The organism is Arthrobacter sp. Y3221159 (assembly GCF_059089885.1).
Genome location: NZ_JBNHFC010000003.1, coordinates 112,709 through 168,413, shown reverse-complemented (window position 1 = coordinate 168,413; position 55,705 = coordinate 112,709). Strand labels below are relative to the sequence as shown.

Sequence of the window (55,705 nt, the reverse complement as noted above, 5' to 3'; positions counted from 1 at the left end):
GTTCCAGGTGATTTCGGCCAACCTGGCCTGCCCCTGGAGACTGGGGTGGAAGTAATCCAGCGTGCTCACGTCGGCAGGGCTGGGTACGTGGGCGGAAACAGCCCCGCCGTCGGTGCGGCAGCCCTCGTACCGGGCACAGGTTTCGGCCAGCACGGAGTTGAAGGCCTGATGGCGCTGGAGGACCTGCTGCCGCTGCTCTTCGGTCGCTGAGGCACCGAACATGGCCGGGCAGATCCGGCCGGCGGACCAGGCCGACTGGGCGGCCGGCTCGGCACGCAGGACAATCCACAGCTGGTGGATATCCGGGATACTGCTGACCAGCACCCTGGGCTGAGGTGACATTTGATCCAGGATCATCAACGCCTGGGCCACATGCGAGCGGAACTCGTCCACCGGTGTCATGCTTTCCACGGAAGCCGTACACAGATCGTTGGCCCCTGCCAGAACGGTGACGTATGCGGCATGGCTTTCGGCTGCCTGGGCGGCCTGCCGGGGCAAATCTGCAACCTTCGCCCCGCTGACGGAGTGGTTGAAGTTGTTCCCCCTGATGGCCGGCTCCAGACGGAGCAGCCGTTCGTAATGGCTGGCCACGCCGTCGCCGGGGACGTCACCGGTGGACCAGGACTGTCCCGGGTGGTCACCGGCGCTGCAGCAGGCGCTGTTGGCCTGGGATATGGAATCGCCCAGGGCGGCAATGCTGCGGGGGAAGGCTGTCCCGGTGGCAGGAGGCGGAGTCGGTGCGGCCGCGATCACGATAAGGACCGGCAACAGCAGCACGGCCAGGAACCTTGTCAGCTTGCCCATAGGACGATTAAAGCGGAAATCCGCGTCCCCTCCGGAGGGAACGCGGATTTCCGCTTTACGGGGGGAATCAGCCGAAGTACTTCGGCAGGGTCCCTTCATGGGCTTCGCGGAGGGCGTCCAGGGACAGGCTCTCCACGCCGTTGATCTCAAGGGCGCCGCTGGCCGCATCCACCACACCGATGCGGGTGTGGGCAAAGCCACGGGCCTTGCACATGTCGGTGAAGCGGACTTCCTCCGAGCGGGGAACGCCAACAACTGCGCGGCCCTGGGACTCGGAGAACAGCGCCGTGAACAGGTCCACGCCGTCGCGGTCCAGGACGTCCTGCAGCGCGATCCTGGCACCCACGCCGTAACGGAGCGAGGACTCCACCAAGGCTGCGGCGAGGCCGCCCTCGGAGAGGTCGTGCGCCGAGTCGATCATGCCGTCGCGCGAGGCGTTGATCAGGATCTCGCCCAGGGCGCGCTCGGCGTCGAGGTCCACCTTCGGCGGCTGCCCGCCCAGGTGGCCGCGCATGTTGGCCCATTCGGAACCGTCCAGTTCGGCAGCGGTGGTGCCCAGCAGGTAGATGGCCTGGCCATCCTCCCGCCAGCCCGATGGCGTGCGGCGGGCGACGTCGTCGAGCTTGCCCAGCACTGCCACCACGGGGGAGGGGTGGATGGGCGTGGTGCCCGTCTGGTTGTACAGCGAGACGTTGCCGCCGGTGACCGGGATGCCCAGCACCATGCAGGCGTCAGACAGGCCGCGGATCGCCTCGGCCAGCTGCCACATGACGTCCGGGTCCTCGGGGGAGCCGAAGTTCAGGCAGTCGCTGACAGCCATCGGCACCGCGCCGGAGGTGGCAACGTTGCGGTAGGCCTCGGCCAGCGCCAGCTGCGCACCGTGGTAGGGGTCCAGGTAGGTGTAGCGGCCGTTGGCGTCGGTGGCCAGGGCAACGCCCAGGCCCGTTTCCTCGTCCACGCGGACCACGCCGGCGTCATCCGGGAATGCCATGGCGGTGTTGCCACCCACATACCGGTCGTACTGGTCCGTGATCCACGACTTGGAGCACATGTTCGGCGACGCCACGAGTTCGGTGACGGCCTTGGCCAATTCCGCCGGGGCTGCGGGCCGGCCGGCGTCCTGCACGGATCCGGTAAAGGTGTCGGCCTGCAGGGCGTCCTGCCACTCGGGGCGGGCAAACGGACGGTCGTAGACCGGACCGTCGTGCGCCACGGTGCGGGGATCGACGTCGACGATCACCTCGCCTTCCCAGGTGATGATGAGGCGGCCGGTGTCGGTCACTTCGCCGAGCCAGGAGTACTCCACCGCCCACTTGTCCATGACGGCCTCGAACGCTTCCACGTTCTCCGGGGTCACCACGGCCATCATGCGTTCCTGCGACTCGGACATCAGGATCTCGCCCGGGGTCAGGGTGGGGTCGCGCAGCAGGACGGAGGTCAGCTCAACCTGCATGCCGCCGTCGCCGTTGGAGGCAAGCTCCGACGTTGCGCAGGAAATGCCTGCGGCGCCCAGGTCCTGGATGCCCTCCACGAGGGAGCCCTTGAACAGTTCAAGGCAGCACTCGATCAGGACCTTCTCGGCGAAGGGGTCGCCCACCTGGACGGCGGGTCGCTTGGACGGCTTGGTGTCGTCGAAGGACTCGGAGGCCAGCACGGAGGCGCCGCCGATGCCGTCACCGCCGGTGCGTGCACCGAACAGGACCACCTTGTTGCCCTTGCCCGACGCGTTGGCCAGGCGGATGTCCTCGTGGCGCATGACGCCAACGGCGAGGGCGTTGACCAGCGGGTTGCCCTGGTAGACGGAGTCGAAGACCATCTCGCCGCCGATGTTCGGCAGGCCCAGCGAGTTGCCGTAGCCGCCGATGCCGGCAACGGCCCCGTGCATCACGCGTGCCGTGTCCGGGTGGTCGATGGCGCCGAAGCGCAGCGGGTCCATGACGGCCACCGGGCGGGCACCCATGGAGATGATGTCGCGGACAATGCCGCCGATGCCGGTCGCGGCACCCTGGTAGGGCTCAACGAACGACGGCGAGTTGTGCGATTCGATCTTGAAGGTCACGGCCCAGCCGTCCCCCAGGTTGGTGACTCCGGCGTTCTCGCCGATGCCCACCAGCATGTCCTTCTTCATCTCCTCGGTGACCTTCTGGCCGAACTGGCGCAGGTGGTTCTTGGAGGACTTGTAGGAGCAGTGTTCGCTCCACATCACGGAGTACATGGCCAGTTCCGCGCCGGTGGGGCGGCGGCCCAGGACTTTGATGATCTCGTCGAATTCGTTCTGCTTGAGGCCAAGCTCGGCCCAGGGCAGTTCGGTGTCCGGGGTCTTGGCGGCGTTCTCGACCGTGTCGATGTTGAACTTCTTGGTGGTGTCGATGCTCACTTGTCGCCTCCCACAATCTTGGTCAATACGGAGGTGAAGAAGCCCAGGCCGTCGGTGTCGGACCCGCCGATGCCGTCCAGCGATTCCGGCCCAAAGCCGGGTTCGGTGGCGTGCTCCGGGTGCGGCATGAGGCCCACCACGTTGCCGGCGGCGTTTGAGATACCCGCGATGTCGCGGCGGGACCCGTTCGGGTTGAAGCCGACATAGCGGAACACCACGCGGCCCTCGGCCTCCAGTGCGTCGAGGGTTTTCTCGTCCGCGATGTACTGGCCGTCCTGGTTCTTCAGCGGGATGGTGATTTCCTGGCCCGCCTGGTAGTCCAGGGTCCAGGCCGTCGCGTTGTTTTCCACGCGCAGCACCTGGTCCCGGCACAGGAACTTCAGGTGGTCGTTCTTGATCATCGAACCGGGCAGCAGGTGCGACTCGGTAAGGATCTGGAAGCCGTTGCAGATGCCAAGGACGGGAAGCTTGGCGTCGCTGTTGGCGGCGTCGATGATCCTGGACATGAGCGGGGCGAAGCGGGCGATGGCGCCGGCACGCAGGTAGTCGCCGTAGGAGAAACCGCCGGGGATGACGACGGCGTCCACGTCACCTAGTTCGGTATCGCCGTGCCACAGTTCGACGGCGGTGCCGCCGGCGAGGCGCACGGCGCGGGCGGCGTCACGGTCATCCAGTGTTCCGGGGAAGGTGACAACGCCGATCTTCGCGCCCGCAAGCCGCGGGTTGGCGGCGACGGCCACAGCCTCGCCGATCAGGGGGAGTTCAGTCATCTCAGGCCTCGACGACCTCGACGTTGACGACGTCCTCGATCACGGGGTTGGAGAGGAGGGTCTCGGCGGCGTCGCGTGCCTGGGCCAGGATGGCCTCGGTCACCTCTCCGTCGACCGTCAGTTCAAATCGCTTGCCCTGGCGGACAGAGCTGAAGCTGGTGAAGCCCAGCCGGGGGAGAGCGCCAACGATCGCCTTCCCCTGGGGGTCCAGAATCTCGGGCTTGGGCATGACGTCAACAACGATCCGGGGCATCCGGTAACTCCTGTGCGTGAGCTTGGGTAATGGCGCAGCGGAGTGGTGCCGTCTCACGCCGTGCCGGGGTGTTGAGGGGCATGGTGGTCTTGCCTTGGACAACGTTGAGGACGGGCGCTCCGCGAGCTTGCCCTATCATTCTACCGGCCGGAACGGGCCTGCCTGTATTCGGCGGTTTCCGGGCCGGGGACCGTACCGGCGTCGGCCATCGCCAGGCTGTCCGCGGCGGTTCTGGAGTTGCTGGACCGGCTTCACTAGGATTGCTGGATGGCAGAGAATTCGAAGTCCGTCCTGTTGCCCGTAGTCGCCGCGGCGGTGTTCGCCGGACTGGGCAGGATGGTCCTGCAAAAACTGAAAGCGGACCGCCTGGCCAGGCAAAACCGTGTGGCGGGGCCCGTTGACGAGAAGACCCGGCAGTGGATCAGTGAGGTGGTCCGGACTCCCCGGCAGTAGCCGCCCCTCCCTGCCGCAGTGTATTGGGCGTCCTTCGGGATGCCCTTTTTTATGCCCGGCGCCCGCAGAAATAAGGCCTGTGACAACAATAGAATCTCCCACTGTGGCCTATGTCATATTCGTCTCTCACTCTGTACTGTTTGAACCGGCTGGTCTCATCCAATTACAAGATCTGTAAACCGATGTGCCATGCCAGTCGTTTCTGGCCCGCAACCATGGCTGGGCCGGTACATCGTGAAAGGGTTGCACGTGAGATCAACTGGAAGAAGCCCCCTGCGGGGCAGGGGGTTCCGGAAGGCGGCGCTAATGGCCGCCGGGTTGTCGCTCCTCCTGGGGTCCTTGGCCATACCTCCCGCCACCGCGGCACCGGCCCGCCCGGGTAACGGGGCTGCCACCAGCCCGGGGACCACGCAGTTCAGGGACGGCCGCTACATCGTGGTTCTGGCGGGTGCGGCAGCAGCAGCCTATGAGGGGGAAACTGCGGGCCTGGGGGCCACCAGGCCCCAGGCGGGCAGGAAGCTCGATGCCGGAAGTCCCAACTACAAGGCCTATGACGCACATCTGCGCAAGGTCCAGCGCGATGTTGCCGCCGGCAGGGCGTAACCCCGGGGAAGCAGTACACCGCTGCGCTTAACGGTTTCACGGCTGAACTCACAGCTGCCCAGGCCATGGAGCTGTCCAAGGACCAGCGGGTCCTGGCGGTCGCACCCGACGTGGAGAACACTCCTGACTACACAACTACGGACTTCCTGAGGTTGACCGGTCCGGAGGGGGTATGGGCCAAGCAGTTCGGCGGCGAAGCGAATGCGGGCAAGGGCGTTGTTGTCGGTGTCATCGACTCCGGCTACGCGCCGGACAACCCCTTCCTCCAGGGTGATCCCGTCCGGCCGCTGACCAGCCCTGCGCAGGTGGGCGTTCCCTACCGCACTGCCGATGGCAAGATCGCCATGCTCAAGGCCGACGGCACCACCTTCGAGGGTGAATGCCAGGAGGGTCAGGGGGCCGGGGCGTCCTTCGACGGCTCCCAGTGCAACTCGAAGGTGATAGGTGCCAGGTACTTCGCTGATACCTTCCTGCAGTATGTGGCCCCCGAAAACAGGGCGCCGGAGGAGCTCATCTCCCCGGTCGATGTCGGAAGCCACGGCACCCACACGGCCACCACGGCTGCCGGCAATGACAACGTGGACCAGGTGATCGACGGCTCAGGCTTCGGCAAGAGTTCCGGTGTTGCTCCCGCGGCCAAGGTGTCCGTTTACAAGGTTTGTTGGGAAGACGCCAATCCCGATACCGGAGGCTGTTACTCCTCAGCGTCGGTGGAAGCCGTTGAAGCTGCGGTCAAGGACGGCGTGGACGTCCTGAACTACTCGATTTCCGGCAATAACAACAACACGACGGACCCCGTGGCCCTGGCGTTCCTGAACGCAGCGGCTGCCGGCGTCTTCGTCTCGGCTTCGGGCGGCAACTCCGGTCCCGCTGTCTCAACGGTCAACCACGCCTCACCCTGGCTCACCACCGTTGCCGCCTCGACCTTCCCCAGCGACTTGCTGGGCACCGTCAGGGTCTCCGATGGCTCGCTCTACCGTGGTGCGTCCATCATGAAAACAGAAGTGGCGGACAAGCCAGTGATCGTCGCGGCCGCAGCAGCCGCGGCGGGCGCTACCAATGCCAACCTCTGCGCTCCCGGGACGCTTGATGCGGCGAAGGTAGCCGGCAAAGTGGTGGTCTGCGACCGGGGTGTGGTGGACCGGACGGCCAAGAGCCAGGAAGTCCAGGACAAGGGCGGAGTGGGCATGATCCTGGTGAATCTCACCAGCAGCTCCGAAGATGCCGACAACCATGTGCTGCCCACTGTCCATGTCAACGCACCCAAGAGCCTGGGGCTGAAGTCCAAGCTTGAGGCAAACCCATCCCTGACGGTCAGCCTGGTGAAGGGTGACCTCACCGGCGAACCGCTGGCCCCGGCGCCGCAGATTGCCGGGTTCTCCTCCCGCGGGCCCACCCTTGCGTCCGGCGGCGACCTGCTGAAACCGGATATCGCCGCCCCCGGGGTCAACGTCCTGGCGGGCGTATCAACCATCGGCAACAACGGCGACCAGTTCGGCTTCATGTCCGGAACCTCCATGGCCGCGCCGCACATCGCCGGCTTCGGCGCCCTGGTGCTCGGCAAGCAACCAACCTGGAGCCCGGCTATGGTCATGTCCGCGATGATGACCACCGCCTGCCCGCTCGTTAACCCGGACGGCTCCGCCAACACAGACCCGTTCCAGGGCGGCGCAGGACACATCGACTCCACCCGCGTCCTCGATCCGGGGCTTGTTTACAACTCCGGCGTCAGGGACTGGCTAGGCTTCCTCAATGGCCAGGGCGTGGAAACCGGAGTTCCGCAGGCAGGCACCATCGCGGGCCGTGATTTGAATGTGCCGTCCATCGCACTCGGCAGCCTGGTGGGAGAGGTCCAGGTGAAACGCCAGCTGACTGCCCTGGTTCCGGGAATATACCGGCCGGAAGTCAACATGGCAGGCTTCAATATCCAGGTGGAGCCGAAGGCACTGAACTTCGCCAAGGCCGGCCAGACCCGTGAGGTCACCCTGACCATCCGGAACGCCACCGCCCCGGTGGGTAAATTCAGCACGGGCACCCTGACCTGGAAGGGCCCCCGGACTGTCAGCTCGCCCATCGCCATCCGTCCTGTTGACGCGCAGATCGCCCCGTCGTTCTCCTTCAGCTCGGCTGCAGGTGACGGCAGCGGCACCCTGGAGCTGGTTTCGGGTTCCGATGGCTCCATCAATGTGGGAGTGGAAGGCCTGGCGCCCTTGAGCGAGACCGCCATCACCAAGACTCCCGGCGAATACGCACCGGGGAACGACGCGCATAATGCGCTGCTTCAGGTGACTGTTCCGCAGGGGGCCTCGTTCGCCCGGATGGGTGTCCAGGCTCAGTCGGAAGACGTCGACTGGGACATGGTGGTGTACGCGCCGAACGCTTCGGGCGGCCTCACCGCCACCCAGGTGGCCACGGCCTCCGCCAGCGAGTTCCTGGATCTTGAGTCCCCGCGGGCGGGCACGTACTACATCGTGGTCAACCTTTACTCGACGCCTGACAATGGTGCCGCGAGTGCCTCGGTGCAGGCCGTGACCTTCGCGGGCGACGCCGGAAACCTCAGCGTGGAGCCGAACCCGATCGTGGCTCCGAACGGCACCGCAACGTCGGCGACGCTGTCCTGGACCGGCCTCTCCCAAGGCGCCTACCTGTCCCGCCTGAGCCTCGGCGAAAACGGAATCAGGACCTGGGTCAACGTCCGGGTGGGCGACGCGCCTGCTGCGCCCACCGGAGCCCGCTCCATTGCCCTTGCCCAAGCCGTCCCGGGAGCGTGACAGGCGAAGCTCGAAAAGGATGGCATGGCCCCGGCGGTGGAAACCGCCGGGGCCATCTCGTCCTGCAGGGAGTTCAGGTGGCGCGGCCGCCGCCCAAGGGACCCCCGCCCAGGAGGGGTGCCATGGCATTCCACCGGGAAATTTCGCAGCCGTCCGTCCGGGTGAAGACCGATTCCACCTGGCGGCCGTGGAAGGTGCCGGTGACCACGGCGACCTGCGGCCCGCCGTACTGCTGGGTACACAGCTGTGGCGGTCCCGGCTGCGGAAAGAACACCTGGCCACCGAACTGCTCCGCTGCTGCAAGGGCCGCGTACGGGTCGGGCAAAGTGGTGTCACCGGACACAACGCCGTCACGGGCCTTCAGCCGGAACACGTACTCGACGCCGGCGGGGTCCTCTCTGAGCCTGATGGTGAGGTCGATCATTCAGGGACCGGCGCCGAAGCCGCTGCCAGTTCCAGTGCCAGCCTGTCGCGCAGCACCGCTGCCTCGGCGGCGAAGGAGCGCTGGTGCTCCACGTAGGCGGCCTTGCCCTGTGGCGTCTCGATGGGGATCGCGGGATAGCCCCACTCGGCAAGGTCGTAAGGGGAGGCCTGCATGTCCATGGCCCGGATCCGCCAGGACAGTTCAAAGCAATCCATCACCAGTTCACTGGAAAGCAGCGGGAGCAGCTTATAGGCCCACTTGTACAGATCCATGTTGGCGTGCAGGCAGCCCGGCTGTTCCAGAAACCGCTGGGTCTCGCGGCTCGGCGCAAGCTCGTTCAGGGGCATCGCATCCGGGGTGTAAAAGCGGAAGGCATCGAAGTGCGTGCAACGGATCCGGTTGTCCTCTACCACCTTGTCCGTGCCCTCCGGACCCAGCCGGAGCCGCAGGTACTCGTGGCGCAGGTCGAACCTGTCCTGGTGGTAAACCATTGCCCATTCGTGCAGGCCGAAGCAGCCGAACTGCGCCGGCCGCGCGGCGGTGCCCCGCAAGATGATGCCGGCAAAAGCCACCGCGTCCCTGCGGTCTTCAAGGAAGGCGGCCACGTCAACGGTCACCGCGCTGCTTTCCGGCGGAAGCCCCAGGGAGGCGAGTTCGCCGTCGTCGAGGGTGCGGTAGTGCTTCCAGCCGCTGCGGGCGGCCGCGGCCTCGCCTAACAGGACCGTTCCGGCGCCGGGATGCCAGCGCCGCAACTGCCCGGGCTTCTGCGTGTAGTACGTGAAGAGGAAGTCTTCAACCGGGTGCTTTTGGCCGGCGGAACGTCGCGCCAGGTAGGGGTCGGCGTAGCGGCTGACGCGCTGCTGGTGGGCATCCTCCAGTGCCCGCCATTCGTCGGCCGCCAGCAGCCTAAGCTGCTCCACCGGAGGCACCCAGGACATCCTTCGCAGCATCCCAGGCGCTGATTTCGCACCCGTTGGTGCGGGAAAACTCGGCCTCCACAGGCACGCCGTCAAGCACCCCGCTGACTGTGGCCGTCTGGGGCCCGCCGTACTGTTCGGTGCACGCCTGGGCGGTCCCGCCGATTTCGGGACTCAGCAGCGCGGTGTTTTCCTTCAGGGCGGAGCAGGCGGCCTCGGCGGCCGGGTGGCTGCTCTCGGCGGCAGGGACGCCGGCCTGGCATACCAGGGTGTAGTTCACGGCGGGTTCGCCTTCAGCGGGAGTCACGGTGATAGCCAACTCTGCATTGCCCTGGCCTGGACCGCCCGCCGGGCGGGAACTGCCAGGCGGCGGCGCGGGAACGGAGGTTTCCGTGTCCGGGGACGGTTCGGCCGTTGCGGTGGTAGTCGTTGGGGACGGGGATGTGGGCTGTGCCGGCGATGTGGCCGGGCTGCCGCCGTCGGGAGTGGGGGAGCAGGAGGACATCAGCAGCGCAGCAATTGCCAGCCCTGCCATCTGCAGCCGTGTCCTGCGCACCGCCCTAGTCACCCTTCGATTCTAGCTGCAATACCGTGCCTTCCCGGTGGTTCCGTCCCAACGGGGCGGGCAGGCCCGCTACGCGGTTCCGCCGGACGTGGCGGCAATGAGCCCCATCATGGAGGCATGCAGTTCCGTGACCTGGCTCCGGGTCAGGCCGAGCCGTTCCATCATGGTTCCGGGAACCTCCAAAGCCTGTTGCCTCAACGCGGCCCCTTCAGGCGTCAGTTCGACGGCGAGTGCCCGCTCATTGCCGTCCGCCCGGCGGCGGGTGATGTATCCGGCTGCCTCCAGCCGGCGGAGCAGTGGCGAAATGGTGGCAGGTTCCTGGGCCAGGGCGTCGCTGATGTTCCGGACCGTCCTGGGGCTCGTTTCCCACAGGCTCAGCATCACCAGGTACTGGGGGTGGGTCAGGTTCAGCTTCTCCAGGACCGGCTTGTACGCCCCAACGACGCTGCGGGCTGCAACCGTCAGCGCGAAACAGAGCTGGTGTTCCAGGAGCAGGTCGTCATCCTGGCTGGCGTCGGCCGTAGCGGCGGCATCCATGAAGTCCTCCAATTATTAGTGCGCTAACTATTAGCCTACTATTGATAGAAAACCAGTGGCAGCGGAAGGAGCCGAACATGGCCAAGGGCAAGCCGGGCAATAAGGACAACGCGTCGCAGCGCTTCATGCGCGCCACCGGCAAGCTGAGGGCCATCTTCGGGCCTGCGAACCGCTCCTCCCTGGTCCACGACATGACAGAGGAGAACCGGAGGCTGCTGGCACAGCGCCAGGCCGAAAGCCGGCAGTGGGAAACCATCACGCGGCCCGACGGCAGCACCTACGTGGTTCCCAGGAACCCGGAAGACAAGTCCCTGCGCTGAAAGTTCGTATCCGGGCGCCCCGCCCAGTAGCACCCGCGGCCATGCCTGCCGCTCCGTTACCCGGCTCCATTTCCCGGCTTCGGGCGTAAAATGGGGGCACTGGCTCCGGCAGGAGGCAGCAGCTCTTTGCCCCGAAAACCGGGAAGGGGGTGGAAAACAGTGGCTCGTGTAATGAGCGGATTCATGAACGCGACGGACAGGCTCCGCTTCTTCTTCGGACCTGCCACGCAGCTGGACGCCGATTCGCCGGTAGTGCACAAACATGATGCGTTTGAGCAGGCCTCCGAAGAGGAGCTTTCGCACTTCGTGGTCGAAACGGATTCGTCCGGCCATCACTACGCTGTCCGCCGCGAGGACCTTGAGCGGGAAACCTGAGAAATAGGTGTGTAACCGGAAAAGCCGGGCCGGCCTCCGAATGAACGGAGGCCGGCCCGGCTTTTCTCGTAGGGAGGTCCGGGGTTAGCGGCCGGTTCCGCCGTACACGGTGGCCTCGTTGTCGGCATCCAGGTCGAAGGCCTTGTGGATCACGCGTACCGCTTCATCCAGCAGGTCAGCGTGGGTGACCACGGAGATGCGGATTTCAGAGGTGGAGATCATGTTGATGTTGATGCCGGCGTTGGACAGCGCCTTGAAGAAGGTGGCGGACACGCCGGGGTGGGAGCGCATGCCCGCACCGATGAGGGAGAGCTTGCCGATCTGCTCGTTGTATTCGATGCTCTCGAAGCCGATCTGGTCCTGCGCCGCGTGCAGGGCGGCCAGGGCGTCGGCGCCTTCCACGATGGGCAGGGTGAACGAGATGTCCGTCCGGCCCGTCCCGTGCGTGGACACGTTCTGCACGATCATGTCGATGTTCGAGTGGGCGTCGGCGATGACCTGGAAAATGGCGGCGGCCTTGCCGGGGATGTCCGGGACGCCCACAACCGTGACCTTGGCTTCGGAACGGTCGTGCGCAACGCCGGAGATGATTGGCTGCTCCAAGGCAACTCCCTCTTGAGTGGTGATCTTGTCTTCGGCGCTGGGGATGACCCAGGTGCCTTCATGCTGGCTGAATGAGGAGCGGACGTGCAGCGGGACCCCGAACCGGCGGGCGTACTCCACGCAGCGCAGGTGCAGGATCTTTGCGCCCGAGGCGGCAAGTTCGAGCATCTCCTCGCTGGAAATGGTGTCGATCTTCTGGGCCGAGGGCACCACCCGGGGGTCCGCGGTGTAGACGCCGTCCACGTCGGTGTAGATCTCGCAGACGTCGGCCTCGAGCGCCGCAGCCAGCGCCACGGCGGTGGTGTCGGAGCCGCCGCGTCCCAGCGTGGTGATCTCGTTGGTGGTGCGGCTCATGCCCTGGAAGCCCGCCACGATGGCGATGTTGCCCTTGTCGAGGGCTGTCCGGATGCGGTGCGGATCGACGTCGATGATCCGGGCCTTGCCGTGGATGCCATCGGTGATCATGCCGGCCTGGGAACCCGTGAAGGACTGGGCAGAGGCGCCGAGCTTGTTGATGGCCATTGCCAGCAGTGCCATGGAAATGCGCTCGCCGGCGGAGAGCAGCATGTCCATCTCCCGGGCGGGAGCGGAATCGGTCACCTGCGCGGCAAGGTCCAGGAGTTCGTCGGTGGTGTCACCCATGGCGGACACCACAACCACAACTTCGTTGCCGGCTTCCTGCGCGTCAACCACGCGCTTGGCAACACGTTTGATGCCGTCGGCGTCAGCCACGGAGGAGCCACCGAATTTCTGCACGATGAGCTGTTTGGTCACCGCACCGCCAGCGGACAGCCCATGCGGCTGTGTTGCGTTGTGCACTTCGGTAGTGGGCGTACTCATGCGCGTACCTTCGTTGGATCGGTTCTTGAGGCCAGGCAGCCTGACGCCGGGACGGCGCGACTTTCCCGGGACAGTTTATCGCCGCCTGCAGTGAGGCGTTGAATTGTGACCGAATCTCAGCCCGCAGGAGGAGCGCCGCGAAGGGGCCGCAGGCGTACGCTCAAGGGGTCAACGTGCTCAGGACTGTGGGGGACAGGTGCGCAAAACATGGCAATAGCGCCGGAAAAATCAGAACAGCCGGACAGCCAGGCTTCCTTTGGCGGTATTACAGCCCGGGCGGTGAGCAGGAGCTTCGGGGCGGTACGTGCCGTCGAGCATATGGACTTCCACGCCCCGGCCGGCAAGGTGACGGCCTTGATCGGCCCCAACGGCGCGGGCAAGACCACGCTGCTGCTGATGCTGGCATCGCTGCTGGCGCCGGACGGCGGCACCATCAGCGTGGGCGGGCTGGATCCGGCCCGGCACCGCGCGGAGGTCCGGAGCCGGCTCGGCTGGATGCCGGACACCCTGGGCGTCTGGGAGTCCCTGACCGCCCGCGAAATCCTGACCCAGATGGCGCGTTTCTACCGGCTTCCCGCTCCCGGGATCGGGGAGCGGGTGGCGGACATGCTGCAACGCGTCCGGTTGTCCGACCTCGCCGACCAGCCTGCCCGGGTCCTGTCCCGGGGCCAGCAGCAGCGGCTCAGCCTGGCGCGGGCACTGATCCACGATCCCTCTGTCCTGCTCCTCGATGAACCTGCCTCAGGCCTGGACCCGGGGTCCCGCGTGGAGCTGCGGACAATGCTGAGGCAGCTTGCGGCCGAGGGCAAGGCCGTGGTGGTTTCCTCCCACGTCCTCAGTGAGCTTGACGAGATTGCGGACGGTGCCGTCTTCGTCAACAACGGGAGGACCGTGCGGCAGCAGACCACCGAGGAAGCTGCGGCGTCCGGCCGGCGGTACTCGATCTCTGCGTCGGATATGGCTGCGCTCGCCGCCAAGCTCACCGAACTGGGGCTGGTGTTCCGGCAGGAGGACGGGCGCCGGCCGGGCGTGAGCCTGCTGCTCCTGAACGACGCCGATGCGGAACGGCTGCTGCGCGACCTGGTGCTTGCCGGCGTCGGAATCACGTCCTTCGCCCCGGCCTCCGGTGCCCTGGAAGAGACCTACATGAACCTTGAGGGGGAGCGGCAGTGAGCACGGTGGCGCAGAAGCGGCAGGACACATCACTGTCCGGCAACACCGGGGCCTACCTGGCAGGCATCGGCCATGTGGTGGCCCTCGAACTCAAACAGCGCCTGCGCTCTCGCGGCTGGTACATCATGCTTGCCATCTGGTTCGTCCTGACGGCACTGGTCACGTGGCTGACCTGGGCCAGCTGGAACGCACAGCAGGCGGCCCAGCGGGCCTACGGCAGCTCCATCCCGCCGGAATCAGCAGGCCCTGGATCAATGATTTTCGAGGTAGTGCTGGCGTTCGTCCTGCTCTTTGCCTTGCTGGTGGCCCCGGCCTTGTCTGCCAACGCCGTGAACGGTGACCGTGCCGGCGGAACGCTGGCCATACTGCAGGTGACGCTGCTGGAACCCGGCCAGATCCTGTGGGGAAAGTTCTTTGCCGCCTGGCTGGCAGCCCTCGCGTTCCTTGTCGCCAGCACGCCGTTCCTGGTCATAGGGGTGGCGCTCGGCGGGCTGACACCGGGCCACGTGCTGGTGTCCCTGCTGATGCTCGCCGTGGAAGTGGGTGTTGTCTGCGCCTTGGGTGTCGGCATTTCGGCCCTCGCCGGCCGGCCGCTGTTTTCCATCGTGGTGACCTACCTTGCGGTGGCCGGGCTGGCGGTGGGAACGCTGATTGCCTTCGGGCTGGGGGCCGGGCTCGCCCAGGGGACGGTTATGGCCAACAATGCGCAGTACCGGACTTACGAGCCGCTGGCCAACGAACCGGTCCAGCCGGAGTACACCTGCGTCGGCCCGATGCGGGAGCAGCCTGCCACCCGGACCGAACGGGTGGCCTGGCTCCTGGCAATGAACCCCTACGTGGTGGTGGCGGATGCGATCCCTTACCCGGACCGCAGCATGCAGCAAGGCTTCCCCACATCGGGTGCCATCGAGGGCATCAGCCAGGGCGCCCGCTACGCACTCGCCGGACCTGAGGGCACCTACCCGTGCGCCAATGGGGTTGTCCAGCCCGCCTACCTGAACCAGAAGACACCTCTGTGGCCGCTGGGCCTGGGGCTGCAGCTTGTGCTGTCAGGGCTCCTGATGTGGCTTGGGTGGCGTGCCCTCCGGACGCCTGCCCACCGGCTGGCCCGCGGCACGCGGATCGCCTAGGAGTCTGCCGGCAAGCCGCGGCGGGGCGTGGATCTGGACAGCCCACTGTCGCTGGACCACCATGGAGGCAGTTGCTATTCAGGTGGCCGGTACCTCCCGGCCACAGCCGGGGCTGGGGCTGTCCTTCGAAAGGTGGGCTTCCCGTGGCCGATGACCAGCAGGATGGCGCCAAATCCACGCCTGAGCCCTACTTCGAGCCGATAGGGCCGCGGTCCGACGAGTGGTTCCAGCCCGCAGATGACGACGACGACGGCGAGCCCCGGCGCCGGGGGCCTGGCCTCGGGGCGACGGTACTTGCGGCTGCAGCCGACTGGGCCGCAAGCCTGGGGACCCTGCGTTTCTGGGCAGTGGCAGTTGGGTCGCTTTGCGCAACCTGGGTCGTCGTCGCTAGCCTGGTCCTCCTGCCCGGACCTGACGGGGATTCAGCTGAATGGATGCCCGTCCCGATGCTCACCTACGTGCTGGCGTCGTCGTTGCTTCCGGCCTCGGCCGCGCTGACGGCAGTTCATTGGGGAATGTCCGCCCAAGGAGGGGCAACCGGCCCGGAACACGGCCGCAGCCTTTCCACGGCAGTGCTCGCCGGTGCGCTGCGCAGCCTGGTATTCGCCCTGCTCGTTCTGTTGACGCTGCTGATGCAAGCGGCTGCCGCCGGCCTGCCAGGAAACGTGGCGGCCATTTCGGCCTGCCTGGCAGCGGTCGAAGGTGCCATCTTCGTTGGCATGGGGGTGGCGGTTGCAGCACTGGCGCGCCACAGGTTCGTGAGCCGGCTTGCGGGGTGGTCGCTGGCTTTGTTCCTGGTTGCGGGGACAGTTGCGGCCACCTCCCTCCTGGTCCCGGCCGTGCGGTCAGAGGAGCCGGTGACTGTGGCCCTCAACGTGGTGCGGGCAGCGGACGGAACTCCCGTGGCCTATGAGTGCAGCGGTATTCCGGCCGGGACCGTCGAGGTGCACCGGACGGAACGGATCACCTGGCTGGCCACTGCCAGCCCAACCGTGGTGTTCGTTGCAATGGCCGGCCAGCCGGGCGCCGGCGCCGAGCTGCTCGGATGGCTTTCGGCGGCGCTGCAGGAAGCGGCGGACGGTACCGCGGTTCCCTGTGTCAATGGTGAACCGCGAAGCCAGGATTCCCCGCGGTTGCCGTTGGCAGCGCTGGGCCTTCTCCTGCAGGCAGGCGTGACAGCCGCCCTGCTGGCCGCTGCCCGCGCGGCTGCTGCGGCCCGCCGTCGAAACGCGCCGCAAGGGGCCTAGCGGCGCTGGCGGGCCGCTCGCGAATCAGGTCAGTGCGTTGCGGCGGCCTTCGAAAGCACGTCCCAGGGTGACCTCATCCGCGTACTCAAGGTCTCCGCCCACGGGAAGGCCGGATGCCAGCCTGGTGACCGTGATGCCGATGGTCTTGAGCATTCGCGCCAGATAGGTGGCCGTCGCCTCTCCCTCGAGGTTGGGGTCGGTGGCGATGATGACTTCCTGGATGGCGCCGTCGTTCAGCCGGGTCAGCAGCTCACGGATCCGGAGTTGCTCCGGGCCGATGCCGGCGATGGGGTTGATGGCCCCGCCCAGCACGTGGTAGCGGCCGCGGAACGAACGCGTGCGCTCCACCGCCAGTACGTCCTTGGACTCCTCCACCACGCAGATGACGGCGGGATCCCGGCGCGGGTCCCGGCAGATATTGCAGAGCTCCTGCTCGGTGACGTTTCCGCACACGGTGCAGAACTTGACCCGGTCCTTGACGGTGGTGATAGCGTCCACCAGCCGTTTCATATCCTGGGGATCCGCTTCAAGGATGTGGAACGCCAGCCGCTGTGCGGACTTGGGACCCACGCCTGGAAGGCGTCCAAGCTCATCGATCAGCTCCTGGACAGCACCTTCGTACACAGTTTCCTCTTTAGCTTGGAATGGACAGCGGGTCATGCAACAGCGGTTCCATCCGGTTCACGCCGGACAACGGGGTCAGTACCGGGGCGGGAGGGGGCTTCCGTCCGCGGAGCGCTCCTCGATCAGCTTTCCGCCCAGAATACGCTCCACTGCTGCACGGCCGAACACCCCGGACTCCTCGATGGTCTCATCGTCGGCGCTCGGAATGTCCTGGACGTAGGTGGCCGCTGCCACGGCTGCACGTGCCGGGGCCTTGGCCCGCCCGGCCTCAGCTTCGGGGCTGTTGGACAGCCGCTGGTACAGGCTTTGCCGGCTACCGGTTCCCGGTGCAGGGGAAACGGCAGGAGATGGTGCGCCGGCCCTGGACGGGACGGCGGCGGGAGCAGCCGAAGGAGCCTGCCGCGCCGGGGCAAGGGTGTTGGCCGGGCCGGCGCCGGGTGCAGTAGCGGCCATCGCGTACTCCGGTGCACGGACGGCTTCGGGCTCCGATGCGGACGGCGCGCCAAATTCGCGCCCCTGCTGGATGGGCGGTACCTGGTCTGCAGGTGCGTGGGCAGGAGCTGTGGCAAGACCCCAGTCCGGTTCGCTGGCTGCACCCGCCGAGGAGACCGGAATGGACGGGGGAACCTGGGCTGTGGCCGGCTCGTAGCGGGGAGCAGCCGTCTGCCCTGATGGGGTTTCCCCAGCGGAGGCGGGGAAGCGTCCTAGGTTGCTTTCATTTCCGACCACCCACACACCCGGGGCCTGCTCCACTGCCCGGGCCCAGGGATCCTGGACGGGTGTATCCGCTGCCGCCTTGTGTGCGGATGCCGGCGCTGCGGCGGCAGGGGACGTTCCCGCGGCAAGCTGGACGGGGGATCCGGGGGGAGGGGTTCCGCCGGTGCCGGTTCCTTCGGTGCTGGTTCCTCCGTCAGTGCCCGGTCCCCTGGCGGAGCTGGCTGCCGCTGCAGATGCAGCTGTGCGGCTGCCCGTATGTGCAGCCGAAGGCTCCCAGTCCGCCGGAGGTTCTTCATCCAGCGGGGGAGCGTCTTCATCCCGGGGCGGGCCCCAGTCGTCATCTGAGTACGAGTAGTCGCCCTCCAGCGGAGGGTAGGAATTCTGGCCGGATCCAGCGCGGGCAGCAGTCTGCCGGGACGGCGCCACTGCCTGAGGCCCGCTTGCCTCAGGGGCCGCGCTGCCCCGCCCGGATGTCGGTTTGACGGGGCCGGGTGCAGGGCTGCCGGTTCCCGTCACCGGGACGGAAGACGTGGGAGCCGGTTGCCGTGTGGGCAGGGGTACGGGCGTTCCCTCTTCAGCGACCGCCGGAGCGGAAGCCGCCGCCTGCGCGGCAGGCTTTGCCGCTGCCGGTGCAGGCGCCAGGGCAGGCGCGGGGGCCAGGCCCCACGCCACATCAGCTGAAGTGGGGGCGGCCGCCTGACGGGATGGTGCTTTTGGGTTTGGTTCAGAGCTCGTCTGGCTGGCGCCACCGGCAACTGCATTGATCTGGCAGTCGATCCCCACCGTCTTGTGGATGGCCTGGCGGAGGTTCTCTGAATGGTCGGCCCGCCCGAAAGCGCCGGCGAGACCTGAGGTGGTAAAAGACAGGGTCAGGACGGCACCGTCAAAAGCGCTGACCTGGGCGTTGGGCTCCACAAGTGCCCAGGTGCTGCGCTTGATCCTGGACAACGTCTGGAGCACATCGGGCCAGGCGCGGCGCAGAACCTCCACGTCGCCCATGGCAGGGGGATTGGCCGGGGCAGTCTTTTGAGAAGCAGCGTCGCGCGGAGCCGCTGTGGCAGCTGCCGGAACACGGTCCGCTGCCGGGCTTTCCAGTGCCGGGCTTTCCGGTGCCGGACGCTCCGGCCCGGGCCGGACAGGAGTCGGGCGTTCGGGCGCAGCCCGTTCGGCCACTGGGCCCCGGGGTACCGGGCGTTCCGACACCTGGTCTCGAGGCAATTGCTGGCCCGGTCCTTCAACCGGCCAGTCGTTGGTGCTCACGCGGGGAGGGGTCAGGGGAGCCCTGGGACCTGCTTCCGGAGATCCCTGGCCACCGGATGCTGGAACGGCAGGACGCGGTTCGATGGGAGTGGATTCCGGCCCTGCCGGCTGGACGGTAGCGACCGGCTGAGGCTCCTCGCGCCGTGGCGGTGGTGCGACGCTCGGGGCAGGGGCAGGGGCAGGGGCAGGGGCAGGGGCAGGTGCGGCGGCAACGGGTGCGGCTGCGGGGGTGCCGGTTGCGCCTGCGGCGGCGGGAGCATCGACGTCGTTCCCGGCGTAGCTGAGGCGGCGTTCAACCCGCTCAATCCGGGCCGCCAGGCCGCGTTCGTTCTGGTCGGATGTGGGCAGCAGGATCCGAGCGCAGAGCAGCTCAAGGTGCAGTCGCGGGGACGTGGCCCCGGTCATCTCCGTGAGTGCCGTGTTGGTAACGTCCGCGGCCCGCGACAGCTCTGCCGAACCAAGGTTGTGCGCCTGGTTCTGCAGCCTGGCAATCTGGTCCGCGGGCATCCCGCGCAGGATGGTCTGGGCGCTCTCCGGCATGGCCTTGACGATGATCAGGTCACGGAAGCGCTCCAGCAGGTCCTCAACGAAACGGCGGGGATCGTGGCCGGTCTGGATGACGCGGTCCACTGCCCGGAAAACGGTGGCGGCATCGGAGGCGGCCACGGCCTCCACAACGTCATCCAGGAGCGAGGCGTGGGTGTAGCCAAGCAACGCCACCGCGAGTTCGTAATCGAGCCCGTTGGGACCGGCCCCCGCCATCAACTGGTCCAGGACGGACAGCGAGTCACGGACCGACCCGCCTCCGGCACGAATCACCAGCGACAGGACCCCGGGGGCCACGGGGACATTCTCCTGGCTGCACAGCATTTCCAGGTACGCCATCAGGGGTTCGGGCGGTACCAGCCGGAAGGGATAGTGGTGCGTGCGGGAGCGGATGGTGCCGATGACCTTGTCCGGCTCGGTGGTGGCAAAGATGAACTTGATGTGTTCCGGCGGTTCTTCAACGATTTTCAGCAGCGCGTTGAAGCCTGCAGACGTGACCATATGGGCCTCGTCAATGATGAAGATCTTGTAGCGGTCCCGGACAGGGGCAAAGGTGGCCCGCTCACGGAGGTCACGGGCATCGTCAACACCGCCGTGGCTGGCGGCGTCGATCTCGATGACATCCAGCGAGCCGGAGCCGCCGCGGGCCAGTTCAACACAGCTGGGGCATTGACCGCAAGGGGTGTCTGTGGGGCCTTGGGCGCAATTAAGGCAGCGGGCCAGGATGCGGGCGGAAGTGGTCTTGCCGCAGCCCCTGGGACCGGAAAAAAGGTAGGCGTGGTTGACGCGGTTTTTCCGCAAAGCCGTCATGAGCGGCTCGGTGACATGCTCCTGACCGATGACGTCGGCGAACGAGTCGGGACGGTATCTGCGGTAGAGGGCGGTAGTAACTGTCACAGAGAAAACCCTACCAATCCGGGCCGACATCCTGCCGCCCTGTGGGGGAATAGTAAAGACCCCCCATGCACCCGCCAGAGCCCGCCTACCCTTGCTACCTTCCGGTCCTGGGGGAGTTCAACAGGATGACGCCACATGAGGGGCCGTCAGATACTTTACCCGATCATCCGGCACGGTTCGAATCGGGCCCGGGCCGCCAGCTTTCCACCCGCCAGCTCATGAATGCGGGTTCTTCGTAGGGGTGGGCAGCGCGCAATGCGGCCACGACCTGTGGCAGCAGCCGTTCCTCGACCACGCACTCGATCCGGTCCTCCGCCACCTCCTCCGGCATCCCCTTTTCGCCAAGGAAGGGGCGCGCGCCTGCTTCCGGGGTGAAGCGGCCGGTTCCGGGGGTTGTGAAGGAGCAGTGGGAGTAGTTTCCGATCCTTCCTGCGCCGGCGTTGCCGATGGCCGCCAGGACCATTTCCGTGTGGGTTCTGGGCGAGTAGATCACCAGGGCATGCAGCTCGGTCATGGTTCCACTGTGCCCCAAGTTCCGCTGATTGCCCTGATTTCATTGCTTATCCCTCCGGCACCCGTGATCATGGGTATGTACACCGATTGGGGCAATCTCCAGATTGTGAGCTGTGTGGCCTGGCTGAACGGGGCCGGACCCGGCAGCTCAACGGCATACCAGAGGAATGGGCGCGTTGGGGGCGTCCATTTCCGGTTAAGGCGGAACCCCTGGAATTCACGGAACGATTCCCCCGGTTGGCTGGGTGCCGGAAGCGTTCCGGACACCAATTTGGGGGATGCGCAAAACGTCAGGTAGTCTAGTACCTGCTTTTGATTCAGAAGCAGTTGGAGAATTCGCCTAGCGGCCTATGGCGCACGCCTGGAACGCGTGTTGGGTTAACGCCCTCGGGGGTTCAAATCCCCCATTCTCCGCCGGTCGAGAACCCGGTCCCGCCTCCGCGGGGCCGGGTTCTTGCGTTTATCCGCTCTATTGCAGGGCTTGGCCGAGCTGTTACAGATCGGCTTCCGGACACCCCAGCCGCCGCAGCCGGGCCCGGGCGGCCATTTCGCTTGGGCCCCTGCGTCCCAGGGCCAGGCGGACGACGCCGAGGACGGCCTTGGTGGCCAGCCTTACCGGAAGGGGGAACGGGCCCAGCCGGGGTACTTCCAGCGCGAGCATCTCCCGGTACCTTGGCTCCAGGCTGTACACCGCACCGGCGAACAGGATGCGGTAGCCGGGGCGCAGCATCGGATGCAGCGGTGCGTTGCGGATGAAGTCCACGGTTTCAGCCACCCGAGCGTCCACACGCAGTTCGTTGCTCTCGTACCAGCGGTCCAGTTGATGCCGCATCTCCGCTTCGGTCAGCGGCGGATTGTCCACGCCCATCAACCTGCCGGCCTGTGCCCACTCCCTGACGTATGCGTCAGGTCCGCCGGGGATGCTGCCGCCCCAGATTTTGTGGGCCGTCAGGAAGGCATCAGTGAAGGCGATATGGATCCATGCGGCCAGTTCCGGATCGTTGGCACTGTAGCTGCGCAGTGTCCCCAGGTTGTCGCTGTAGCTGCCCTGCACCGGTTCATGCAGGCGGCGGACCTTGCGCGAAGCCTCCTCGGCAGCGGCCCTGGAGCCATACGTCACGGTGAAGATCCAGCGGATGGTATGGGCCAGCCGGCCCAGCGGATCGTCCCGGAAATTCGAGTGTTCGTGGACCCCCGCCAAGGCGCCCGGGTGCAGGGACTGCATTAGCAGAGTCCGTATTCCGGCCACGATGGGGGACATGGAACCATGCACCGCCCACACCGCGGAACCCGGGAGATGGTAGCCGGGGTCGTCTCCCTCTGACAACCGCAGTGCCCAGTCCGGCGGGGCGTCCGACTTTCCCGTGAACGTCTTCTTGAGTTCGTCCTGCCATTTCCGGAGGAAATTGCGCATATCCCATTGTTGCCCACTGCAAGCCACCGCGGCTGCCTTGGGTAAGACTCCGAAGATAATCGGCAAAAACCCCCTATTTCATTGTTCGGGGTTCACAGGGCACCGGCCGTATGGTCACATGGGTCTACCGTCAAGACAGCGTGCGGGTGGGACATCTCCGGGAGTCGATCCATGGGTAAGAATCGGGGATCCGGTGCGGGCAAAAAACCCCCGGGTACGCGCCCTCCCACAGTCCGCGTCCTGACGGCTGCCGGCGCGTTGGCCGTTTCCTTCTCCGTCCTGAATCTGTCCGACGGGCATGAGGCGCAGCTGTTGTCGTCAATTTCCGAGACCCCTGCGGAACGCCTTCCGGATCCGGTCGGGAAGCGGGCCACTCCCGGTCCTGGAAGGCAGGCCGCCGAGCCCGCGGGGGTGGTGCTCCGGGGAGCGGAAGGCTTGGACCTTGACTCCCTGCCGCATTCCATACCCGGGAGCCCACCGGCTCTGGTGCCGTTTCCGCGGCCGGTGGTGGGCGGTTCAGGGCCGGAAGGACCGGTGCCGGTGGCAGTTGGCTTTAAAGGGGTTGGAAGGCCTGCTGCCGGATACCTCATGGCACCCCTGGAGTTCTTGAATCCCAGCTCACCCTTCGGGTTCCGGATCAGTCCATTGACCGGGGCGGCCGGTGACTTCCATCTGGGACAGGATTTTGCTGCCCCCTGCGGAACCAGGGTTTATGCTGCAGATTCCGGCGTCGTCCGGGGAGCGGGCTGGCACCCTTGGGGCGGTGGCAACCGGGTGGAAATTGACCACGGCAATGGCCTGGTGACCACGTATAACCACCTCGAATCGGTGACCGTCCGCAGGGGCGATACGGTGCAGGTGGGCCAGGTTGTTGGGCGGGTGGGCAGCACAGGATGGTCAACCGGCTGCCATCTACACTTTGAAACCATATTGAATGGCTGGCACATAAGCCCCTTGAAGTGGCAGTTCGTGGGCCTTGCGGCGCTCGCTGGTGGTGGCTTGGAGGAGTCGTTGTCATATACCCCGGGCTCTGGTTCACCGGCTGAATGGCTCAACTGGACTCTCCCTGGAATCAAGGACACCGAACCGAAATTGCACACAGCAGAGGCAGGTTCGCCGACGACGCAATCCGTCGCGGCGAAGTCTTCGCCCAGCGCTTCATCGCCGTCGTCCACCCAGCCCTCACCGTCTGCCACCGATCCCTCACCGTCTGCCACCGATCCGTCAGCGTCCCCAAGCGGGCCGACGACGTCCCCCACTGAGCCGTCACCCTCGCCGACCGAGCCGTCACCCTCGCCGACCGAGCCGTCGGCTTCGCCGACTGAGCCTGCGCCGTCACCTACCGAGCCTCCGCCGTCGCCAACTGAGCCTCTGCCCTCCCCGAGCGAGCCTTCGCCAGTCCCCGTTGAGCCAACCGCACCACCGACGGAGCCTGCGCCGACACCTGTGCAGCCGGCGCCGACTGAGCCTGCGCCTGCTCCGGTTGAGCCGGCGCCCATTGAGCCTGCGCCATTGCCGGTTGAGCCGGTGCCGACTGAACCTGTGCCGACACCGGTTGAGCCTGCGCCAGCCCCCATTGAGCCGACGCCAACCGAACCTGTGCCGACACCGGTTGAACCGGCGCCAGCCCCCATTGAGCCGACGCCAACCGAACCGGTGCCGGTTCCGGTTGAGCCGGCACCTTCAACCACCGAGCCCGCAACGGTGGAAACAGCGACGCCGGAGCAAACCGCGACATCAACCCCATAGGGCCGGGCAGGCCTGCGGGAGAATTCGAGGCGCCACCCGTACACGGTTTGACCGGCGTGACTTTTACCCTGACGGAGAAGGCCCGGGTGCGCGGCAAAGGCCAGCACCCGCTATATGCGGAGCTCACCAAGTTCAAGACCGGACTGCTGCCGGGGTTGGTGAAATGGAACTTCGAGAAGTTCCTGGTGAACCGCGACGGCGAGGTGGTGGACCGGTTTGCGCCCACTGTTGAAACGGACTCGGCGGTGATTATCGATGCGATCGGGAAGGCCATGGGCGATTGACCGGCCCCGGGGCGAAGAAAGTGCGCAGAAGCGCAGTTCTTTTATCTTTTTCCACATCGGCTACGGCGATTTGCCCAAAGTTTGCCAAATGTCTGGTTGGATAAATATTACTGAAGGGTACAAGGGAAGAGCGGCTTCCCACCGACCACAGAGGTAGCAATGGAGCACATCGAGGCCGAACATCCCCGGCCACGCCACTTCCTACTCCACTTGAGCGATCCCCACCTGTTGGGGGGTCCGGATCCCCTGTACGGCGTTGTTGACAGCGAAGCCCGCCTCATCCAGCTCTTTGACGAGGTCAAGGCGTCCGGGGCGCGGCCTGAGGCTGTCATTTTCACCGGTGACCTCGCGGACAAAGGCCATCCCGAGGCGTACCGGAAGCTGCGCGCCATCGCAGAGCCCGCATGTCAGGAGATGGGTTCGCAGGTTATCTGGGCCATGGGCAACCACGACAACCGGGCGAACTTCCGGAAGGGCCTGCTGGACCAGCCAGGCAACGATGCCCCCGTGGACCACAGCTACTTCATCAACGGCCTGCGCGTCATCACCCTGGACACCTCGGTTCCCGGGTTCCATCACGGCGAGCTGAGCGGGTCGCAGCTGGAGTGGCTGGCCCGCGAACTGGCGACCCCCGCTCCTGACGGCACCATCCTGGCACTGCACCATCCGCCGGTCCCGTCGGTCCTGGACCTCTCAGTGCTGGTGGAACTGCGGGACCAGGCCTCGCTGGCGGCCGTGGTGCGCAACTCGGACGTCCGGACCATCCTGGCCGGCCACCTGCATTACTCCACTACGGCAACGTTTGCCGGCATCCCTGTCTCGGTGGCCTCGGCAAGTTGCTACACCCAGGACCTCAACGTCCCGGTGGGCGGCACCCGCGGGCAGGACGGCGGGCAGGCCTTCAACCTGGTGCACGTCTATGAGCACACCATTGTCCACTCGGTGGTTCCGCTGGGCAGGTCGACGACGGTGGGCGAGTACGTGCCCCCCGAAGAGACCGCGAGGCGGCTCGAGGCAGCAGGGGTCCGGATTCCCGAGACCACCAAGCAGCGCAGCGGGTCCCGGCTGGGCGTGCCTTCCAATAGCTAAAAAAGCAAAAGCAGGAGGCCGGTCCCGTCTGGACCGGCCTCCTGCTTTTGCTGCCGTGCTGGGACCGTGGTGTGCTACTTCTCCCAGGGCGCCTTGACAGGGAAGTACTTCTCCAGGAAGTCGGTCACCACTTCGGCCCGCTCGTCAGCATCCACCTCGGGGAAGCTGCCGTCATTGAGGCAGAAGAAGTCCATGTTCCGCTTGGCCAGCAGCTTGGGAAGGTAAGTCAGGCCTGCGCGCATGGTGGTATCCACGTAGCGGACCTTTGCGGCCGTCTGGGTGACTGCACGGCCGGTCAGCAGCGCGTAGTAGTGGTAAAAGGAGTTCGTGACGGAGATGTTGTCCGCGGCACGGAACCGGCTGGCCGCAGTCTTCCGGAACTCCTCGGGGAACTCCTCTTCCATGGTGGCCACCACGCTCCGCCGGAGCGGTGCAGCACAGTGCTCCAGGTGCCGCGTGGTGATCCGGCCGAACCGGTTCCACAGCAGCTTGCGGTTAACCCGGGCGGCGTTCTCGAAGCCGCTGCGCTCGGCAGCGTTCTCGCCCAGGCCGATGCGGGTTTCCGCCTCAATGAACTTGGTGATCCCGCCCGGGGTGAAGAACAGGTCCGGGCTGACGGGCCTGCCAAAGAACATGTCGTCGTTGGAGTAGAGGAAGTGCTCCGAGAGCCCCTCAATGTGGTGCAGCTGGCATTCCACAGCCTGCGAGTTGTGCGTGGGCAGCACCGACGGATCGCTGAAGAACTCCTCGCTCCGGACGATCGTCACGGAGGGATGGTCCGCCAGCCACGCCGGGGCCGGGGAGTCCGTGGCGATGAAGATGCGGCGGATCCACGGCGCAAACATGTACACGGACCGCAGTGCGTACTTGAGTTCATTGATCTGCCGGAAGCGTGCCTCATGGTCGTCGCCCTCGCCCAGGACATGGCCCTTCTGCTGGGCGCGCCGGGCGGCAATGTACTCCGGGGAACTGCCGTCCACCCAGGAGAACACCAGGTCGATGTCGAAGCTGATGTCGCTGGCGTGGTCCGCGAACATGTTCTCGATGGTGGGCCAGGTGTGCCCGTAGCGCTCCACGGTCCCGCGGACCGCGTCCTGGCGCAGCAGGGTCCGGCGCGTCAGGGAGTTCTCGATGGGAAGGATGATCTCCTCGCCCTCGAAGGACCAGAGCTCGATCTGCACGCCGGCGGAGGCACCGAAATCAAAGCCGCCCCCAGGTTCAACCCGCGGCCGGTACAACCGGAAGATGCGTGCCTGGCGGCTGGTTGAAAGCTCGCCGTCGGCTACGAGGACGGCGGTCTTCTTCTTGGCATCAACCGTCATGGAGTAGAAGGGCTCGTCCCGGCAGGCCTCCACCAAGGCGGCGCGCAGCTTCTTCCTGTCCCTCCAGTCCAGGGCTATGACCGGGCGGTCATTGTTGCCGCGGACCAGCAGGTAGGCCAGGCCGGAATCCGCGAGGACGTTCCGCAGAAACAGCAGGTCCTCCACCATGGCCTGGTAGTGGGTCCTGTTGTAGTTGATCAGGGCATAGCGGCCCTTGTGCCTGATGACGTCGGGGCGGTGCTTCAGGCGACGCTCCGCAGCAGCGGAGGTCGCCTCCTCGTGAAATTGTTCCTCTACGGACGCCTGGCCACCGAAGTAGATTTCGTCCTGAACCGGTGCTTCTGTAATGGTTATCTCCGTGCTGGTGAATTATGCGTTCCTACCTGCATGATAGCCCCGCCCGGGAAACGGCAGGTTCCGGCCGGCCACCGGCCACGGCCCTAGACGCCCAGCGCCTCCCGCCAGCTCCGCAGGAAAGCGCCGCCGGCGTCGTCATGGATGACCGTGGCGTCAAGCCCGAGGTCGGCCGCAGTGAGGACCTCGTACGGCTTGGCCGGAACACCATCGGCGGGACGGACGTCCACGTGCTTCACTGCGTGGTCGTTGTGGTGCAGCCAGTCCGCCATCGCATAGTCCGTGCGGGAATCGCCCACTGTCCGCCAGGCCTCAGGGGTGATGCCCTGCGCGGCCAGCAGTTCCACCGCCCGGCTGGCACCGAGGTCCTTGCCCAGGCGAACGGACTCGATGTCCGTGGAGATGATGGTGGGGTCCACGCGGTAGTCCACCTCGTCGTCGGAATTCGGGGCATGGTGGTCCAGCCGGACCACGCCCAGCCCGTGCCGTGCCATCAGGTCCATGGCATCGGCGTCGAAGAGCTTTTGTTCCGCGAGGTACTCGGCGCCGGGGACCTCGATGTGCTGCTCCACGGACACCATGGCCCGCTTGGTCTCGTCGAAGAACATGTGAGCCGCGTAGTCCTCGGCCACCAGCCGGCGGACGTCGTCCCCGTAGGCCGCGGGTACGGCGAGCTCACGGTCCACGTGGATGGGGCCGGGACCGGCCGAGGTGTAGCTGAACCAGACGGCACCCTTTTCGCAGACTGCGTGGATGATGGTGCCGCTCGGGATTCCGGCCTCGATCATGGGTGCCATGACCTGTTCACGAATGAAGGCGTCCGAGCGGCCCGTGTTGAAAATAACGGGGATACCGGCGGTGGCGAGCGCCACCAGGTCGCTGATGATCTCCGGTTTGACGTCGCGCGTGAGCGGACTCGCCACCGGGCCGTCAACGTCGAGCAGGAGCGCCAGGGGTGGGGTGGACGGCGCGTGGACACCGGGCACGGGCATGGCGGGGGACTCGGAAGCTGTCATGGGGCCCATTCTTTCAGCAGCGCCGGGCAGTTCCTGAACCGGCAGTCGAAGATCACCGGCTGTGACATGGTCACTGTTTGGCTACAACCGGCCGGCGGCACGGCCTGGCACTTTCGCTCAGCTTGCCGGGATGCCTAGGGTTGCAGGGTGATATTCAAAGCTGTGGGCGAGGGCCGCCCTTACCCCGACCATGGTTACAGCACGCCCAAGGAGTGGGCGTCGCTGCCGCCGCGGCCGGTGCGGCTGGACGAACTGGTGACTACCAAGCGCACCCTTGACCTGGAGGCCCTGCTGGCCGAGGACTCCACTTTCTTCGGCGACCTCTTTCCGCACGTGGTGCAGTACCAGGGGACCCTGTACCTGGAGGACGGCCTGCACCGGGCAGTCCGGACGGCACTGCACCAGCGCACCGCGATCCATGCCCGGGTCCTGGTGCTTGATGGCTAGGAAGAGGAAGGTGCAGGATGCCAGCATCCTGCACGGCCACCACGTGGTGAGCGGCCCGGAACTGCGGGCCACCTTCGGCGCGGCGGCCCGGGACGCGGACGATACGGCCAGGGTGCGTCGCAGGGTGCTCCACGGCATTGTGCTGGTGCTCCTCATTGGCGTGATCGCCGCGGGCATCATCACTGCCCTGGCGATCATCAACGGCCGGTTCACCATACCCACGGCTGAACCGGCCGAGGAAAAAGCCTCCACATGCCCCGCGGCCACTTTCGACTACACACTGCCGGAACAGATCAACCTGAATGTCTACAACTCCACCAGCAGGCCGGGCCTTGCCCGGTCCGTGGCGGACGAGTTCCTGGCGCGAAAGTTCGTGGTGGGGGATGTGGGCAACGTCGACCCAGACTACCGGGGTGTAGCCGCAGTGATCTCCGGTGCAGCTGGACAAGCGGCCGCTTTCAGTGTCCAGCGGAACCTGCCGGGTTCGGACTACTTCCAGGACGGCAGGACGGACGGCAGCGTGGATGTGATTCTGTCCCAGGATTACACGGCGCTGGCCCCGGCCGACCTCGTGGACCAGACGCCCGGAAAGCTCAGCTGCCCCCGGGAAAGCCGCCGCGTTGCCGATGATGACAGGTGGCCGGTCATGCCGTCGGCCGCACCGGCCTCCTGAACCGCGGCTTCCTGAGCTTCCGCTTTCCGGTACTTAGCCGGCCACGGCGGGCAGTGGGGCGATCCGGACCGGGTGGCCTTCGTCGTCGAACCTTGCCCCGGCGCCCAGCTGGATGAATCGCACCGTCCTGGCCACGCGCGCCTCCAGTTCCGCCGGTTCGTCGCTGCCCCGGGCTGCGCTGGAGGAGAGCGTTCCCAGGATCAGCTGCGCCTGCTGCCCGATGTCCGCCACCGGCAGGTAGCCCTGTGCCATCCCGTCGCGCAGGATGCCCTGCAGCAGCACACTCAGCTCGCCAACATGGTCGGCCAGTTTTGCAAAGGACGACGGCGACAGCACGGCGCCCATAGCGGGTCCCGGGGGCAGGTGGCGGCGGGAGAGGTCCACCACCTGGGCGCGCACGTACAGAGCGAGCCGTTCCACTGGGTTGTCCAGCCGGTCCAGGGCGTCGCGCAGTTCCGTGAGGAACTTCTCCGTCTCGTCAAGGGCGTACGAGATCAGCAGTTCCTCGATGTCCGCGTAGTAGTTGTAGACGGCGGTCCGCCCCACGCCGGCGTGCCGGGCCACGTCTGTCATGGTCAGGCCGGGGAGCCCGTGCGAGAAGAGGAGTTCACCGAAGGCCGTCAGGATGCGGCGCTGGGTATCCGCCCGCTGCTCGGCGTTGCTGGCCGCTGAAATCCTTGGCATACAGACACTTTACCGCTGTGTGTCAGTAAACTTGGTGCCGGACGTGCCCAGATTCAGACCGTGCAGCCGTCCGGGCCGCATGCATCGCCTTCGCCGGAGTTCACAAGCACCAGCGGGTTGGCATCCTGCCAGGCCTGGTTGAGCGCCGCCGTGAAAGTCGCTGTGGGCTGGGCCCCGGAGAGGCCGAACTTCCGGTCGATGACGAAGAACGGGACACCGCTGATGCCCAGGGACCGTGCCTCCTGGATATCGAAGCGGACGTCGTCGGCGTACTTGTCCGTGGTGAACAGTTCCTCCAGTTCGCCGGCGGGGATGCCCAGGTCCTTGCCCAGCGTTGCCAGGTACTCCCGGCTGCCGATGTCCTTGCCGTGCTCGAAATGGTCGCTGAGCAGGCGCTCCTTGGCTTCATCCTGCCGGCCGTGGGCGGCAGCGAGGTGGATCAGGCGGTGCGCCGCGAAACTGTTGGCCACCACCACCTTGTCGAAGTGGTAGTCCAGTCCCTCGCCCCTGGCCTGCTGCGCAACATGGTCGAACATCTGCGAAACCTGCTCCGGCGCGATGCCCTTGCGGGTGCTCAGGTACTCCTGCTCCGTGCCGTCATAGTGCTCCGGAAGGGTGGGGTCCAGCTGGTAGCTCCGCCACGTGACCTCCACTGCGCCGCGGTGGGGGAAGGCAGCCAGGGCGGCTTCGAAACGGCGCTTGCCGATGAAACACCAAGGGCATGCGACATCGGACCAGATCTCAATCTTCATGCCCGGAACAACCAGCCGGCGGTGCCAGCCATTCCGTGCCGCCGTGTTAGATACCCCACAGTAGGTCTTGTGGCAGGACGGATCGTGGGCAATAGTCTGATGTAGGTCATGCAGAGGCCGTCGATAGTACAAACACCGCCGGGTGGATAGCTAGAGCGTCCCCGCGGTGCTCACTAACTGCCTGGTTTAGCTGGGAAGCCCGGCCACATCACCTGGAGGCCAGGAATGCGGATTGGACTTGTTGCAGGGCCGTGGATTCCGGTTCCCCCGCCGGCATACGGGGGCACGGAAAGGGTTGTGGACACCCTGGCCAGGGGCTTCACGGCAGCCGGGCATGAGGTCCTGCTGGCTGCCCCGTCGGACAGCACCTGCCCCGCTCCTCTGGTCGCCGGGATGCAGCCGGCAGCCCGGGAGGATATGGGCCTTACTATTTCCGAGCTCAGCCACGTGATCAGGGCCTACGAGGGCCTGCAGGACGTGGACATCATTCACGACCATACGCTGGCAGGTCCGCTGTACATGCACCGGCCGGCCGGGATTCCACTGGTTACCACCATCCACGGGCCGCTTCACAGTCAGGCGGTGGATATCTACAGGGCCATAGCCCAGCGCGCTTCCATTATCGCCATCTCCCGGGACCAAACCTCACACGCACCCTCTCTCCCCGTCACACGTGTGATACACCATGGCATGGAGGTCGGGGTTGTGCCGGTGGGCAGCGGTCAGGGTAACTACCTGTGCTTTGTGGGACGAGCCTGCCCGGACAAAGGACTGGTGGAAGCCATCACGATTGCCCGTCAGGCCGGAATGCCGCTTAAGATCGCAGTGAAGATGCGGGAGCAGGACGAGATCCGCTACTTCCAGGACGTCATCGAACCCATGCTCGGGCCGAACGAGGAGTTTGTGGGGGAAGTCAACGACGACTCCAAGTTCAAACTGATGGGCGAGGCGCTGGCGTTCCTCAACCCGATCCAATGGCCGGAGCCATTCGGGCTGGTGATGATCGAGGCTCTGGCGACCGGCACGCCGGTGATTGGTACGCCGATTGGTTCCGCCCCTGAAATCATTGAGCATGGCCGCACCGGTTTTCTGGGGCCCACTCGCGACTTGGCCGGGTTCGTGGAAGCCGCGGCAGAAATCAGCAGGGACCAGTGCCGCCAGGCTGTTGTGGACCGGTTCAGCATGGAACGCATGGTGGCCGAACACCTGATGCTTTTCACAGAGCTTCTCGAAGGGAAGGTGCTGGCGGGGGTTCCGGATGCGATCAGGCTGCACCAGAATCGTTAAGGGCGGGCGGGCAACCGGTCCCGGCAGCACCCGCCGCTGGAGATAGGGAGTCCTTCCATGACCGCCTGGAACGAAGACAATGAGGCATCCGTGTCCGGCTCCGGCTCCGTAACTATCCTGGAAGGCTCGTCGTTCTGCATCTCGTCCGGAAGCGGTGATATCAGCCCCGACGGCAGCGCGAACGGCGTGTTCTTCCAGGACACCCGCATCATTTCCGCCTGGGTCCTGCGCATCAACGGCGCCCTTCGCGAACCCCTGGTGGCGCAGCGGCCGCATCCTTTCGAAGCAACCTTCGTGGGCAGGGCAACCTGGCCCGGCGGCCGGTTTGACAGCCCCTTGGTGGTCCGGCAGATCCGCCACATCGGGCCGGGACTCCAGGACGACATCACGCTGGAGAACTTTGCTGCCGAACCGGTGGAATGCGACATCGAGCTCCTGGTGGCTGCGGACCAGGCCGACCTCTTCGACGTGAAGGGTGCACGGACCACCGGCATTGACGACGCGACCCGGGAAGTGGTGGACGGCCGGCTGGTCATCGAAGCCGCCCGGCACGGCCAGCAGCGCGGAACGGTGGTCGGTGCCAAAGGCGCGGACGTCAGCACCGACGGGCTCCGTTTCCGGGCCACCATCCCGGCCCGGGGCAAATGGGCCGTCAGCATCATCGTTGTGCCGCTGGTGAACGGGTTGCCGCCTGAGAAACCATTCCGCGACGGGCAGTTGCCGCACCACCGCGAGGGCGTCCGCCGGCACCTGGACTGGGAAGAAGGCGTACCGCGGCTCAGCATCGAGGACGTCAAGCTGCAGGAACTGCTCAACCGGAGCCAGCGGGACCTGGGTGCACTGCGCATCTTCGACGCCCACCATCCGGAACGCGCGGCAGTTGCCGCCGGCGCCCCCTGGTTCATGGCCCTGTTCGGCAGGGACTCCCTGCTGTCGTCCTACATGAGCCTGCTGGTCAACCCCAACCTGGCCGCAGGCACACTCCAGACCCTGGCGGGGATCCAGGGGAAGAAGGTTGACCCGGACTCCGAGGAGGAACCCGGACGCATCCCCCACGAGGTCAGGCTTGGCGTAACCGCCGGACTGTCCCTGGGCGGCACCGCCTATTACGGAACGGCCGATGCCACCCCGCTCTTCGTTGCCCTTTTGGGCGAACTGAGCCGCTGGGGGCTCTCCCGCGATGTCATCCGGCCGCTGCTGCCGCATGCGGACCGGGCACTGGATTGGATTGAGAAGTACGGAGACCGGGACGGCGACGGGTTTGTGGAGTACTGCAGGCCCAATGACCACGGCCTGGCCAACCAGGGCTGGAAAGACTCCTGGGACGGCATCAATTTCGCAAACGGCATCATGGCGGAAACCCCCATCGCACTGTGCGAAGTCCAGGCCTACGTCTACGCCGCCTACATTGGCCGGTCACTGCTTGCCCGCTGGGACGGGGACGTGGCGCTGGAAAACCACTGGGCGGAGCGTGCAGCCGAGCTGAAAGCTGCCTTCAACGAGAAGTTCTGGCTGCCGGACAAGGGATACTTTGCCGTGGCACTGGACAAGGACAAGCGCCAAGTGGACGCCTGCACCTCCAACATGGGCCACTGCCTCTGGACCGGGATCGTGGACGAGGACAAGGCGGCGTCCGTTGCCGAACACCTGATGTCGCCGCAGATGTTCACCGGCTGGGGGATCCGGACGCTGGCCTCCGACATGGGGGCATACAACCCTGTCAGCTACCACAACGGCTCCGTCTGGCCCCATGACACCGCGTTGGTTGCCACCGGACTGATGCGCTACGGCTTCGTGGAAGAGGCCAAACGGGTGGCCGAGGGGATTTTCGACGCCGCTGAGCACTTCGATGGCCGGTTGCCCGAACTCTTCTGCGGCTTTGACCGGGGCGAGTTCCCGGGGCCGGTGCCCTATCCCACTGCGTGCTCGCCGCAGGCCTGGGCTGCGGCTGCGCCGGTGCAGCTGGCCCGCGTGCTGCTCCGCTTCGATCCCGTCTACACCCGTGGAGTAGTGCATCTGTCGCCGATCCTGCCGGAATCCGTGGGCGAGTTCCGGGCCGAGAACGTGCTGCTGGACACGTCCCGGATCACCATCAAGGCCCGCGGGATTGACGGCAGCATCGACGGGCTGCCGCCGGGCGTGAAGCTGCTGCCGGTTCCCCGCCCGCCCCTGGCCTACCCGCCGGAGGGCTACCTGAGGAACTAGGGGACCTCGCGCTCCAGCACGAAGTCGTGTTCCACGGTGCTGCCCAGCTGGAAGGATTTGGTGCCCACCTTGCGGAACCCTGACTTCTCATAGAAGCGGATGGCCCTGGCGTTCTGGCTGTTGACGCCCAGCCAGGCCCCGGCCCCGCCGGCGGCAGCGGCGGCCTGGAGGCTGGCGTGCATCAGCTCGGCTGCCGCGCCCAGGCCATGGTGCCCGGGGTGGACATAACACTTGCTGAGCTCCACGGACGGCAGCAGGGTGAGCGCGGAGGCCACCTCCGGGTCAGCCGCCGGGCGGTTGACCAGCAGGCTGTACCCGTCGAGCGGGCCTCCGGAGTCCAGAACCAGGATGATGATGTCCGGGTCGGCGAGGTAGCCCCGGAAGTGACGCTCATTGAGCGTATTGGCCAGGTGGGCCGAAATATCTTCGGGTGACGACGACGGCGGGCAGGCCAGTGGAAAGGTGACCGCCGCCAGCGCAGCCAGCGCCCCGGCGTCGTCCGTTGTTGCCCTGCGGATGGTGTGGCTCACGGTGCCCTATCCTAAGGCTGCCGGTCGGCGTCGTAGATGAGCCCGATCTGGCGCCGGATCTCGTCCATGGCGGCCATGATGGCCACGCTCTCCCCGGGCGGCAGCAGGCTGCCCGCGGTCAGCCCGTCGCTGACGAGCCGTTCCAGTTCCGCGGCCTGGTACTGCATGCCCCGGCCCTGCACGGGTTCGTCGAAGCGCTCCACGATGTTTCCCGAAACGTCGTACTGGGTGAACGGGGTGGGGTTGTACCAAACGGAATCAATTTCTACCCAGCCGCCGGTTCCGATCACGGCTGCCCGGTTGTTCCCCGCCGTGTCCAGCGCGCAGTCAACGATCGCCTGCTGCCCGTCCGCATACTCGAAGATGGCCGCCGTCTGCCGGTCCACCCCTGTTGCGGTCATGGCAGCGCTCGCGAGGATCCGCTGCGGTGCGCCGAGGACGTCGAAGGCAAAGGCGATGGGGTAGATGCCCAGGTCCAGGAGGGCGCCGCCGCCCAGGGCCGGATCATTGAGCCGGTGCGCGGGGTCCTTGGGAAGGTCCTGGTTGTGGCTCGCCACCACCTTGCGGATCTCGCCGAGGGTCCCGTCGGCCACGATATCGCGCAGCCGCGCCATGTGAGGCAGGAAGCGGGTCCACATCGCCTCCAGCGCCACCAGTCCCTTTCCGGCGGCAACGTCCACGATCTCCTGTGCCTGCCGGGCGTTGATGGTGAATGCCTTTTCCACCAGCACGTGCTTTCCCGCGTTCAGGGCCAGCAGGGCGTTTTCGTGGTGGAACACGTGGGGAGTGGCAACGTACACCACGTCGACGTCCGGGTCGGCCGCCAGGTCCTCGTAGCTGCCGTGGGCTGTGGGAATGCCAAACTGCGCCGCGAACGCCCGGCTCGTTTCCACGGATCGGGAGCCCACGGCCTGGACCGCGAACCCGTTGTCCAGGAGGTCGCGGACCTGCAGGTCGGCGATGAAGCCGGTGCCAAGGATTCCCCAGCGGAGCCGGCCGTCGGAAGTGCCGCTGCTGTGGTTCGTCACGGCCCTAGTCCTTGCTGCTGAAGGCGGCGTCGAAGGATGCCGTGGAGGCGGGGAAGTCGAACTTCTTGAGGTTGGCGAGGGCTTCGGGGGCGCCGTGGAGGCGGTCCATGCCGGCGTCTTCCCATTCCACGCTGATGGGGCCGTCGTAGCCGATCGCGGCGAGGGCGCGGAAGGAGGCTTCCCAGGGGACGTCGCCGCGGCCGGCGGAGACGAAGTCCCAGCCGCGGCGCGGGTCGCCCCAGGCCAGGTGGGAGCCCATGACGGTGTTCCGGCCGGTCTGGCGGATCTTGGTGTCCTTGCAGTCCACGTGGTAGATCCGGTCCTTGAAGTCCCAGATGAAGGAGACGGGGTCGATGCCCTGCCACATCATGTGGGACGGGTCCCAGTTCAGCCCGAACGCGGGGCGGTGGCCGATCGCTTCGAGGGTGCGGACGGTGGTCCAGTAGTCGTAGGCGATCTCGGACGGGTGGACTTCGTGGGCGAAGCGGACGCCGCATTCGTCAAAGACGTCCAGGATGGGGTTCCAGCGGTCTGCGAAGTCCTGGTAGCCGGCGTCGATCACCTTTTCCGGGACGGGCGGGAACATGGCTACGAACTGCCAGATAGAGGAGCCGGTGAAGCCGACCACGGTGTCCACGTCCAGTGCCTTGGCCAGCCGGGCGGTGTGTTTCATTTCCTCGGCGGCGCGGGTGCGGACGCCCTCGGGATCGCCATCGCCCCAGACTTTGGACCGGACGATGCCCTGGTGGCGGAAGTCGATGGGGTCGTCGCAGACGGCCTGGCCGGTGAGGTGGTTGGAGATGGCCCAGACCTTGAGGTTGTACTTGTCCAGGACCTCGAGCTTGGATGCGACGTAGCCGGGTTCGTCCCAGCGCCAGGCATCAAGGTGGTCGCCTGAGACGGCGATTTCGAGGCCGTCGTAGCCCCAGCCGGAAGCCAGTTTTGCGACTTCCTCGAAGGGCAGGTCGGCCCACTGGCCGGTGAACAGGGTGAATGGGCGGGGCATGTCAGGCTCCTTCGGAGGTTCTGGCGGGAACATGGACGAGGGCACTTTTCGCGGCGGCGGATTCCTCCACGGCGTTGAGGATGTACTGGACATTCAGCCCTTCCTCGAACGACGGCGAGGGCTGGGTTCCCTCCTGGATGGCGGTGAGGAAGTCGCGGATCTGGTGGGTGAAGGTGTGCTCCCAGCCGATGATGTGGCCCTGCGGCCACCACGCGTCCAGGTAGGGGTGGTCCGGTTCGCTGACCAGGATCCGCCGGAGGCCCTGTTCGCGTGCCGGGGCGGTGGCGTCAAGAAAGCCAAGTTCGTTCAAGTTTTCCAGGTCGAAGTGGATGCTGCCTTTGTCCCCGTAGATTTCGATCTTCAAGCTGTTCTTCTGACCGGTGGCCACCCGGGAAGCCTCCACCGAGGCGATGGCTCCGGAGGCGAGGGTCAGCGTTGCCCAGGCGGCGTCGTCGACCGTTACGTCCTCCGGGCCGTCCGGGCCCGGGCGGCGATCCACGAAGGTCTGCAGCCGGCCAATGACCTCGGTGACCTGGCCGCCCAGCAGGAAGAGGACCTGGTCCACTGCGTGGGAGGCGATGTCACCGAGGGCCCCGGACCCTGCGGTCTCCTTACGGAGCCGCCAGGTCATGGGTGCCTTCTCATCGGTCAGCCAGTCCTGGAGGTAGGCGGCACGGACGTGCCGTACCGCGCCCACCCGGCCTTCGGCGATGAGTTCCCTGGCCAGGGCCAGGGCGGGCACGCGCCGGTAGTTGAAGCCGACCATCGACTGCACACCCCGGGCGCGTGCGGCCACCGCAGCCGCGGTCATGGCCTCGGCTTCGGCGAGTGTGTTGGCAAGGGGCTTCTCGACCAGGACGTGCTTGCCTGCCTCGAGTGCAGCGATGGCGATCTCAGCGTGCATCCAGCCCGGTGCGCAGATGTCAACGATATGGATGTCGTCCCGGGCAATGACGTCGCGCCAGTCCGTGGCGGCCTCTTCCCAGCCGTACTTCGCGGCCGCCTCCGCCACCTGCCCTGCATCCCGGCCCACCAGGACCTTCTGCTCGATTGCCGGGACGTCGAAGAAACTGGCAACGTTCCGCCAAGCGTTGGAGTGGGCCTTCCCCATGAAGGCATAGCCGATGGCGGCGATGCCCAGCGGACCCTTTGTGCCTGGATCCATGGTCCCTGACGCCTGGCTCATGCGGTGCCGCCAAGGGTCTGGGTTTCCGGTGCCCAGTCCTCGGGCAGGGGAGCGGACGTGGGGGCGGAGCTTTCGACGTCGACAAAGGTGCCGGATTCGATGGATTCGGAGATGGAGACCATGCTGTCCAGGACGTGGTACGCCAGCTGCCCGGTGGCGCGGTGGGGGACGCCGGCGCGGAGGGAGCGGGCCATGTCCAGCACTCCCATGCCACGGCCGTTGGCCGGACCGGTGGCCGGGATGGTGGTCCAGTCCTCGTCACCGGCGCGCCAGAGCCTGGAGTCGCCGTCGAAGTTGTTGGGGTCCGGCAAAGAGATGGTGGCCTCGGTACCGGTGATTTCAACGAACCCCATCCGGGCCCGGGGGGATTCGAAGGAGAAAACGCTGTGCGAGGAGGCGCCGGACTCGAACTGGGCCATGGCCGAGACGTGGGTGGGCACCTCCACGCTGAACTCCTCGCCGGCTTTCGGGCCGGAGCCGATGACGCGGACCTCCTTGGCCTTGGAACCGACGGCGGCAACTTTGCGGATGGAGCCGAAGGCCTGGACCAGGGTGGTGAGGTAGTAGGGGCCCATGTCGAACAGCGGGCCTGCCCCGGACTGGAAGAGGAAGGCCGGGTTGGGGTGCCAGGACTCCGGGCCCGGGGTCTGGAACGTGGTCATCGCGGTCAACGGGGTGCCGATGTCGCCGCGCTGGATCAGCCGGAGTGCGGTCTGCAGGCCGGCGCCCAGGAACGTGTCGGGCGCGCAGCCGAGCCGGATCCCGGCAGCGTCGGCGGCCTTGAGCAGGCCCAGCCCGGAGTCCCGGTCCAGGCTGATGGGCTTTTCGGTCCAGACGTGCTTGCCTGCGTTCACGGCTGCCGTTGCCACCTCGACGTGGGCCGCCGGGATGGTGAGGTTGACGATGATTTCGACGCCGGGGTGGTTCAGCGCCTTCTCCACGCCGCCCCACTCGGGGATGCCGTATTCCCTGGCCCGGGCCTCGGCGGCCTCCTCGAACAAGTCCGCGATGACGTGGACTTTAAGGTCCGGGAAAACCGTGAGGTTGTCCAGGTACTGCTTGCTGATGTTGCCGGCGCCTATGACGCCGACACCCACCGGACCCCGGCGGGAAGAGGCTGCGGTTGCGGGGATGCTCATGCCTTGATCCCTTCGCCCGATGCCAGCAGGAACGACAGGCTTTCATTAATGCCTTCGAAGATGTCGCCGGAGTAGTCGTCGAACTCCACCACGCCCACCTCCAGGGACTTTGCGGCGGCGATCACATCTATGACCGGGACCTTCCCCTGCCCGGCGGGCTGCTGGGCCTTGGTGTCCGTGGTCAGGGGTCCGTCCTTGATGTGGATGAATTTCACCCGGTCCCCGAGTTTGGTGAGGATCTCCACCGGGTCTTGGCCGCCGACTGCCACCCAGTAGGTGTCCACCTCCAGGACCAGTTCCGGATCGAGCAGGTCCGCGAAGTATTCCAGTGCGGTCCTGCCGTCGATGATGGACTCCAGCTCCCAGGCGTGGTTGTGGTAGCCCACCCGAACACCGTATTCCGCGCCTTTCCTGGCGGCGGCGTTCAGCTGCGCTGCTGTTTCCTGGATGTCCGCCTCTTTCTGCCACCGCTCCGCCGGAATGTAGGGTTCGATGACCGTTCGGATGCCGAGGTCCCTGGCCGCTGCGAAGATTTCGTCCTGGTCCTGGCTCAGCAGCGGTGCGTGGCCGGAGGGCGCGGTGAGGCCGTTCTCCTTGAGGGCGGCGCGAAGTTCCTTGGCGGTGGCAACGAAGTTGTACGGCTCCACCTGGGAAAAACCGATCCCGGCAACCCTTCTGATGGTGCCCGGCAAGTCCTTCGAGATTGCGTCGCGGACGGTGTACAGCTGTAGTGCGTAGGACATGGTGCTCCTGGCGTTAGTGGCGGGCATTCGGCATAAAAAGCGGCGGGGCGGTCTAGTGCAAAGCTAGAAGGACTTTTGACGGACGTCAAGCAAAAGTTGTTGACGTGACAGCACGAAGTGGCCGTGTTATCTATGGTTGATGACCAAAAGCCATGGAGAAGGGGCTGCCCTCCTCGAGTACCCGGCGTCCCAGGGGCGGGCCGGAGACCTCTTCCAGCTTTTGCGGGACGGCAAGGCACGCACCAGGGCTGAGCTTGCCGGAAGCACCGGCCTTGCACGTTCCACCGTGGCATCCCGGATCGAAGCGTTGATGCTGTCCGGCCTGGTTGGGCCCGCCGGTGAGGCGAGCTCAAGTGGCGGCAGGCCGCCGTCGCGCTTTGCCTTCAACCCCTCGTCGCGCGTGGTCCTGGCCGTCGACGTCGGGGCAAGCCACGTGATCGTGGCCGTCACCGACCTGGACGGGAAGATCCTCGCCGAACAACGGTTGGCCCGGCAGGTGTCGGACGGCCCGGAAGCCGTGCTGGACCAGGTGGTGGGGCAGGGCAGGAAACTGCTCGCCTCGGCAGGGCCGAAGGCCGGCGGGCTTGCGGGCGTGGGCATCGGCCTGCCCGGTCCGGTGGAGCACGATACCGGAAAGCCGGTAAAGCCTCCCATCATGCCGGGTTGGGACGGCTTCGACGTGGTTGGCTACGTGCAGCAGTCCCTCCGCGTCCCTGTACTGGTGGACAACGATGTGAACATCATGGCCTTGGGGGAGCGGACCGCCCATTGGCCGGAGCATGGCAACTTCTTTTTCGTGAAGGTGGCCACGGGCATTGGCTCCGGAATTATCAGCAGCGGCGAACTGCAGCGCGGCGCCAACGGCACGGCCGGAGACCTGGGACATGTCCAGCTGGCGAGGGGCGTAGACGTGCAATGCGCGTGCGGGAATTATGGCTGCCTCGAAGCCCTGGCGTCAGGCCCCGCCATTGCCCGCGCTTTGCGGGAACAGGGGCTGGATGCGGCAAAGGGCTCTGATGTCCTCCGGCTCGCCTCGGACGGCAACCTACAGGCCATCCAGGCCCTGCGCCAGGCGGGCCGGGATGTCGGTGAGGTGCTGGCCACAGTGGTGAACCTCCTCAATCCGTCTGTGGTTGTGGTGGGCGGCAGCATCGCTGTGTCAGGGGAACACCTGGTGGCCGGCATCCGGGAAGTGGTGTACCGGCGGTCGCAGCCACTGGCCACCTCGCACTTGCGGATCGCCGTCTCAATCGCCGGCGACCAGGCGGCAATATTGGGTGCCAGCCGGATGGTCACCGAGTACGTTCTCTCGCCGGTGGCCATCGAGGCAACGCTTGCCGGAACAGCCGCTGCCGGCTGAGCAGCGGCTACGGCGCCATCAGCACGTCGATGAGCGGCCCGTCTGCTGGCTGGCAGGATACGCCGGAACCGCTTGGCCTCCCGCGGCACCGACAGCGTCGAGGTGTGGATCCCCGCCCGGCCCTCGTCGTACGAGGTACTTCAGCGTCAGCCGCTGATGGTGCGGACGGGGGAGCCGGCCAGCCAGGCGGTCACATCCTCGAACGCTCCGCCGTAAAACTCCCGGTAGCTCTCCTGGGTGACGTACCCAAGGTGTGGCGAGAGGGCGGTGTTGGGGGCAGCCAGCAGCGGATGCCCCGCGGGCAGCGGTTCCTCGTCGAACACGTCCAGGGCCGCACCGCGGATCCAGCCCTGGCTGAGCGCCCGGATCAATGCATCCTGGTCCACCAGCGGACCGCGGGCGGTGTTCACCAGGATCCCCTCGGGGCCCAGCAGCCGCAGTTCCGCTTCTCCAACCGTTTTCTCGGAGCGCGGGGACAACCGCAGATGGAGCGTCACCACATCCGAGGCGCGGAAAAGCTCTTCCTTGGACACCAGTCGCGCCCCGGCCTCTTCCGCCGCCCCGGCGGTGAGGTTCTGGCTCCACGCCACGACGTCCATCCCGAACGCCCGCCCGTACCCGGCCACCCGGCGCCCGATCTTCCCCAGCCCCACAATGCCCAGGGTTTTGCCGGCCAGCTCAAACCCCACGGTTGACTGCCAGGTTCCGGCCCGCAGCGAGTTTTCCTCCGCCGGCAGGTGCCGTGCGGCGGCGAGCAGCAGGGCCCACGTCAGTTCGGGGGCGGCGGTGGGCGAGCCGGGCGTGCCGCACACCGTTACCCCGTGGTCCGTGGCGGCGGCAACGTCAATGGACGCGTTGGCCATCCCCGTGGTCACCAGGAGCTGGAGGGCCGGCAGTTTCTCGAACACCTCACGCGGGAATGCCGTCCGCTCACGCATGGCAACCACAATGCTCACGTCAGCCAGCGCCGAGACCAGGGCGTCGCGCGAGGCAAAGGGCTCCCGGAACGTGGTAACGGAGACGCCCTCGGCTTCAAGCGCTGCCCAGTCCGCGAAGCCGTGCGCCACGTCCTGGTAGTCGTCAAGGATGGCAAGGCGGTGCTGCATGGCGGTGTCCTTAATCCCGAATTTCCTGGCGTGATGTTCATCGTATGGCAGGGCGCCCTCGGCACGGCCCGAAACCCCGCACCGGTGGGGCGTGATAGCAATGGGAGTGATGAAACCCCCGGTTACCCAGCACTTTGCCGCATGAGCGGCCGGTCCCTCGCCCGCATTCCCGCCAGCTGGATCCTGCTCGCCTGCATCGGTCTCCTCGCCTTGAATCTGCGGGGCCCCTTCGTGGCGGTCGCCCCGGTGGTCGGGCTGATGCAGGCAGAACTGGCATTTTCACCGGTCATGCTGGGGCTTCTGACCAGCATCCCCGTCCTCTGCTTCTCGCTGGCCGCGCCGCTGGCTTCCCTCGCGGCGAGGAAGTTCGGTGCCGAATTCGCGGTGACGCTGACCATCCTCGGGGTCCTGGCAGGCGTCCTGGTCCGCTCGGCCGGCGGCCCGGCACTGGTGGTGGCCGGAACGGTGCTGATCGGCGCCGCCATCACCGTGGGGAACATTGCGGCGCCCCTGATCATCCGGCGGGACTTTGCCCCGGCCCGGCAGGGAACCGCGATGGGGATCTACACGGCGGCGCTGAACGTCGGCTCGTTCCTCACCTCCGTGGTGACTGCACCGCTCGCGGACCTGGCCGGGTGGCGGTTTGCGCTGGGCGCGGTGGCCGTCCTGGCCGTGGCGGCCATTGTCGTCTGGACCCTTGCCGTCGGGCCCCGCAACGCCTTCCTGGTTTCCGGCGCGGACGGCACTGACACCAGGCGGCCGCCCGTCAGCGGACTCGGCTGGATTACCGCCGGACTGACGGCCGGATTCGGCGGCCAGGCCTTCTCCTACTTCGGCGTCACCGCGTGGCTCCCCAGCTACCTGCACGACGAGCTTGGCATGTCCGTGGCCGAGGCCGGCGCCGCCTCCTCCATCTTCCAGATCCTCGCCATCGTGGGCGCGCTGGGCGTCCCGTTTGCCGCCAAATATTGGGGCCCGACGGCGGTGGCGGTCACCGTGGGTGCCTTATGGCTGACCGTTCCGGTGGGGCTGCTGCTGGCGCCACAGCTGTGGTGGCTGTGGTCCGTCTTCGGCGGCATCGCCCAGGGCGGAGGCATCACGGTCATCTTCATCGCCATCATCCGGCTGGCACGCGACCAAGCCTCCGCGGGCAAGATGTCCGCCACGGTCCAGGGCCTGGGCTACGCGCTCGCCGCCGTGGCGCCGCCCCTGCTGGGTTTCGTCCACGACGTTTCGGGTTCCTGGACTCCGGCGCTGCTGGTCATTCTGGCCTCGGTGCTGGCCTTCTGCTTTGGGACCACGCTCTCCGTGCGGAAGGTGCCGAAAGGCCGGTAGCGAGGTCCCGCCGTCGTCGTTCTTTCTCCCCTCCCAGGACGCCCTCTCACTTGACCCGCTTAAAGCAGGGACGCCCGCTCAGATGATGTGCCTAAACCAGAAACGCCCGCTCACTTTCTTGAAGGAAGTGAGCGAGCGTCCGGAATAGTCGCGCAGCAAGTGAGCGGGCGTGCGTGGTTGCTCCGCCGCCGGGCCCGCCCTCCGGATTTCGGAGGTGCCTGTTGCGATAGGGCGTGCCGGCCCGGCGGACGGAAACTCTGTCAGGCCGCGGCGAGTTCCTCAACGGTCGCCTTTTCGCGGGTCTCGGTGAGGTAGCGGGCGTAGGCGGGCAGGGTGAGGAAGGACGGGAAGTCCTGGGCGAGGGTGACTTCTTCGAAGATGTCGCGGGCGTCTTCGAAGCGGTCGCCGTCGAAGCGCTCGAGCCGGGCGAATTCCTCGTCGAGCAACTGCTCCACCCATTCCTTCGTGATGATCTCGCCGTGGTCGGTGATGGCGCGGGCGTAGATCCACTGCCAGAGCTGGGAGCGGGAGATTTCGGCGGTGGCGGCGTCTTCCATGAGGTTGTGGATCGCTACTGCGCCGTTGCCGCGGAGCCAGGATTCGATGTAGCGGATCCCGACTTCGATGTTGTTCCGGATGCCCTGTTCGGTGATGGTGCCGTGGAGTGAGGCGATGTTGATCAGGGCGCGGTCGTCCGGGGTGACGTCATTGCGGAGCTTGTCGAGCTGGTTGGGCTTGTCGCCGAGGACGGCGTCGAACACCTCGCGGCATGCCGGGACGAGGTCGGGGTGGGCCACCCAGGAGCCGTCGAAGCCGTCGTTGGCCTCGCGGGTCTTGTCCGCACGGACCTTGCCGAAGGCGTTGGCGTTCGCCTCGGGGTCCTTGCGGTTGGGCACTGCAGCGGCCATGCCGCCGATGGCCATGGCGCCGCGCTTGTGGCAGGCCCGGACGAGTTGTTCGGTGTAGGCGCGCATGAAGGGTGCGGTCATGGTCACCTGGCCGCGGTCGGGAAGGACGAACCGGGGGCCGCGGGTGCGGAAGTTCTTGATGATGGAGAAGATGTAGTCCCAGCGGCCGGCGTTCAGGCCGGCAGCGTGGTCCCGCAGTTCGTAGAGGATCTCCTCCATTTCGAACGCTGCGGTGATGGTCTCGATCAGAACGGTGGCGCGAATGGTGCCCTGGTCTATGCCGAGCAGGTCCTGGGCGAGGATGAAGATGTCGTTCCAGAGCCGGGCTTCGAGGTGGTTTTCGATTTTCGGCAGGTAGAAGTACGGGCCCTTGCCCTGGGCCAGGAGGCGGTGGGCGTTGTGGAAGAAGTAGAGGCCGAAGTCCACGATGCCGCCGGCGACGGGTTCGCCGTCGATGAGCATGTGCTTTTCGGGCAGGTGCCAGCCGCGGGGGCGGACCACGATGGTGGGAAGGTCCCCGGCAGGGCGCAGCTTGTATTCCTTGCCTTCCTCGGTGGTGAAGTCGATCCGGCGTTCCAGGGCGTCGGTGAGGTTCAGCTGGCCCTTGATGACGTTGCGCCAGGTGGGGGTGGAGGAGTCTTCCATGTCCGCGAGCCAGACCTTGGCGCCGGAGTTCAGGGCGTTGATGGTCATCTTCTTGTCCACCGGACCGGTGATTTCTACGCGGCGGTCCTCCAGGCCCGGGGCCGGGGGAGCGACCCGCCAGGACGGGTCGTCGCGGATGTGCTCGGTCTCCCGCAGGAACCGGGGATCCGCGCCGGCAGCAATTTCGGCGCGCCGTGCCCGCCGCGCCTGCAGCAGTTCCTTGCGCCGCTCAGCCGTTGCCCGGTGCAGCTTCGCAATGAACTCGAGCGCGTCCGGAGTCAGCACCTCGTTCTGCCGGCAAATGGGCTGCGCGGTCAGGGTGATCCCATTGATGGTGAAAGAGTCGGTGAAGCTGTTCATTTCAAGTCTCCTTAAAGGCGAAAAGGGAAGTTCGACGGCGGTACTTGCCTGGGTGGGCGGGAAAGGGAAATCCTCCGCGTGCTATTCCCCATCCCCGCCATAAGACCTCGCAGAGCTCGGTCGACGGCGGGGACAGGGCCCCTTTTACGCACGCTTCCGGATTCCCCTTCCCGACCCGGCGACGGTCACCTCAGGGCGTACCGCCGTCGTGCCCTTTGGCGAGCAAAGCGAACGGCTCACCTTGGGCGGAAGTTGTTAGTGGAACTGGCCCTCTTCGGTGGATCCCACGAGGGCGAGGGTGGACGCGTTCGGGTTGAGCGCGGTGGAGATGGTGTCGAAGTAGCCGGTGCCGACTTCGCGCTGGTGCTTGGTTGCGGTGTAGCCGCGGGATTCGGAGGCGAATTCCTTTTCCTGGAGTTCGACGTAGGCGCTCATGCCGGTCCGGGCGTAGCCGTGGGCGAGGTCGAACATCGAGTAGTTCAGGGCGTGGAAGCCGGCCAGGGTGATGAACTGGAACGTGAAGCCCATGGCGCCGAGTTCGCGCTGGAACTTGGCGATGGTGTCGTCGTCCAGGTGCTTGCGCCAGTTGAACGACGGCGAGCAGTTGTAGGACAGCATCTGGTCCGGGAACTCGGCCTTGACAGCTTCGGCGAACTTGCGGGCCAGTTCCAGGTCCGGGGTGCCGGTCTCCATCCAGATCAGGTCGGAGTAGGGGGCGTAGGCCTTGGCGCGGGCGATGCAGGGTTCGATGCCGTTGCGGACCTTGTAGAAGCCCTCGGCGGTGCGTTCACCGGTGATGAACTCACGGTCGCGTTCGTCCACGTCGGAGGTGATGAGGGTGGCTGCTTCGGCGTCGGTGCGGGCGATGACCACGGTGGGGGTACCGGCGACGTCAGCGGCCAGGCGGGCTGCGTTCAGGGTGCGGACGTGCTGCTGGGTGGGGATCAGGACCTTCCCGCCCAAGTGGCCGCACTTCTTCTCCGACGCGAGCTGGTCCTCCCAGTGCACGCCGGAGGCGCCGGCCTGGATCATGGACTTCATCAGCTCGTACGCGTTCAGCGGGCCGCCGAAGCCGGCCTCGGCGTCGGCGACGATCGGGACCAGCCAGTCCTCGACGCTCTGGACGCCTTCGGCGAACTCGATCTGGTCGGCGCGGAGCAGGGCGTTGTTGATCCGGCGGACCACGGTGGGAACCGAGTTGGCCGGGTAAAGGGACTGGTCCGGGTAGGTGTGGCCCGAGTTGTTCGCGTCTGCGGCGACCTGCCAGCCGGACAGGTAGATGGCCCGCAGGCCGGCCTTGACCTGCTGCACTGCCTGGTTCCCGGTCAGGGCGCCCAGGGCGTTGGTGTAGCCGCCGGTCTTGTGCTCTTCGGTGAGCTGCTTCCACAGCTTCTGGGCGCCGCGCCGGGCCAGGGTGTGCTCTTCGGAGACGCGGCCGCGGAGACGGACGACGTCGGAGGCTGAGTAGTCCCGGGTCACACCTTCCCAGCGGGGGTTGGCGGCCCACTCGAGCTCCAGGGCGGCGGCCTGCGCGCTTGCAGTGTCCTGGGCGGACGGCTGCTGGGTGGGCTCAAATGCTGCAGTCATCATTGATCTCCTAGATTGAGCTCCGGAATTCGGTGGGTGGGAACCTCGTCGTTGAGGTTCCCACCGGTTTTCCGGTGCGGTGTTCTTTCCGTGTGAACTACTTTTCAGCACTTTCAACCCCCTTTCTAGCTAAAAAGAGTGGAAAGAAATGCACTTCTTCGCGTATCCTGCAGAAATGTCGCCTTCAAGCTGGAACAGGGACGTTTCCCAGCCGTCGTCCGTCCCATCCACCGACCTTGATGTCATTTCCCTGGGCCGCCGCGTCCGCCATCTGCGCAAACAGGCCGGGCTGACGCTCGATGACCTGAGCGCCGCCGTCGGGACCGCGCCCAGCCAGCTAAGCCTGATCGAGAACGGAAAGCGCGAGCCCAAACTCAGCCTGCTCCAGCACCTTGCCGGCGCCCTCGGCGTGAGCATTGACCAGCTGCTCGGAGCGGAGCCGCCGAGCCGCCGCGCAGCGTTGGAAATCGAGCTGGAACGGTACCAGCGCGGCCCCCTCTATGAGTCCCTGAACCTGCCCAAAATCCGCATCAGTTCGCGGCTGCCGCTGGATGTCCTGGAAGCCCAGGTGGGCCTGTTGCAGGAGCTCGAGCGCAAGATGAACGAGCAGGTGGCAACCCCGGAAGAAGCGCGCCGCGCGAACGGGGAACTGCGGGCGATGATGCGGGAGCGCGGCAACTACTTTCCGGAGTATGAAGCCGAGGCGCAGAAGGTCCTCAAGGAGGTGGGCTACACCACCGGCCCGCTGAGCCAGCACGTCATTGCCGACATTGCCGCGCACCTTGGTTTCACCCTGCACCACGTCGGCGACCTGCCCCATTCCACGCGCTCCGTGACTGATTTGAAGAACCGCAAAATTTACCTGACGCAGAGCCAGCGGCAGGACCACGATCCGCGCTCGGTCCTGCTCCAGGCTCTGGGCCACTACGTTCTGGGCCATGAGACACCCCGCAACTACGGGGATTTCCTGGCCCAGCGGGTGGCAACCAACTATTTCGCCGCCGCCCTGCTCCTGCCCGAGCAGGCAACGGTGGAATTTCTGCAAAAAGCCAAAGCTGCCAAGGAAATCGCCGTGGAGGACATCCGCGACGCCTTCGCCGTTTCCTACGAGACCGCTGCCCACCGATTCACCAACCTCGCCACCAAACACCTGGGTATCACCACCCATTTCCAGAAGACGCACCAGAGCGGCATCATCTACAAGGCCTACGAGAACGACGGCGTGAACTTCCCGCAGGACCATACCGGCGCCATCGAGGGCCAGCCGTCCTGCAAGGCGTGGACGTCGCGCGCCGTGTTCGATGTGCCGGACAAATTCAGCGCCTACAGCCAGTACACGGACACCCCCTCGGGCACCTACTGGTGCACGGCCCGCACGGAACGCTCGGCCACCGGCGAGTTCTCGCTGAGCATCGGGGTGCCCTACCAGCACGTGAAGTGGTTCCGCGGGCGCGAAACCACCGCCCGGGCCACCTCCAACTGCCCCGACCCCACGTGCTGCAAGCGCCCGCCGGAGGCCCTCACCGCCGAATGGGCCGGTAATGCCTGGCCTTCAGCCCGCGCCCACTCGCACCTCCTGGCCGCGATGCCGCCGGGAGCCTTTCCCGGCGTGGACGAGACGGAGGTATACAGCTTCCTGCAGGCCCACTCCGGAAGCTGATGGCGCCCTTTATCCGTGCAGCGCCCGGTAGGCGTCAACCGCGGCCGGATGGAGCGGGATGCCGGCCGTGTTGATCAAGGTTTCCGGGCTGAGGAACTGGACGCCCAGGCTGGATTGCGGGATCAGTTCGCCGGCGTGGTGCACCAGCAGCTGGACGGTCCGTTCCACCGTGGCGGCATCCAGGTCCGCCCGGCACAGCAGCAGGTTCGCGGCGCCCACCGTCCAGACCGCCGGCACGCCGGGATAGCTGCCCTCGGGAATGAGCACGCGGTCATACTGCGCCCCGTGCCGCTTGCGCAGCTCCGGCAGCAGCGCCGAAAGGTCCAGCAGTGCCAGCGGCACCTCCTGCTGGGCGGCGGCAACCGCGGCGGTGGGCACGCCGCCGGACCAGAACAGGGCATCCACCGTGCCCGCCTTCAGGGCGGCCAGGCCGTCGTTCAGCCCAAGGCTTACGACGGTGACCGTCCCGTCCGCGGTTGCGCCACCCGCCGTCCGGGCATCCAGGCCTGCTGCCGCAAGGATCCGCGGGGTGGTTAGGGAAGTTCCGGATCCCGGCTGGCCGACAGCCACGGTCCGGCCGGCCAGCTGGGACAGATCCACAATTCCGCTGTCCCCGCGCACCACACAATGGACGTAGTTTTCGTAGACCTTGCCCAGGGCCGCCAACGGTACCGCCTCCGTGCCGGGTTCCGGGGCTGCGGCTGCCGCATCCGCAAGAGCGACCCCGAACGTGGCCCTGCCGCCACGGAGCTCGGCCAGGTTGTCCAGGCTGCCGCCGGTGGACACCGCCTCAGCCTTGTCCGCCACGCCATGGCGCTCCAGGGACGCAGCCAGGAGGGTGGAGAACTCAAGGTAGAACCCGCCCGGCTCGCCGCCGGCCACGGTCAGCAGGCCGGGACGTTGTCCCGAGCAGGCGGCCAGGGCTGCCGGCAGCACGGCGGCCGCCGCCGCTGCCAGGACGGTCTTGAAGAGCACCCGCCGGGAAGGAACCAGCGCGGGAAAGCAGTCATCCATCGGCCAGCCCTTTTTCCGGGCCGGAAGCCGGGCGGGCAGCAACCGAAGGAGCTGCCGGGAATTCCAGCCGGGCGCACAGGCCGTGGGGCGCCACCTCAGCGAGCACCAGCCGGCCGCCGTTGGCTGCGGCGAGTTCGCCCACAATGGTCATCCCCAATCCCGTCCCGGGCACCGGTGCATGGCGTGGTGCGCGCCAGAACCTCGTTGCGGCACGGGTTCGTTCCTGCTCGGAAAGGCCCGGCCCGTCGTCGGAAATTTCCACTATGACCCGGTCCCGCTGCCGGCGGACCGCAGCGGTGACCGTGGCCCCGGCGGCGTATTTGATGGCGTTGGTGAGGAGTTCCCCCACCATCTGGCCCAGTTCCGCCGGGTGGCAGGCGACTTCCGCCGGCGGGGTGGGAGCCTCGGCCAGGACCAGCCGGCACCCCGCACGCCCTGCGGCAGGAGCGGCGCGCTCAACTTCCCCCTGCAGGACCGGGAAGGGGTCGGACGGTTCGACGGCCGGCCGGGAACCAGCGCTGAAGGGCCGCGCCGAATCCTCGGAAGCCCGGTGTTCCGCGGCCGCAAGCTTCAGCACCCCGTCCAGGATGTCCTCCACCCGCTCCAGCTCCGCCATCACATTCTCCGCGGCTTCGCGCTCGCGGGCGGTCTGGAGCTCGAGCTGCAGCACATCCAGCCGCAGCCGCAGTGCCCCAATGGGGTTCCGCAGCTGGTGTGAGGTGTCCGCAATCAGTTGGCGTTGCGACTCGATGCTGGCGCCGACCGTGCGCGCCATTGCGGTGAAGGACCGGCTCAGTTCGCGCAGTTCGGGCGGACCGTCCTCCGGCAGGCGGCCTGCACGCCCTGTCCGTGCCAGCTCGGTCACTGCCGAGTTCAGCCGGAGGACCGGCCGCAGCACCCAGGAGGTGACCCGTGCGGCAGCCAGCAGGAGGACCGCGGCCACCGCGACGGCGGCAGCCCCCACCAGGAGCCAACGCCCGCGGAGCTTCTGGCGCGCCGTATCCAGGTGGACGTCCAGGACCACACCGCCCAGGACCTGGCTGGCGCTGCCGAACGGCCGGAAGATCAGTTCGGAGCCGGACCCGAAGGGCCCCAGCGGGGCAAGGGCCGTATCGGTGACATTGAGACCGGCCCGGGACAGCGCGTCCTGAACATCTGCCCGGTCTCCTGCCAGGCCGCCTGACGCCAGGATGCCCTGCTGCAGCCGCACCACAACCCCCTCCCCGTAAAGGCCGGAGTAGGTGTCCATCTCCCGTTGCAGCTGCACTGTGTCCCCGTCGGCGGCAGCGTCGAAAGCCACCTGCGCCAGCCGGTTCAGGGATGCGGCCCTGTTGATCTGGACTTCCTGGGTGAGTTCGCGGGCGGCGCTTCCCAGGATGGTGCCCGAGACCAGGAAGACCACCATCAGGCACAGCACGCTGAGGACGCCGAGAACGCGCGGCCTCACCGGCTCTCCGCTTCCACCCGGTAGCCGACGCCGCGGACATTGATGATGAACCCGGGCTTCTGCAGCTTGGCGCGGAGCCCGGTGAGGTGGACATCGAGCGACCGGGAGGAAGCCAGGAACGCGTCGCCCCACAAGGCGTCAAGGATTTGCTCCCGGGTCACCACTGACCCCGCATTCCGGGCCAGGAGGGCCAGCAGGCCGAATTCGGTAGCCGTCAGCGGCAGCAGGGCCCCGTCCTTCGCAGCGGTCCGCCGGTCCAGGTCCACCTCCACGTCATCCAGGACAATGGTGTGCGGGGTGCTTCCGCTGCCACGCCGCATACGCCTGGTCACTGCTTCGATCCGTGCCAGCAGTTCCACGAGCTTGACCGGTTTAACCAGGTAGTCGTCAGCGCCGGAACGAAGGCCCAGCACCACGCTGCGTTCGTCGTCGCGCGCTGTCAGGATCAGGATGGGGCAGTCGGTAACCTGGCGGAGCTTCCGCAGCACCTCCAGCCCGTCCATGTCCGGAAGGCCCAGGTCCAGGAGGATCACGTGGAAGTTCCGGTGGGCCAGCAGGGCGTCCGCGCCACGCGACACCCTGGTCGCTTTCAGGCCCGCCGTCGCCACACCGGCTGTGAGGGCGCCGGCCATGGCGTCGTCGTCCTCGACGATCAACACGTCCATTGCCATCTTCCTTGTCCTTTGCCGGGGTTGAGCCGTCCCCGCCTTTGGAGACTACCTTCTGGCGGGCGTTTTTTCCCGGACGGGCCTGAATCCTAAGGAAGTGTTAGGAAAGCAGCCGCCGCGTTGGTTGTGCCGTGCGTCACCCATAGTTTGGTGGGGGTCCTCCGCGCTTTCGGAAGACTGTTCACGCAAGGAAGGTTCATTGATGAGCACCGAACAAGCAGCGCCGCCGAACAGTGCGGCCCACCCTGGGGCACCCCTCACCGAAGCAGCGCAGACCCGCCGGGCCGTGGGCAACATCCTCAAAGGCTCCGCCGGCAACCTGGTGGAGTGGTACGACCTCTACGTCTACACCGTCTTCGCAGCCTACTTCCAGGCCCACTTCTTCAATTCCAAGGACGACCTGCAGGCCGGGCTGGAGGCAATGGCTGTCTTCTCGACGTCGTTCCTCATGCGGCCCATCGGCGCCTGGTTCTTCGGCCGGTACGCCGACCGCAACGGCCGCAAGGCAGCCCTGACCCTCAGCGTGACACTGATGTCCGCGGGCTCGTTCGCCATCGCCGTGCTGCCCACCCAGGATGTCATCGGTATCTGGGCCATGGTGCTGCTGGTGCTGGTCCGCCTGCTGCAGGGCTTCTCTGTGGGCGGCGAGTACGGCACCAGCGCCACCTACATGTCCGAAGCCGCCACGTCGCGCCGCCGCGGCTTCTTCTCAAGCTTCCAGTACGTGACCCTGGTGGGCGGCCAGATGCTGGCCCTGCTGGTCCTGGTGATCCTGCAAAACACCGTCGGCGGTGAAGCGCTCAACGAGTGGGCCTGGCGGATTCCGTTCGCACTGGGCGGCGTGGCAGCCTTGGTGGTGCTGTGGCTCCGCCGGTCCATGGAGGAAACCGTCTCCGCGGACCAGATCCGTGCGGCTCACGTCCAGGCTCCGGGCGAAGCCCAGCCGGGAACGCTCAAGCTGCTGTTCACCAGCCACTGGCGGCCGCTGCTGATTTGCATCGGCGTCACGCTGGGCGGAACCGTGGCGTTCTACACGTACACCAACTTCATCCTGAAGTTCATGAACGATACGTCCGGCATCGCCAAGACCGACACCTCAGTGATCAACTTCTGGGCACTGTTCATCTTCATGCTGCTGCAGCCCGTCTATGGCCTGATCTCGGACAAGATCGGGCGCAAGCCGCTGCTCGTCTGGTTCGGCATCACCGGCGTCCTTTTCACCTGGCCACTGCTCTCCACGCTCTCCGGCACCAAGGACCCCTTCACCGCGTTCCTGCTGATGATGGGCGGACTGCTGATCGTGGGCGGCTACACCTCCATCAACGCGCTGGTGAAGGCGGAGCTGTTCCCGGCCTCCATCCGTGCCCTGGGCGTGGGCCTGGGCTACGCGATTGCCAACTCGCTCTTTGGCGGCACGGTCCCGCTGATCGGCGCGGCGTTGCAGAAGGCAGGCCAGGTGGAGCTCTTCTTCACCTACGTCACTGCCGCCATCGCCATTTCGCTGGTCGTCTACATCTTCGCCCTCAAGAACAAGAAGGCCACGCACCTGGACAGGGAACAGGGCGACGCCTGGGCCGCCGCAAAGACGGACGACGCCGGCACCCTGGCAGGTGCCAACCGCTAGGTAGGGCGCGGCGCCGGTGGTGTTCGACGCCGGCGCCGCGTGCCGCCGTCGAACGCGCCCGGCCGGAGTGATGCGCAGGGGAACGCCCGGCTTCGCGGCGTGACCGAAACGACCGCAAACCGTAACCCTTCCGGCATCGTCCGGCAGCCGGCCCCCTGCTCTACTGGAACCATCCGGTCCTTCGTGGCGGTACTGCCGCGGCCTAACTGCCTGGGAAGCACAGGGGAAGACATGAACGTTCCACGGCGTGCGGTGCTGGCAATGCTGGGGCTTGTGGCTGTGCTTCCCGCTTGCGCGGCCGCGCCCCCGGAGCTGGTGACGGCACCTGGGGTGGAACGGGTCTCGCTGGACGCCGCTGCCTATCCTGCTGAAATTGGTGCCCTGCGCACCTCCGCCTACACGCTGGGTGCGGCCCTCCTTGCCGACGGCGGGGACGGCGCCGCGGGTAACGTCATCGCAGCACCCGGAAGCCTGCTTACAGCGCTGCTGATGCTTCGCTCCGGAGCGGGCGGCGAGGCGGCCGCGGAACTTGACCGCGTCCTCGCCCTTCCCGGAGCACGCCGCGACGAGGCAGCGAACGCCTTGCTAGCCGCCGTCGAAATATACGACGGCGATCCCGGCGCCGTTGACGAAGACAATCCGCCACGGAAGCCCGTCATCCACCTTGCCAACGGGCTCTTCCTGGACAGGCACACCCCGGTGGGCGAGGGCTACCTGGCCGGCCTGGCCCGGCACTACGGTGCGGGCGTCCACATGGTCGAGTTCCGTGACCGGACCGCAACTGAACCCGCCATCGATGCATGGGTGGACAGGAACACGGGCGGGCGCATCAAGAAAGCCCCGGCCAAGTTCGACCCCAGGAACACCTTCAGCCTCCTCAATGCCATCTATTTCGCCGCGGCCTGGAACACCCCCTTCGACCCTGCGGACACCACTGACAGGCCTTTCACCACCGGAAACGGCGACGTGGCGAGTGTTCCAACAATGAGCCAGGCAGTGGGGATGAAGTACGCCGAGAGCGAGCGGTGGCGGGCGGTGGACCTCCCCTATGCGGAGGGAGCCGTGATGCGCCTGGTGCTGCCGGCTGCCGAAACCCCCGCCGGACCGTCCGCGGATGAGCTGGCCCGGATTGGTGAGGCGCTGGAGTCCGCCCCGGTCCAGCCCGTCCGCATCACGGTGCCCCGCTGGGACCACAAGAGCAGCTTCGACCTTCGGAAGGTCCTGGAAGCCATGGGCCTGTCCCGCACGCTCACCACGGAGACGGACTTCGATGCGATCCAGCCGGGGCTGAAGCTGACGCAGGCCGCCCAGGCCGCCAACATCACCGTGGCGGAGAAGGGGACTGTGGCGGCCGCCGTCACGCAGCTGAATGGACGGGCCGTCAGTGCACCGCCCGAGCCCGCCGTGTCGATCGCCTTCGACCGGCCGTTCCACTACCAGATCGTCCACGGCGGAACGGGGCTGCCGCTCTTCATGGGGAAGGTGGCCGACCCGCGTTCGTGACCGGGCCGGGCGGGCGGTTAGCGCGGGCCGCCCTGCCAGAGTGCGTCAAACGGCGCGCCGGACGCCACGCGGTTCTGGATCCCGGCCGTCACGAATTCCTTGGCGGTACGGGCGGCTTCCAGCGGTGACGAACCCTTGGCCAGTTCTGCTGTGACGGCGGCGGCAAGCGAGCAGCCCGCACCGGAGACGGCCACATCGCCCACCTTCGGCGCCCTCAGGACTTCCAGCGTCTGGCCGTCATAAAAGACGTCGACGGCGTCCGGGCCAGCCAGCCGCACCCCGCCCTTGGCCAGCACTGCCGCGCCGCTGAGCTCATGGATGCGCACGGCGGCTGCCTTGAGGGATTCGACGTCGGTGATTTCCAGTCCGGACAGCGACTCCGCCTCGAAGTGGTTCGGCGTCACGAACGTGGCCAGCGGCAGGATCTGCGCCTTCAGGGCCTGGTCCGTGTCCAGGGCGTGGCCTGGCTCCTGGCCCTTGCAGATCAGGACCGGGTCCAGGACCACATTCCCAAAGTCGTTGTCCTTCAGTGCACCGGCAACAGTGGCGATGGTGGCAGGGCTGCCGAGCATCCCGATCTTCACCGTGTCCAGCACGGACGGCGCGCCCGAGGCCGGCCCGTAGGCCGCGGTGGTTGCCTCCAGCTGGTCGGAGATCACCTGCTGGTCCACAGGCACGAAGCGGTGGTTCCAGCTGTCGGCGGGATTGAACGAGACGATGCAGGTCAGGTTGGCGATGCCGAAGACGCCCAGCTCCTGGAAGGTCTTGAGGTCGGCCTGCGCACCGGCACCGCCGGTTGCTTCGGAGCCGGCGATGGTGAGCACCACGGCCGGGCTGGTGACGTGCGGCATTGCATCAGCG

The 55,705-nt window shown here is 66.6% G+C and carries 48 protein-coding genes, 1 tRNA gene, 1 other RNA gene and 1 pseudogene (2 of these 51 cut by a window edge); 20 read left to right on the top strand and 31 right to left on the bottom strand.

Translation table 11 applies throughout. From position 1 onward, the window contains the following. From AC5RT3_RS04880 to purS, 4 genes are all read right to left on the bottom strand, one after another. Positions 1–804 carry the 5' portion of an SGNH/GDSL hydrolase family protein gene (locus AC5RT3_RS04880; protein WP_494052112.1) on the bottom strand. Its footprint begins 12 nt before the window's first position, so the window shows 804 of its 816 coding nt (coding positions 1–804); its start codon is at positions 802–804; its stop codon lies beyond the left edge, outside the window. 67 nt (positions 805–871) lie between these two features. Continuing rightward, on the bottom strand, positions 872–3,181 hold the full coding sequence (purL, locus tag AC5RT3_RS04875) for a phosphoribosylformylglycinamidine synthase subunit PurL (RefSeq protein ID WP_494052111.1): 2,310 nt from the start codon (positions 3,179–3,181) through the stop codon (positions 872–874). Next, positions 3,178–3,951 (bottom strand): phosphoribosylformylglycinamidine synthase subunit PurQ, encoded by a 774-nt coding sequence (gene purQ, locus AC5RT3_RS04870; protein WP_494010862.1) that lies wholly within the window; start codon positions 3,949–3,951, stop codon positions 3,178–3,180. Before purQ ends, purL begins: the two co-directional genes overlap by 4 nt. A gap of 1 nt (position 3,952) precedes the next feature. After that, positions 3,953–4,204 carry a phosphoribosylformylglycinamidine synthase subunit PurS gene (purS, locus tag AC5RT3_RS04865; protein WP_009359059.1) on the bottom strand — a complete coding sequence of 84 codons (252 nt, stop codon included), beginning with the start codon at positions 4,202–4,204 and terminating at the stop codon, positions 3,953–3,955. A gap of 267 nt (positions 4,205–4,471) precedes the next feature. On the opposite strand from purS, the gene AC5RT3_RS04860 reads away from it, so the two are divergent. Beyond that, entirely contained in the window at positions 4,472–4,657 is a 186-nt protein-coding gene (locus AC5RT3_RS04860) for a hypothetical protein (RefSeq protein WP_494010861.1), read from the top strand. Between the two features lie 273 nt (positions 4,658–4,930). Then, positions 4,931–8,031 (top strand): annotated as a pseudogene (locus AC5RT3_RS04855) (S8 family serine peptidase). Positions 8,032–8,104: 73 nt separating this feature from the next. Here the strand turns inward: AC5RT3_RS04855 and AC5RT3_RS04850 are convergent. From AC5RT3_RS04850 to AC5RT3_RS04835, 4 genes are all read right to left on the bottom strand, one after another. After that, entirely contained in the window at positions 8,105–8,455 is a 351-nt protein-coding gene (locus tag AC5RT3_RS04850) for a serine protease inhibitor (protein WP_494010859.1), read from the bottom strand. Continuing rightward, positions 8,452–9,393, bottom strand: coding sequence for a 3-methyladenine DNA glycosylase (locus AC5RT3_RS04845; protein ID WP_494052110.1), 942 nt, complete (start codon positions 9,391–9,393; stop codon positions 8,452–8,454). The genes AC5RT3_RS04850 and AC5RT3_RS04845 overlap by 4 nt, the downstream gene beginning before the upstream one ends. Then, positions 9,362–9,907, bottom strand: coding sequence for an SSI family serine proteinase inhibitor (locus AC5RT3_RS04840; RefSeq protein ID WP_494052202.1), 546 nt, complete (start codon positions 9,905–9,907; stop codon positions 9,362–9,364). The genes AC5RT3_RS04845 and AC5RT3_RS04840 overlap by 32 nt, the downstream gene beginning before the upstream one ends. Positions 9,908–10,006: 99 nt before the next feature. Next, positions 10,007–10,474 carry a MarR family winged helix-turn-helix transcriptional regulator gene (locus AC5RT3_RS04835; RefSeq protein WP_494052109.1) on the bottom strand — a complete coding sequence of 156 codons (468 nt, stop codon included), beginning with the start codon at positions 10,472–10,474 and terminating at the stop codon, positions 10,007–10,009. Between the two features lie 77 nt (positions 10,475–10,551). On the opposite strand from AC5RT3_RS04835, the gene AC5RT3_RS04830 reads away from it, so the two are divergent. Together AC5RT3_RS04830 and AC5RT3_RS04825 are read left to right on the top strand one after the other, a co-directional pair. Next, positions 10,552–10,794: a hypothetical protein gene (locus AC5RT3_RS04830; RefSeq protein WP_494052108.1), complete on the top strand. Its 243-nt coding sequence runs from the start codon at positions 10,552–10,554 to the stop codon at positions 10,792–10,794. A gap of 171 nt (positions 10,795–10,965) precedes the next feature. After that, entirely contained in the window at positions 10,966–11,169 is a 204-nt protein-coding gene (locus AC5RT3_RS04825; RefSeq protein WP_494010855.1) for a hypothetical protein, read from the top strand. An 84-nt stretch (positions 11,170–11,253) separates the two neighbouring features. Here the strand turns inward: AC5RT3_RS04825 and AC5RT3_RS04820 are convergent, their stop codons facing one another. Next, positions 11,254–12,612 (bottom strand): aspartate kinase, encoded by a 1,359-nt coding sequence (locus AC5RT3_RS04820; protein WP_494010854.1) that lies wholly within the window; start codon positions 12,610–12,612, stop codon positions 11,254–11,256. Positions 12,613–12,819: 207 nt separating this feature from the next. On the opposite strand from AC5RT3_RS04820, the gene AC5RT3_RS04815 reads away from it, so the two are divergent. The 3 genes from AC5RT3_RS04815 to AC5RT3_RS04805 all read left to right on the top strand — a co-directional run bounded on the left by AC5RT3_RS04815 (position 12,820) and on the right by AC5RT3_RS04805 (position 16,162). Further along, positions 12,820–13,785: an ABC transporter ATP-binding protein gene (locus AC5RT3_RS04815; RefSeq protein ID WP_494052107.1), complete on the top strand. Its 966-nt coding sequence runs from the start codon at positions 12,820–12,822 to the stop codon at positions 13,783–13,785. Further along, complete coding sequence (locus tag AC5RT3_RS04810; protein WP_494052106.1) at positions 13,782–14,915, top strand: ABC transporter permease; 1,134 nt, start codon at positions 13,782–13,784, stop codon at positions 14,913–14,915. The genes AC5RT3_RS04815 and AC5RT3_RS04810 overlap by 4 nt, the downstream gene beginning before the upstream one ends. 143 nt (positions 14,916–15,058) lie before the next feature. After that, on the top strand, positions 15,059–16,162 hold the full coding sequence (locus AC5RT3_RS04805; RefSeq protein WP_494123631.1) for a hypothetical protein: 1,104 nt from the start codon (positions 15,059–15,061) through the stop codon (positions 16,160–16,162). A gap of 24 nt (positions 16,163–16,186) precedes the next feature. Here AC5RT3_RS04805 and recR read toward each other — a convergent pair whose 3' ends face one another. From recR to AC5RT3_RS04785, 4 genes are all read right to left on the bottom strand, one after another. Beyond that, positions 16,187–16,786 (bottom strand): recombination mediator RecR, encoded by a 600-nt coding sequence (gene recR, locus AC5RT3_RS04800; protein ID WP_009359069.1) that lies wholly within the window; start codon positions 16,784–16,786, stop codon positions 16,187–16,189. A 75-nt stretch (positions 16,787–16,861) separates the two neighbouring features. Then, positions 16,862–20,236, bottom strand: a complete 3,375-nt coding sequence (locus AC5RT3_RS04795; protein ID WP_494123630.1) for a DNA polymerase III subunit gamma and tau — start codon at positions 20,234–20,236, stop codon at positions 16,862–16,864. A gap of 21 nt (positions 20,237–20,257) precedes the next feature. Beyond that, positions 20,258–20,354, bottom strand: an RNA gene (gene ffs, locus AC5RT3_RS04790) — signal recognition particle sRNA small type. A 15-nt stretch (positions 20,355–20,369) separates the two neighbouring features. After that, positions 20,370–20,720: a hypothetical protein gene (locus tag AC5RT3_RS04785; protein ID WP_494052103.1), complete on the bottom strand. Its 351-nt coding sequence runs from the start codon at positions 20,718–20,720 to the stop codon at positions 20,370–20,372. 328 nt (positions 20,721–21,048) lie between these two features. Between AC5RT3_RS04785 and AC5RT3_RS04780 the strand changes: the two genes are divergently transcribed. After that, positions 21,049–21,133, top strand: a tRNA-Ser gene (locus AC5RT3_RS04780). Positions 21,134–21,212: 79 nt separating this feature from the next. On the opposite strand, the gene AC5RT3_RS04775 is transcribed toward AC5RT3_RS04780, so the two are convergent. Then, the gene (locus AC5RT3_RS04775; RefSeq protein WP_494052102.1) at positions 21,213–22,133 is read right to left on the bottom strand and encodes an oxygenase MpaB family protein; all 921 of its coding nucleotides are present in this window, start codon (positions 22,131–22,133) and stop codon (positions 21,213–21,215) included. A gap of 171 nt (positions 22,134–22,304) precedes the next feature. Here AC5RT3_RS04775 and AC5RT3_RS04770 point away from each other — a divergent pair, with 171 nt between their 5' ends. The 3 genes from AC5RT3_RS04770 to AC5RT3_RS04760 all read left to right on the top strand — a co-directional run bounded on the left by AC5RT3_RS04770 (position 22,305) and on the right by AC5RT3_RS04760 (position 25,255). Further along, the gene (locus tag AC5RT3_RS04770; protein WP_494123629.1) at positions 22,305–23,882 is read left to right on the top strand and encodes a M23 family metallopeptidase; all 1,578 of its coding nucleotides are present in this window, start codon (positions 22,305–22,307) and stop codon (positions 23,880–23,882) included. A 56-nt stretch (positions 23,883–23,938) separates the two neighbouring features. Further along, positions 23,939–24,166 (top strand): hypothetical protein, encoded by a 228-nt coding sequence (locus AC5RT3_RS04765; protein WP_494123628.1) that lies wholly within the window; start codon positions 23,939–23,941, stop codon positions 24,164–24,166. A 159-nt stretch (positions 24,167–24,325) separates the two neighbouring features. Beyond that, positions 24,326–25,255, top strand: coding sequence for a phosphodiesterase (locus AC5RT3_RS04760; protein WP_494123627.1), 930 nt, complete (start codon positions 24,326–24,328; stop codon positions 25,253–25,255). A gap of 74 nt (positions 25,256–25,329) precedes the next feature. On the opposite strand, the gene AC5RT3_RS04755 is transcribed toward AC5RT3_RS04760, so the two are convergent. Together AC5RT3_RS04755 and AC5RT3_RS04750 are read right to left on the bottom strand one after the other, a co-directional pair. Beyond that, the gene (locus AC5RT3_RS04755) at positions 25,330–26,745 is read right to left on the bottom strand and encodes a stealth family protein (protein WP_494010845.1); all 1,416 of its coding nucleotides are present in this window, start codon (positions 26,743–26,745) and stop codon (positions 25,330–25,332) included. 272 nt (positions 26,746–27,017) lie between these two features. After that, the gene (locus AC5RT3_RS04750; protein WP_494123626.1) at positions 27,018–27,947 is read right to left on the bottom strand and encodes a hypothetical protein; all 930 of its coding nucleotides are present in this window, start codon (positions 27,945–27,947) and stop codon (positions 27,018–27,020) included. Positions 27,948–28,094: 147 nt separating this feature from the next. On the opposite strand from AC5RT3_RS04750, the gene AC5RT3_RS04745 reads away from it, so the two are divergent. Together AC5RT3_RS04745 and AC5RT3_RS04740 are read left to right on the top strand one after the other, a co-directional pair. Next, entirely contained in the window at positions 28,095–28,394 is a 300-nt protein-coding gene (locus AC5RT3_RS04745) for a type II toxin-antitoxin system VapB family antitoxin (RefSeq protein WP_009358464.1), read from the top strand. Then, positions 28,387–29,067, top strand: coding sequence for a LytR C-terminal domain-containing protein (locus AC5RT3_RS04740; protein ID WP_494052099.1), 681 nt, complete (start codon positions 28,387–28,389; stop codon positions 29,065–29,067). Before AC5RT3_RS04745 ends, AC5RT3_RS04740 begins: the two co-directional genes overlap by 8 nt. Positions 29,068–29,100: 33 nt before the next feature. On the opposite strand, the gene AC5RT3_RS04735 is transcribed toward AC5RT3_RS04740, so the two are convergent. Next, a complete protein-coding gene (locus AC5RT3_RS04735) occupies positions 29,101–29,751 on the bottom strand; it encodes a TetR/AcrR family transcriptional regulator (RefSeq protein ID WP_494010842.1) in 651 nt (216 codons plus the stop codon). Between the two features lie 53 nt (positions 29,752–29,804). After that, positions 29,805–30,503, bottom strand: coding sequence for a DsbA family oxidoreductase (locus tag AC5RT3_RS04730; protein ID WP_494052097.1), 699 nt, complete (start codon positions 30,501–30,503; stop codon positions 29,805–29,807). Positions 30,504–30,728: 225 nt separating this feature from the next. Between AC5RT3_RS04730 and AC5RT3_RS04725 the strand changes: the two genes are divergently transcribed. Both AC5RT3_RS04725 and AC5RT3_RS04720 read left to right on the top strand, forming a co-directional pair. After that, the gene (locus AC5RT3_RS04725) at positions 30,729–31,790 is read left to right on the top strand and encodes a glycosyltransferase family 4 protein (RefSeq protein WP_494123625.1); all 1,062 of its coding nucleotides are present in this window, start codon (positions 30,729–30,731) and stop codon (positions 31,788–31,790) included. 57 nt (positions 31,791–31,847) lie between these two features. Next, positions 31,848–33,995 carry an amylo-alpha-1,6-glucosidase gene (locus tag AC5RT3_RS04720; protein WP_494123624.1) on the top strand — a complete coding sequence of 716 codons (2,148 nt, stop codon included), beginning with the start codon at positions 31,848–31,850 and terminating at the stop codon, positions 33,993–33,995. Here the strand turns inward: AC5RT3_RS04720 and AC5RT3_RS04715 are convergent. Genes AC5RT3_RS04715 through AC5RT3_RS04690 form a run of 6 tightly spaced genes read right to left on the bottom strand, consistent with a single transcriptional unit; the run spans position 33,992 to position 39,627 of the window. Further along, on the bottom strand, positions 33,992–34,525 hold the full coding sequence (locus tag AC5RT3_RS04715; RefSeq protein ID WP_494123623.1) for a GNAT family N-acetyltransferase: 534 nt from the start codon (positions 34,523–34,525) through the stop codon (positions 33,992–33,994). The genes AC5RT3_RS04720 and AC5RT3_RS04715 overlap by 4 nt on opposite strands. 11 nt (positions 34,526–34,536) lie before the next feature. Next, positions 34,537–35,553: a Gfo/Idh/MocA family protein gene (locus AC5RT3_RS04710; protein WP_494052093.1), complete on the bottom strand. Its 1,017-nt coding sequence runs from the start codon at positions 35,551–35,553 to the stop codon at positions 34,537–34,539. 4 nt (positions 35,554–35,557) lie between these two features. Then, positions 35,558–36,559 (bottom strand): sugar phosphate isomerase/epimerase family protein, encoded by a 1,002-nt coding sequence (locus tag AC5RT3_RS04705; RefSeq protein ID WP_494052092.1) that lies wholly within the window; start codon positions 36,557–36,559, stop codon positions 35,558–35,560. A 1-nt stretch (position 36,560) separates the two neighbouring features. Further along, a complete protein-coding gene (locus AC5RT3_RS04700) occupies positions 36,561–37,724 on the bottom strand; it encodes a Gfo/Idh/MocA family protein (RefSeq protein ID WP_494052091.1) in 1,164 nt (387 codons plus the stop codon). 17 nt (positions 37,725–37,741) lie between these two features. After that, the gene (locus tag AC5RT3_RS04695) at positions 37,742–38,884 is read right to left on the bottom strand and encodes a Gfo/Idh/MocA family protein (protein WP_494123622.1); all 1,143 of its coding nucleotides are present in this window, start codon (positions 38,882–38,884) and stop codon (positions 37,742–37,744) included. After that, positions 38,881–39,627 (bottom strand): sugar phosphate isomerase/epimerase family protein, encoded by a 747-nt coding sequence (locus AC5RT3_RS04690; RefSeq protein WP_494052089.1) that lies wholly within the window; start codon positions 39,625–39,627, stop codon positions 38,881–38,883. Before AC5RT3_RS04690 ends, AC5RT3_RS04695 begins: the two co-directional genes overlap by 4 nt. 139 nt (positions 39,628–39,766) lie before the next feature. Here AC5RT3_RS04690 and AC5RT3_RS04685 point away from each other — a divergent pair, with 139 nt between their 5' ends. Continuing rightward, positions 39,767–40,987, top strand: a complete 1,221-nt coding sequence (locus AC5RT3_RS04685) for an ROK family transcriptional regulator (protein ID WP_494052088.1) — start codon at positions 39,767–39,769, stop codon at positions 40,985–40,987. A gap of 146 nt (positions 40,988–41,133) precedes the next feature. Here the strand turns inward: AC5RT3_RS04685 and AC5RT3_RS04680 are convergent, their stop codons facing one another. Continuing rightward, entirely contained in the window at positions 41,134–42,093 is a 960-nt protein-coding gene (locus AC5RT3_RS04680; RefSeq protein WP_494052087.1) for a D-2-hydroxyacid dehydrogenase family protein, read from the bottom strand. A 141-nt stretch (positions 42,094–42,234) separates the two neighbouring features. Here AC5RT3_RS04680 and AC5RT3_RS04675 point away from each other — a divergent pair, with 141 nt between their 5' ends. Continuing rightward, a complete protein-coding gene (locus tag AC5RT3_RS04675; protein WP_494052086.1) occupies positions 42,235–43,428 on the top strand; it encodes an MFS transporter in 1,194 nt (397 codons plus the stop codon). A 260-nt stretch (positions 43,429–43,688) separates the two neighbouring features. Here AC5RT3_RS04675 and aceB read toward each other — a convergent pair whose 3' ends face one another. Both aceB and aceA read right to left on the bottom strand, forming a co-directional pair. Beyond that, positions 43,689–45,341 (bottom strand): malate synthase A, encoded by a 1,653-nt coding sequence (aceB, locus tag AC5RT3_RS04670; protein ID WP_494123621.1) that lies wholly within the window; start codon positions 45,339–45,341, stop codon positions 43,689–43,691. 255 nt (positions 45,342–45,596) lie between these two features. After that, on the bottom strand, positions 45,597–46,928 hold the full coding sequence (gene aceA / locus AC5RT3_RS04665; protein ID WP_494123677.1) for an isocitrate lyase: 1,332 nt from the start codon (positions 46,926–46,928) through the stop codon (positions 45,597–45,599). A 148-nt stretch (positions 46,929–47,076) separates the two neighbouring features. Between aceA and AC5RT3_RS04660 the strand changes: the two genes are divergently transcribed. After that, complete coding sequence (locus tag AC5RT3_RS04660; protein ID WP_494052084.1) at positions 47,077–48,588, top strand: helix-turn-helix domain-containing protein; 1,512 nt, start codon at positions 47,077–47,079, stop codon at positions 48,586–48,588. Positions 48,589–48,597: 9 nt separating this feature from the next. On the opposite strand, the gene AC5RT3_RS04655 is transcribed toward AC5RT3_RS04660, so the two are convergent. The 3 genes from AC5RT3_RS04655 to AC5RT3_RS04645 are packed head-to-tail and all read right to left on the bottom strand — an operon-like array spanning position 48,598 to position 51,714. Beyond that, positions 48,598–49,602 (bottom strand): TAXI family TRAP transporter solute-binding subunit, encoded by a 1,005-nt coding sequence (locus AC5RT3_RS04655; protein WP_494052083.1) that lies wholly within the window; start codon positions 49,600–49,602, stop codon positions 48,598–48,600. Next, on the bottom strand, positions 49,595–51,049 hold the full coding sequence (locus AC5RT3_RS04650) for a sensor histidine kinase (protein WP_494123620.1): 1,455 nt from the start codon (positions 51,047–51,049) through the stop codon (positions 49,595–49,597). Before AC5RT3_RS04650 ends, AC5RT3_RS04655 begins: the two co-directional genes overlap by 8 nt. Next, the gene (locus tag AC5RT3_RS04645) at positions 51,046–51,714 is read right to left on the bottom strand and encodes a response regulator transcription factor (protein ID WP_494010825.1); all 669 of its coding nucleotides are present in this window, start codon (positions 51,712–51,714) and stop codon (positions 51,046–51,048) included. Before AC5RT3_RS04645 ends, AC5RT3_RS04650 begins: the two co-directional genes overlap by 4 nt. A gap of 205 nt (positions 51,715–51,919) precedes the next feature. Between AC5RT3_RS04645 and AC5RT3_RS04640 the strand changes: the two genes are divergently transcribed. Beyond that, positions 51,920–53,341, top strand: a complete 1,422-nt coding sequence (locus AC5RT3_RS04640; RefSeq protein ID WP_494123619.1) for an MFS transporter — start codon at positions 51,920–51,922, stop codon at positions 53,339–53,341. 231 nt (positions 53,342–53,572) lie between these two features. Continuing rightward, positions 53,573–54,844, top strand: a complete 1,272-nt coding sequence (locus AC5RT3_RS04635; protein ID WP_494123618.1) for a serpin family protein — start codon at positions 53,573–53,575, stop codon at positions 54,842–54,844. A gap of 17 nt (positions 54,845–54,861) precedes the next feature. Here AC5RT3_RS04635 and AC5RT3_RS04630 read toward each other — a convergent pair whose 3' ends face one another. Continuing rightward, positions 54,862–55,705, bottom strand: partial view of a hydroxymethylpyrimidine/phosphomethylpyrimidine kinase gene (locus AC5RT3_RS04630; protein ID WP_494123617.1) — the 3' portion only. 14 nt of this gene lie beyond the right edge of the window; only the last 844 of its 858 coding nucleotides appear in the window; the start codon falls outside the window, past its right edge; it ends in the stop codon at positions 54,862–54,864.

Coding starts and splice junctions, on each gene's coding strand:
- purQ (WP_494010862.1), bottom strand. CDS start 3,951: ATGACTGAACTCCCCCTGATCGGCGAGGCTGTGGCCGTCGCCGCCAAC.
- purS (WP_009359059.1), bottom strand. CDS start 4,204: ATGCCCCGGATCGTTGTTGACGTCATGCCCAAGCCCGAGATTCTGGAC.
- AC5RT3_RS04860 (WP_494010861.1), top strand. CDS start 4,472: ATGGCAGAGAATTCGAAGTCCGTCCTGTTGCCCGTAGTCGCCGCGGCG.
- AC5RT3_RS04850 (WP_494010859.1), bottom strand. CDS start 8,455: ATGATCGACCTCACCATCAGGCTCAGAGAGGACCCCGCCGGCGTCGAG.
- AC5RT3_RS04845 (WP_494052110.1), bottom strand. CDS start 9,393: ATGTCCTGGGTGCCTCCGGTGGAGCAGCTTAGGCTGCTGGCGGCCGAC.
- AC5RT3_RS04840 (WP_494052202.1), bottom strand. CDS start 9,907: ATGGCAGGGCTGGCAATTGCTGCGCTGCTGATGTCCTCCTGCTCCCCC.
- AC5RT3_RS04835 (WP_494052109.1), bottom strand. CDS start 10,474: ATGGATGCCGCCGCTACGGCCGACGCCAGCCAGGATGACGACCTGCTC.
- AC5RT3_RS04830 (WP_494052108.1), top strand. CDS start 10,552: ATGGCCAAGGGCAAGCCGGGCAATAAGGACAACGCGTCGCAGCGCTTC.
- AC5RT3_RS04825 (WP_494010855.1), top strand. CDS start 10,966: ATGAGCGGATTCATGAACGCGACGGACAGGCTCCGCTTCTTCTTCGGA.
- AC5RT3_RS04820 (WP_494010854.1), bottom strand. CDS start 12,612: ATGAGTACGCCCACTACCGAAGTGCACAACGCAACACAGCCGCATGGG.
- AC5RT3_RS04815 (WP_494052107.1), top strand. CDS start 12,820: ATGGCAATAGCGCCGGAAAAATCAGAACAGCCGGACAGCCAGGCTTCC.
- AC5RT3_RS04795 (WP_494123630.1), bottom strand. CDS start 20,236: ATGTCGGCCCGGATTGGTAGGGTTTTCTCTGTGACAGTTACTACCGCC.
- AC5RT3_RS04785 (WP_494052103.1), bottom strand. CDS start 20,720: ATGACCGAGCTGCATGCCCTGGTGATCTACTCGCCCAGAACCCACACG.
- AC5RT3_RS04775 (WP_494052102.1), bottom strand. CDS start 22,133: ATGCGCAATTTCCTCCGGAAATGGCAGGACGAACTCAAGAAGACGTTC.
- AC5RT3_RS04770 (WP_494123629.1), top strand. CDS start 22,305: ATGGGTAAGAATCGGGGATCCGGTGCGGGCAAAAAACCCCCGGGTACG.
- AC5RT3_RS04760 (WP_494123627.1), top strand. CDS start 24,326: ATGGAGCACATCGAGGCCGAACATCCCCGGCCACGCCACTTCCTACTC.
- AC5RT3_RS04755 (WP_494010845.1), bottom strand. CDS start 26,745: ATGGTGGAGGACCTGCTGTTTCTGCGGAACGTCCTCGCGGATTCCGGC.
- AC5RT3_RS04750 (WP_494123626.1), bottom strand. CDS start 27,947: ATGACAGCTTCCGAGTCCCCCGCCATGCCCGTGCCCGGTGTCCACGCG.
- AC5RT3_RS04740 (WP_494052099.1), top strand. CDS start 28,387: ATGGCTAGGAAGAGGAAGGTGCAGGATGCCAGCATCCTGCACGGCCAC.
- AC5RT3_RS04735 (WP_494010842.1), bottom strand. CDS start 29,751: ATGCCAAGGATTTCAGCGGCCAGCAACGCCGAGCAGCGGGCGGATACC.
- AC5RT3_RS04730 (WP_494052097.1), bottom strand. CDS start 30,503: ATGAAGATTGAGATCTGGTCCGATGTCGCATGCCCTTGGTGTTTCATC.
- AC5RT3_RS04725 (WP_494123625.1), top strand. CDS start 30,729: ATGCGGATTGGACTTGTTGCAGGGCCGTGGATTCCGGTTCCCCCGCCG.
- AC5RT3_RS04720 (WP_494123624.1), top strand. CDS start 31,848: ATGACCGCCTGGAACGAAGACAATGAGGCATCCGTGTCCGGCTCCGGC.
- AC5RT3_RS04705 (WP_494052092.1), bottom strand. CDS start 36,559: ATGCCCCGCCCATTCACCCTGTTCACCGGCCAGTGGGCCGACCTGCCC.
- AC5RT3_RS04700 (WP_494052091.1), bottom strand. CDS start 37,724: ATGGATCCAGGCACAAAGGGTCCGCTGGGCATCGCCGCCATCGGCTAT.
- AC5RT3_RS04695 (WP_494123622.1), bottom strand. CDS start 38,884: ATGAGCATCCCCGCAACCGCAGCCTCTTCCCGCCGGGGTCCGGTGGGT.
- AC5RT3_RS04690 (WP_494052089.1), bottom strand. CDS start 39,627: ATGTCCTACGCACTACAGCTGTACACCGTCCGCGACGCAATCTCGAAG.
- AC5RT3_RS04685 (WP_494052088.1), top strand. CDS start 39,767: ATGACCAAAAGCCATGGAGAAGGGGCTGCCCTCCTCGAGTACCCGGCG.
- AC5RT3_RS04680 (WP_494052087.1), bottom strand. CDS start 42,093: ATGCAGCACCGCCTTGCCATCCTTGACGACTACCAGGACGTGGCGCAC.
- AC5RT3_RS04675 (WP_494052086.1), top strand. CDS start 42,235: ATGAGCGGCCGGTCCCTCGCCCGCATTCCCGCCAGCTGGATCCTGCTC.
- aceB (WP_494123621.1), bottom strand. CDS start 45,341: ATGAACAGCTTCACCGACTCTTTCACCATCAATGGGATCACCCTGACC.
- aceA (WP_494123677.1), bottom strand. CDS start 46,928: ATGACTGCAGCATTTGAGCCCACCCAGCAGCCGTCCGCCCAGGACACT.
- AC5RT3_RS04660 (WP_494052084.1), top strand. CDS start 47,077: ATGCACTTCTTCGCGTATCCTGCAGAAATGTCGCCTTCAAGCTGGAAC.
- AC5RT3_RS04655 (WP_494052083.1), bottom strand. CDS start 49,602: ATGGATGACTGCTTTCCCGCGCTGGTTCCTTCCCGGCGGGTGCTCTTC.
- AC5RT3_RS04645 (WP_494010825.1), bottom strand. CDS start 51,714: ATGGACGTGTTGATCGTCGAGGACGACGACGCCATGGCCGGCGCCCTC.
- AC5RT3_RS04640 (WP_494123619.1), top strand. CDS start 51,920: ATGAGCACCGAACAAGCAGCGCCGCCGAACAGTGCGGCCCACCCTGGG.
- AC5RT3_RS04635 (WP_494123618.1), top strand. CDS start 53,573: ATGAACGTTCCACGGCGTGCGGTGCTGGCAATGCTGGGGCTTGTGGCT.